Genomic DNA, 57,671 nt, shown 5'->3' on the forward strand with positions numbered 1-57,671 from the left:
GCGCTTACGTTCCCAAAAGGCCGGGCCTTGCTGCATTGAATTTGCAGCAAGGCCCGGCCTTTTGGGAACGTAAGCGCCGTGCTTTTTACAGCAATTCAACTCCTGTGACCTCGCGCAACTTGCGGTATTGTTTGGTGTCGGGCTGCAATACTTCTACTTCCTGCCACGATACCCTGACTGAGCGGCCATTGAGCTTCTCAAGCTGGCCCAGTAGCTCATCGTCCTGGGGAAAGTGGTGTGACCAGACAAATTCTGCGTTCTGGGTTTTATCGACAGTAATATTCAGAATGGCGACTCCAGTGCCGGTGAGCGCACGCCACTGGCCCGTGGTTTGGCCTGTGGTAGTGGCCGTAGCAGGCGTGGCATTCCCTTCGCCTACCATCGCCATAGAATAGGTCATAAACGTAGGGCAGGTTTGCACCAAGACCACGCCCATTTCCTGCCCCATCTGGTTCATGAGAGCCTTGTTAGCTAAAGCATTAGCGCCATAGACCTGTTGAACGTTCTTTAATTCCTTGCCCACACTAATTCCAGAGCATTGAATAACAATGCTGCGGGCCGTTTCTTTAGAGAGGTTTTTCTGGCCTTGCGCCGCTGCTTTTTGCTGAAGGCAATCGCAGGTAGCTGCCGCTAGTTTTTCGTTAAGCGACTCCTTGGTCAGGGTTTGGGCAAAGCCGACAGTGGCCGACAGGGAAAGGAGAACCACCAGGCTTGCGGGACGAACAATCATTTTAGTTGGAATAGTGGGGTAAGACTGTTCCAAAGCTACTGCCTGGCAGGGTGCCGGTAGCTATGGCCGCCTACGCTTTCCACTTGCCCGTGCTGCGCGGCCGGCCGGTGGCCCGTTCTTCGTCCGATTCGCCGGGGGCAATTTCCTCCAGGCGCACGCGCACGGCGTGGGCTTTGGGCTGCACTTTCTGGCCAAAGGCGTCGGCAAATTCCTGGGTGAACTCGGCCCCGAAGAAGATGATGAGCGACGAATAGTTGACCCACAGCAGCAGCACAATGGCCGAGCCCGCCGCCCCGAACGCCGAGCCGGGGTCGGACTTGGCGATGTAGAAGGCGATGAGAAACTTGCCAATCACGAAGAGCAGCGCCGTGATGAAGGCCCCGATGCCCACGTCGCGCCAACGGATGATGGCATCGGGCAGGAAGCGGTAGATGAGCGCAAACAGCAGCGTGGTGACGCCCAGCGACAGCGCAAAATCGACGACTTTGATGGCGATGACCCCAGCCTCCGGAATCTGGCGCGACAGCCAACCGGTGAAGGCGCTGAGCACGGCGCTTATCACGAAGGAAATGAGCAGCAGCAGGGCTACGCTCAAAATCAGCCCGAACGACAGAAAGCGCTGCTTGAGAAACGCCCCGATGCCGATGCCGTTGGTTTTCACCTTTAGGTTCCAGATATCGTTGATGCTTTCCTGGAGGGTGACGAAGAAGGTAGTGGCCGCGAAAACGAGCGTGGCCACCCCGATGGTAGTGGCCACCGGCCCGCGCTGCTGCAGGGTGAACTTGGCAATGCTGTCCTGCAGAAACTTGGCCGAATCTGCTCCTACCAGGCCCTTGAGCTGCCCATACACCTGCCCCGTGATGGCCTCGCCGCCATACACGGCACTGGCTACGGTGATGACGATGAGCAGCAGCGGCGGCAACGAAAAAATGGTGTAGTACGACAGCGCCGCCGCGTGCCGGAAGGAGTTGTTGTTGCTAAACTCAGCCGCCGAAGACTTGATGACGGCGAGAATATCAGAAAACTTGTAGTGCGTGGCCATGCAGAGCTGGAAAGGGGAATGTCGAAAAGAAGTGGTGCGCTTGGTAGTACGGCCGGGCCGGGCCAGCGTTGGCCTGGCGCCAATTACACGGCTCGCGCCAGTGTCCACGTCAGCGGCTCGACGGGCGCGGCGCGGAGGGCGGCCGCCAGCTCGGCATCGTCCTTAAACTGGAGCTGGGTGAGCACGCTGGCTTCTACGCTCACCTCTACTTTGGGCGCCTGGAACGGCCAGGGCCTGATGATGACCGGCCCGCCGGGGCCGCCGGGCTGGGCCAGGGTGTGGGTGGTGCCATCCGGCCCGCGATGGATTTCGACGGCACGGCCCATTTCCGGGATTTCGTGGCGGCAGAGAATAAGCGAAAGGCGGTCGCACCAGTGCAACAGGGCGTAGGCCTGGGCGGCTTCTTTTTTGGAGATTTTCAACTCCTTTTGCCACTGCTGCTGGCGGGCTTTCAAATCGTCCAGAAAGCCGTCGATTTCCTTTTTCTGGCCGCGCAAACCCTCGTACAGGCAGCTCAGGTGCAGGCTGGTGAGGAGGCTGCGCCAGCGCCCCTGGAAGCGGGCAGCGGCCAGCACGCCGGTGGCTTGTTCAAGCGAGAATTCTTTTTGAGTGAAGTTGGCCGGGGCGCCGGCGGGCGTGAGGCCGTGGTGGCCGCCGTGGCCGTGCCAGGCGGCCTGCTCGTCGTCGTGCTGCGCGATGGCGGCCAGCAGGCCCACCCATCGGTCGGGCGGCAGAGTGGGCGGCCAGTGCCAGGCGAGCTGCGCGGCCAGCAGGGCGTGGGCCTGCTGGTAGATGATTTGCCAGCCGGCGGGCGTGGAGTTGACTATCATGGGGGCAATTGCCTCGGAGGTGGACGCTCCTTCAACTTGCTGGCCCGGGCGAGGGTTGCACATCTTCGTTGCCAACCATGGACCAGCCGGCCCGTATTGGTAGCCCCATGTCTGACTGCCGCCCCACCCCGCTCACCGTCCTGCTGCCCGACGGCCGCGTGCTGGGCCTCGCCCGCTACGGCAGCCCCGCGCACCGGGCGGTGGTGTTTCACCACGGCTTCGGGTCTTCGGGGCTAGAGCTGCCCGCTGATGCCGCCCTGCTGGCCCGGCTGCAGCTCCAGATTCTGGCGCCCGACCGGCCCGGCGTGGGCCAGTCCAGTGTATACCGGCCGCTCACGTTTCCCTCCTTTGCCGATGACGTGGTGGCCATGCTGGAGGCGCTGGAAATATCGGGGCCGGTGGGCGTGATGGGCTGGTCGGTGGGCGGGGTGCACGCGCTGGCGCTGGCCGCGCGGCACCCGGCGCGGGTGGTGGCGTTGTCGCTGTTAAGCACCTGCCTGCCGCTGGGCGAGGGGGCGTCCTACCTCCACCTGTCGCCCTACTGGAAGGGCCTGCGCTGGGGCCAACTGGCCTTTCCGTGGCTGAACCGCACCACGTTTCACTGGCTAAGCCAGCAGTGGGCACAAGCCCCCGACCGCACCATCGACTGGTTTATTCTCGGCATGCGCCCGGCCGAAGCCCGCGTCACGGCCCGCTTCCGGGCGCTGCTGCGCGACGCGGCGGTGGCGGGTTTCGCCAACCACGGCCGCGGCGTGTACGACGACGCGCAAGCCTGGTGCCGCCCGCCCGGCTTCCGCATAGAGGACGTGCGCTGTCCCGTGTGCCTCTGGCACGGCCAGGCCGATGGCGTGTGGGCTCCCGGCAACATTCCCTACCTGGCCGGGCGGCTGGGTGGCGCACCGTTGCACCTGCTGCCGGGCCAGGGCCACATGCTGTATCTGGAAAACTGGGCGGCAATATTGGAGGAAATGGCGGGGCTGCTGTAGCGAGGACTTTTGGTCCGCGCCCTAAACGGAAACCCAAACAATATTCAAACAGCGTGGGGACGCGGACTAAAAGTTCGCGCTACATCCTTACCCGCATTTGGTGGCGGCCGGGTTCCTCGTAGTGGTAGCTAAGCAGAAACCCGCTGGTTTCGCAAATCTGGCGGGCAATGGCCAGGCCCAGACCCACGCTACCAGGCGGGCGCTCCGGGCCGGGGCGGAAGCGCACGAACAGCTGGTCGGCGGGCAGGGCGCGGGGGCGGCCGGTATTTTCCACGATTAAGAGCTGCGGCGTGAGCGTCACGCGCACCGTGCCGCCGGGCACGTTGTGCCGGATGGCGTTGCTGAGCAGGTTGCTTATCAGAATATCGAGCAGCGAGCGGTTGGCCGCCACGGGTAGGCTATCCACCAAGTCAGTGGCGAGGGTAAGGCTGCCCCCGGCCAGCTGCTCGCGCAGCTGCCCCAGCTGCGTGCGGATGACGGCCGCCAGGTCCACAGTTTCGGTGGGGAAAAACAGCTGCTGGTCGAGGTGCGCCAACAACAGCAGGCTGCGGCTGAGGTGGGTGAGGCGCTGCGTCACGTCCAGCAGCGGCTCGATGTGGCTGGCCTGCTCCTCGGTCAGGCCGGGGGCCTGCACCAGCATATCGAGCTTGGTGCGCAGGATGGCGAGGGGTGTTTGCAGCTCGTGGGCTGCGTTTTCGGTAAATTCCCGCTGCCGCCGGTAGATGCGCTGGTTGCGGTTGAGCAGGCGGTTCAGCGCCGCGTTCAACTCTTTGAACTCGGGGATGCGCGTGGGGGCTAGGTGAACCGGCTCGGGCTGGTCGAGCTTGTAGCGCTGCAACGCGCCCAGGGTCTTGTAGAACGGGGCCCACAGCCGCCGCGCCAGCAAATGCTGCAGCACCAGCAGCCCCACCAGCAGTGCCCCAAAAAGCAGCGCCCCTGCCTGCCCGATGCGCGCCAGCAACTCTTGGCTATCCAGCATGGTAGTCCGCAACTCCAGCCGGTACGGCCGCCCCTGAAACACCACCGGCGCTGCCAACTGCCGGTAGGGCACGGTTTTATTTACCAGCTTATTGTACATCATCCGCACGCTGAAGGCAGCTGGTGGCCCGGGCGCGGCCAGCGGCACAAACTCCACGTTGTGGTCGAGCCGGTGCCAAAACGCCAAATCGGCTGGCGAGTGCAGGTACAGCCGCAAGTCATTATCCACCCGCAGCTTGCGCCGGCTCAGCGTGCGGTCCACGTATTGATAATAGATTTTGCGGATGAAGTTGTAGTACACAAATGTGCCCGCCGCCGCCACCACGCTGGCATAAATGAGAAAAATAACGGTGGTGCGGGCCAGCAGCTTCATGCTTTGATGGGGCAGGATTGGCGAATTCAGCCGGCGGGTCATGCCGAGCGCATCGAAGCATCTTTACCTAATATGCTGACTCTTTTGATTGCATTGAGCAGTAAACATGCTTCGCTGCGCTCGGCATGACCCGCTGATTAACCATTAACATCAAACCGATACCCCAGCCCGTACACCATCCGAATGTAATTCGGCGCGCCGGCCTCCGTAAGCTTGCGCTTGAGGTTTTTGACGTGGGCGTACACATTCTCGAACGTATCGAACTGCTCGGCTGCGTCGCCCGACAAATGTTCGGCGATGGCGCCTTTGGTGATGACGCGGCCCTGATTCGCCAGCAACAGCAGCAGCAAATCGAACTCGGTGCGGGTGAGGGTAAGCGGCTTGCCAGCTACGGCTGCGCGGCGGGCGGGCACGTCCACGCTTAGCTCGCCGGCTTGCAGCAGGTTGGTCCCCTGGTAGTGGCGGCGGCGCACCAGCGCGGCAATACGGGCGCTGAGCTCGGGCAGGTAGAAGGGCTTGGGCAGGTAGTCGTCGGCGCCCAGTTCGAGGCCGGTGATGCGGTCATCGACAGCAGCGCGGGCGCTGGTGATGATGACGCCGGCCGCCTTTTGATGCTTTTGCAGCTCGCGCAGCAGGTCGAGGCCGTCGCCGCCGGGCAGTGTGAGGTCGAGCACGATGCATTCGTAGTCGTGCAGCAGCATTTTCTCCTGTGCCTGGGCGTAGGTAGTGGCCACTTCGCAGATGTAGTGCTGGGCCTGCAGGTAGCTGACCACGCTGGCCAGAAGGGCCGGTTCATCTTCGACGAGGAGCAGTTTCATTTAAATGATTTCGCTGGGAATGGACGGCAAGGTAGGCCGGTTTGCGAGCCGATGAAGCTATAAGGACTGTCATCCTGAGCGGAGCTAAGGACCTTACCAAGTCAGCACAGTTTATTCAAAACTTGATAGTGTCCTTCGCTGCGCTCAGGATGACAGTCATTTTACTTCGATTCAAAAGAAATAAGTAAGCGCCCACTCACTTATTTTTCAAAATTCCAATTTCTTCCAAATGTATTCTAAATCGCCGCGCTACTTCGCTTCCCTAAACCACGAAAACATTCTCACTTTCCCAAAATTCCCATGAAGCGAATCCTACCCTCCTCTCCCCTTTCGGCCCGGACGGCGGGCGCGGCGCTGCTGCTGGCCGCCTGCGCGGTGGCCGGCCCGGCGGCTGCCGCTTCGGCAGTTTCAACTGTAGCTTCGGCCCCAAACGATTCCAGACCGCTGGCGCGCCGGCCGCTCACCGGCCGCATACTCGACGGCAACGACCAAAGCCCGCTGGCATTTGCCTCAGTAGCCATTAAAGGCACCAACCGCGGCACCACGACAGACGGTGACGGCAACTTTAAGCTCGACGTGGACGACGGCGACGTGCTGGTGATTTCCTACGTGGGCTATGAGCTGCGTGAGATGCCCGTGCCCGCCGGCACCAGCACCCTCACCGTGCCCATGAAAACGGCCACCCACACCACCGCCGACGTGATTGTGGTGGGCAACCGCGCCTCTGAGGCCCGCACCAACGTGGACCTGCCCGTACCCGTGGACGTGCTCACGGCCAAGGAAATCACCAAAACCGGCCAGACCGAGCTGGGCCAGATGATTCACTTCACGGCGCCCTCCTTCAACTCGACCAAGCACGCCATCAGCAACGTGACGAGCTACGTGGACCCGGCCACCCTGCGCGGCCTCGGCCCCGACCAGACGCTGGTGCTCGTGAACGGCAAGCGCCGCCACCAGTCCTCGGCCCTGAACGTGAACAACGTGGTGGGCCGCGGCTCGGTGGGCACCGATTTGAACGCCATTCCGACGGCCGCCATTGAGCGGGTGGAGATTCTGCGCGACGGCGCGGCAGCCCAATATGGCTCAGACGCCATTGCCGGCATCGTGAACATCGTGCTGAAGGCTAACCCACGGGGCGGCGTGGTGACCGGCAACTACGGCATCACGGCCAAGGGCGACGGCGCGACTTACGACGCGGGGCTGAACTTCGGCCTGCCCGTGGGCAAGCGCGACGGCTTCCTGAACCTGACCGTGCAGGGCCACCACAACGACCCCACCGACCGCTCGGGCGACTACACCGGCCGCGTGTACAACTCCGACAAAGCCACCGACGACGCCCTGGTGGCCCAGAACAACTTCAACCGCCACGTCACCAAATACGGCACGGCGCGCAACACCATGGGCCAGTTTTTCTACAACGGCGAGGTAGCCATGGGCGAGAAGTGGCGCCTTTATTCCTTCGGCGGCCTGTCTTATAAGGACATGACGGCCTACGGCTTCTTCCGCAACCCCAGCAACAAGCAACGGGCGGTGCTCTCGCTGTTCCCGAACGGCTACAACCCCGTGTTTCCGGCCACAGTGCTCGATGTGGCCTCCACGGTGGGTTTGCGCCGCAAAACGGCCAGCGGCTGGGCGCTCGATTTCAGCCTTGGCGGCGGCCAGAACACCATCAAGACCTACGCCAACCACACGGTAAACCCGTCGTACGGCAGCGCCTCGCCTACTGATTTTTATACCGGCACTAACAAGTTTGGGCAAGTGCTGGCCAACGTCAACGTGTCGAAAGGATTTACGGTAGGCGGTCTGAAATCCTTGGCTTTGAGCTACGGCGGCGAGTTCCGGGTGGAAAACTACCAGCTGCTGGCCGGCGATGAGGCCTCCTGGAAAAAAGGCCCCGTGACCACCAACAACCCCGACGTGGGCAGCAGCGGCCGCGAAGGCATTGCGGCCGTGAACGCCGTGGAGCGCACCCGCAACAACGTGGGCGTGTACGTGGACGTGCTCAGCGATATCACCGACAAATTTCTGGTGGGCGTGGCCGGCCGCTTCGAGCGCTACTCCGATTTCGGCTCTAACGTGAGCGGCAAAATCTCGACCCGCTACAAGTTCTCGGAGATGTTCTCGGTACGCGGCTCGCTCAACCGGGGCTTCCGGGCGCCGTCGATGCACCAGCTCTACTACTCCAACTACGCCGATGCCCAGTGGCTGACACTGAACGGCGTGTTCGACTCCTACCCCATTGCCCACCTGCGCAACGACAACCCCTACGTGCAGAAGCTGGGCGTGGGCCAGCTCAAGGCCGAAACCACCCTCGACTACAACCTTGGCTTCACGGCTCAGGTCACGCCCGACCTTGTGTTCACGGCCGATGCCTACCAGATTGACATCACCGACCGGGTGGTGATTTCGGGCCAGCTCGACGCCTCCAAGCCGGCCCTGGCGCCCACCTTCGCTGGCTCGGGCTACGCGCAGGTGCAGTTCTTCTCCAACGCCCTCGACACCCGCACCCGCGGCCTCGACGTAGTGGCCAGCTACCGCAAAAAGATGGACCGCGACCAGGAAATGGGCCTCAACCTGGCCATGGCCCTGAACTCGACCAAAGTAGTTGGCGAAGTCCGCACCCCCGCCTCGCTTGCCAACCTGGGCACCCCGCTCGTGGACCGCGTGATGATTGGCCTGATTGAGGTAGCCCAGCCGCGCTCCAAGTTCATCGGCTCGGCCAACTACCGCTTCAAGAAGCTCGAAGGCCTGGTGCGCGCCACCCGCTTCGGCGAAGTAACCGCCATCCAGAGCAGCCCGGAACTCGACCAGACTTTCTCGGCCAAAGTCATCACCGACGCCTCGCTCACCTACGGCTTCACGCCCCGCGTAGGCCTCACCGTGGGCGCCAATAACCTCTTCAACGTCTACCCCGACGAAATCGCCTTCCCCTCGCTCACGGCCTCTGGCCAGACGCCCTACACGCGCTTCACCTCGCAGTTCGGCTTCATGGGCGCGTATTACTTCACCTCACTGCGCTTTAGCTTCTAGGCATTGGGCTGAATAAGCCGAACAAAAAAAGAACGGTCATGCTGAGCGCAGCCGAAGCATCTCTCCCGCGGCAGTAAATCATTCGCTGCAACGAATGAGGTGGGACGAATTCGTTGCCTGCGGATGGTGAGCCGCGCAACGAAGCGGGAGAGATGCTTCGGTTGCGCTCAGCATGACGTTCCTTTTTATCCGGCCAGCCCGTTCTGCCAATCCACCACTCCACCCATCCACAACTCCACCACCATGCTCGCACTCGCTGGCTTTGCCATGATTCTCACCTTCATGGTGCTGATTATGACGAATCGTCTGTCGGCCATTACGGCGCTGCTGCTGGTACCGGTGGCGTTTGCGGTGCTCACCGGCTTCGGGGGGCAAATGGGGCCGATGATGCTCGACGGCATCAAGAACATTGCGCCCACGGGCATCATGCTAGTGTTTGCCATCATGTACTTCGGGCTGATGACGGATGCCGGCCTGTTCGACCCGGTCATCAACCGCATCCAGCGCGTAGCCCACGGCGACCCGCTGAAAATCATCGTCGGCACGGCGCTGCTGGCCCTACTGGTGTCGCTGGATGGCGACGGCGCCACCACTTACATCATTGTGGTAACGGCCATGCTGCCGCTCTACCGCCGCCTGGGCATCAACCCGTTGATACTGACTTGCATGAACATGCTGGTGGGCGGCGTAATGAACATTCTGCCCTGGGGCGGCCCCACCGCCCGCGCCATGAGCGTGCTGCACCTCGACAGCACGCAGCTTTTCAACCCGCTGATTCCGGCCATGGGCGCGGGGCTGGTGTGGGTGTTTTTTGTGGCCTGGCGCTTCGGCAAGCGGGAGCGAAAACGGCTGGGACTGGAGCATCTGAACCAAGCCGATTCGAAGAAAAAAGCCGTGGTTTTCGGCCTGGCTGCCGGACTACCCCAGCCGCTGCCCGAAGGCCCGAACCTGGAGCTGTCGCCCGAGGAAAAAGGCCTGCGCCGCCCCAAGCTACTCTGGCTAAATGCACTGCTGACGATTGGGCTGATGGTGGCGCTGGTGCGCGAGCTGCTGCCGCTGCCGGTGCTGTTTATGCTGGCCTTCGCGCTGGCCGCCGTACTTAATTATCCGAATCTGGCGCAGCAGCGGCAGCGGTTTGCGGCCCATGCTGGCAATGCGCTGTCGGTGGCGGCGATGGTATTTGCGGCGGGCATTTTCACGGGCATCCTCAACGGTACGCACATGGTCGATGCCATGGCCCAGACCTTTGTGCAGTTGGTGCCGCCCTCGCTCGGCCCCCATTTCCCGGTGCTGACGGGGCTGGTGAGCGCGCCGCTCACGTTCTTCATGTCGAACGACGCGTTTTACTTCGGCATTCTGCCGTTTTTCACCAAGGCTGCGGCGCAGTTCGGGATTTCGGCGGCCACCATGGGCAAGGCCTCGCTGCTGGGGCAGCCAGTGCACTTGCTCAGCCCGTTGGTGCCGTCCACGTATTTGTTGGTAGGCCTGGCCGGGGTCGATATCGGGGCGCATCAGCGCTTCACCCTGAAATGGGCCGGAGGCACGGTGCTCGTGATGCTGGTAGTGTCGCTACTGCTAGGTATCATCGCACTGTAGAGACGCATATTTGCGTCTCGTCGTAGGCAGCGCCTGAACTGCCATTTTCCGGCGTTGTTTATTCTGCGGAACTGAGCGCAGACTTGCTCGTCAACGACGAGACGCAAATACGCGTCTCTACCTACTACCTACCGCGCTATTCTAGCTTTACCCCGTGAATCAATACATCGAGCAAATTCTGCACAACCCGCTGGCCTCGCTGGCCATCGTGGGCAACTTAGTTATCATCGAAAGCCTGCTCTCGGTGGACAATGCCGCCGTACTGGCCACGATGGTAGGCGACCTTCCCCGCGAGCAGCGCCACAAGGCCCTGCGCTACGGCATTTTCGGGGCGTATATTTTCCGGGGGCTGTGCATTTTGTTCGCCTCGTTTCTTATCAAATTCTGGTTTTTGAAGCCGCTGGGCGGGCTGTATCTGCTGTATCTGGTGTATGACCATTTCAAGGCCAAGCCGGAGCACGACGACGAGACCATCGACAAGCAAAAAAGCTGGATTTACCGCAACACGCTCGGCTTGTTCGGTAAGTTCTGGGCCACCGTGGCGCTCATTGAGCTCATGGATTTGGCTTTTTCCATCGACAACGTGTTTGCCGTGGTGGCCTTCACCGATAACCTGATTCTGATTTGTGTGGGCGTGTTCATTGGCATTCTGGCCATGCGGCTGGTGGCGCAGGGCTTTGTGCTGCTCATGGGCAAGTACCCGTTTCTGGAAACGGCTGCCTTCGGGGTCATCGGCCTGCTGGGTCTGAAGCTGGTGCTTTCGCTGGTGGCCCACTTCCTGCCCGGCCACCCCGTGAGCACGGCGCTGGAAAGCGAAGCCGCCGACGTAGCCATTACCATCCTCACGGTGGCGGCCTTTGCGGTGCCGTGGGCCACGTCGCTGCTCTTCAACGTGCCCCGGCACGCCGGCGGCAACCGCCCCACCGAAGCGAAAGCAACCGAGGCGACGCAGCAACAGGAAGCATAAGGGCGTGGCCGACGTTTTTCGCTCCCTCCAGCACCGCAATTTCCGGCTCTACTACGCCGGGCAGTCCGTTTCCCTCATCGGCACCTGGATGCAGAGGCTGGCTGTGAGCTGGCTGGTGTACAACGCCACGCATTCCACCTTTCTGCTCGGGCTGGTGTCGTTTTGCAGCCAGATTCCCACGCTGCTGCTCTCGCCCTACGGCGGCACCGTGGCCGACCGCTACAGCCGGTACCGCGTGCTGCTCATCACCCAGGTGGCCTCGCTGGTGCAGGCCACCGTGCTGGCCTGGCTGGTGCTCAGCGGCCACTACCACACATGGGCCGTGGCGGGCCTGAGCCTGCTGCTGGGCACCATCAACGCCTTCGACATCCCGGCCCGGCAGTCGCTCATCGTGGAGCTAGTGGACGACCGCACCCATCTCCCCAACGCCATTGCCCTGAACTCGACCATGGTGAACCTGGCCCGTCTGGTGGGGCCGGCGGTGGCCGGCCTGCTGCTGGCCCGCTTCGGCGAGGGGCCCTGCTTTGTGGTGAATGCGGTGAGCTTCGTAGCCGTGGTAGCTTCGCTGCTGCTCATGCGCATGGCGCCCCGGCCCGTGCGCCCGCACCGCCCGGGCGCCTGGGAGGGCCTGCGCGAGGGATGGGCCTACCTGCGCCAGGCCCCCGCCCTGCGCCGCCAGATTCTGCTCATGGCAGGCATCAGCTTCTGCGTCATGCCGTTTGGCACGCTGCTGCCGGTGTTTGCCAAGGACGTTTTCCATGGTGCGGCCGGCACTTTTGGCTGGCTCAATAGCCTCTCGGGGCTTGGCTCGCTGGTGGGGGCCTTCTACCTCGCTTCGCGGCCCGCCGAAAACCGCCGGCCGCAGCTCATTACCTACGCGGCGCTGGTGTTTTGCACCAGCGTCGTGGCATTTTCGCTCAGCCCGGTGCTGGGGCTGGCGCTGGTGTTCATCACACTCAGCGGCACGGGCATGATGATGTTCATTGCGGGCACCAACACGGCCATCCAGACCAATGTGGACGACCACATGCGCGGCCGGGTGCTGAGCTACTACGTGATGGCGTTTCAGGGCATTCAGCCGCTGGGAGCGCTGCTGGTGGGCTGGCTGGCGCGGCACATTGGGGCACCCCACACGGTGCTGCTGCAAGGCACGGCGGGGCTGGCGGTGGCGCTGGCCTTCTGGCAGCAGGGCCGCCGGAGTACCGGGGCCGCAAAAAAGCTGGCAACGGCAAGCAACTAAAGCGGCCGGGAACGGGTCAGGAACAAGGGCCGATACCGCACTTTTGCAGTATCCTTGCCCATACTTTTCCACCTTCCTTTCCACCGTCACATGCATACATTTACCCGATGCCTGCGGGCCCTATCCTGCCTGGGCCTGCTGGCCGCCCCCTGCCTCGCGCACGCTCAGGCCCAAACGTGGCAGTGGGCCACTGCCCCCACCGCCATCCTCGACCAGTCGACCGGGCTGGGCGGCTCTTCCATTAGCGCCATAGCGCACGACGCGGCCGGCAATACCGTGGTGGCGGGCCAGTTTTATGGCACCTTCACGCTAGGTACCACTACGCTAACCAGCGCGGGCTACAGCGACGTTTTTGTGGCCAAAATCAGCCCCAGCGGCGAATGGCTGCAAGCTGTGCGGGCCGGCGGCACCGGCGAAGACGTTATCAGCGCCCTGAAGCTGGATGCGGCCGGCAACGCCGTGGTGGCCGGTAATTTTGGCCACTTGATTACCGGAGGCACCGCAACTTTTGGGGCCACCACGCTCACCGCGGCCGGCACCACTGGCTCTTCCGACGCCTTCGTGGCCACGCTCAGCCCCGGCGGCCAATGGTTACAGGCCCTGCGGGCCGGTGGCACCGGCACCGACTACATATCGGCCCTGGCCCTGGATGCAGCGGGCAACGCCGTCGTGCTCGGCAGCTTTAGCGGCTCCGGCACGCTGGGCACCGCTACCCTCAGCGCCCCGGCCGGCACAGTGCAGCTATTTGTGGCAAAACTCAACCTGAGCACGGGCACCTGGACGCCGCTGAACCAAGGCACCAGCCTATATAGCGCCCAGGCTGGGTCCCTGGCCCTGGACGCGGCCGGCAACGCGGTGATATCCGGAACCTACGGCATCAGCCTCACGCTAGGCAGCACCACTCTGATGAGCACCACCCGCGGCGGCGGTCCATTTGTGGCCCGGCTGAGCGCCAGTGGGCAATGGACCCAGGCCGTGCAGCCGGTACAATCACCGAGCAACAGCGCCCCACCCAGCGCCATCAACTCGCTGGCGGTGGATGCGGCCGGCACCGTCACGGTACTGGGCACGCTGATTGAAGGCACCACCTTCGGCAACACAACGCTCACCAGCGTGGGTAGCTACGATATTTTCGTGGCCAAACTCGATGCCGCCGGCCAGTGGACCCAGGCCGTGCGCGCCGGGGGCCTCGCCAATGACATTGCCAACTCGCTCGTGCTCGACGCAGCGGGCAACGCCATCGTAACAGGCCTTTTTGGGACCTACGGCGGCTTTAGTCCCTCGCCCGACGCCACTTTCGGCCCCATCACGCTGACCACGGCGGGCGCTTACGACGCCTTTGTGGCCAAGCTCAGCCCCAGCGGCCAGTGGCTGCAGGCCATGCGCGCCGGGGGCACGGGCAGCGACGGGGCCGGCGCGGTACTGGTAGATGCCGCAGGCAATATCACCGTAGCCGGCGGCTGCACCGGCACGGCCGATTTTGGAGCCACCTCGCTCACCAGCGCCAGCATCTACAGCAGGGCCTTCGTGGCGCAGCTCGGCCCCGTTACCAATGCCACGGCCAGCCGCACGGCCACCCCTGCCGAAATTTTCACCCTGAGCCCCAACCCGACCACGGACGCCGTGCGCCTCACCTGGCCCGAAACCAGCGTCAGCGTGCGTCCCGTGCAGGTGCTCGACGCGCTGGGCCGCGAAGTGCGCCGGCAGGAACTGCCGGCCCGCACCAATACCATCACGCTCAACGTGGCCGGCCTCACGCCGGGCCTGTATATGGTGCGCTGCGGCGCGGCCGCCAGCCGCCTGCAAGTAGAGTAAAGCGGAAAGGCTAAGAGTAAAAAAGGCCCGCCTGAATCGTCAGGCGGGCCTTTTTTACTGCTAATTCCAAATCTAAGCCGGCTGCATTTCCTTCAAATGCAGTAGCATATCGGCCGTCATCTTATCCAGGTCGAAATCGGGCTGCCAGCCCCAGTCCTGCCGGGCTTTGGAGTCGTCGATGCTGGCAGGCCAGGAGTTGGCAATCTGCTGGCGGCCGTCGGGCTTGTAGGTTACTTCGAAGTCGGGGACATGCTTCTGGATGCTGGCCGTGATTTCGGCCGGCGAGAAGCTCATCGCGCCCAGATTGTAGCTGGTGCGGACTTTGATTTGCTCGGCTGGAGCGTGCATGAGGTCCAGCGTGGCCTTCAGCGCATCGGGCATGTACATCATCGGCAAATACGTGTCTTCTTCGAGGAAGCACTCGTAGTTTTCGCCGGCCACGGCCTTGTGGTAGATGTCGACGGCGTAGTCGGTGGTGCCGCCGCCAGGCAGGCTCTTGTAGCCGATGAGGCCGGGGTAGCGCAGGCTGCGCACGTCGAGGCCGTGCTTGCGGTGGTACCATTCGCACCACTGCTCGCCGGCCAGCTTGCTGATGCCATACACCGTGTTGGGGTTCATGATGGTGACCTGGGGCGTGTTATCACGCGGGGTATCCGGCCCGAACACAGCAATGGAGCTGGGCCAGTACACCTGGGCCACACCGTGGGCCACAGCCGCTTCTAGCACGATGAGCAGTCCGTCCATGTTCAGCTGCCAGCCGAACAGCGGGTTCTTCTCCGCCGTGGCCGAGAGCAGGGCGGCGAGGTGATAAATCTGCTTGGGGCGGTACTGGCGGATGAGCTTGTCGAGGCGGGTGCGGTCGAGCACGTCGAGCAGCTCGAAGGGGCCGCCAGCCAGCAATTCCGGATTTTTGGGCGGGCGCACGTCGGCGGCAACTACCAGGTGGGGCTCGTAGCGCTGGCGCAGGGCGGCCACCAGTTCGAGGCCCAGCTGGCCGCAGGCGCCGATGACCAGCACGGAGCCGGGTAATACAGAAGTTTCAGTGTCGCCGGGAGTGGTGGCCATGCGCGGGGGTCGGGTTGAGGTGGTGGGAGTGGGAATTGGGCTGCAAAGATACCGGGGCGGCCGTAGCCGGGCCGTGGAGGCGGGCACGGTTTTGCCCACAACGGTGTTGGAGCGCCTTAGTTACACCAACCCCGACTCACGCCATGCCACCCCGACCCACGCTTTACACCCTGATTTACCGCAGCCAGGCCTCGCGGGCGGTGCACGAAGTGACGCTGCCGCCGCTGCTGCGCAAGGCCCGTCTGCACAACGAGCGCACCCGCCTCGGCGGCCTGCTGCTGTATGCCAAGGGCGAATTTATGCAGGTGCTCGAAGGCCCCGAGCCCGCCCTGAGCCAGCTCTACGCCCGCATCAAAGCCGACCCGCGCCACTACGCCGTGCGCACCCTGGCCTACGGCCCCATCACGGAGCGCGCCTTCCCCGACTGGCGCATGGCCTACGCACCGGCCGACGCCAAAGCCCTGGAAAAAATCACCGGCTTCCTGCCGCTGGCGGCGGCCCCCGGCCACGCGCCGCACCCGCCCCAGGAAGTGGCGCAGCTGCTGCACAGCTTTGCCCAGGGCCGCGCCCAGGACCAATAGCGCCCGGCGGCTCGGCTAACGCCCGGCGGTATCTTTGGTGCCATGAAAGGGCATTTGCTGTTCTTATTTTTTGGAATCTGGCTGCTGGGCAGCACGGCGGTTTGCGCCCAGGCACCCGCCCGCCCACGCTACCGCAACCTCGTGATGGAAGGCGGTGGTATTCGGGGCATTGCCTACGGCGGGGCCTTGCTGGAGCTGGAGCAGCGCGGCGTGCTGGCAGGCCTCACGCGGGTGGGCGGCACCTCGGCCGGGGCCATTCAGGCGGCGCTGCTGGCAGTAGGCTACTCGGCCCAGGAAATCATCGACGTGGTGAACGCCACGCCCGTACAGCGCCTCAACGACGGCCGGTTCATCTTCTTCGGGGGCACGCACCGGCTGGTGAAGGAATACGGCTGGTACCGCGGCGACGAGTTCAGCACTTATCTCAGCGAGCTGGTGGCCCGCAAAACCCAGAACGCCCACCTCACGCTGGGCGAGCTACACGCGCTGGCTCTCAAAGAGCCTACCCACTTCCGCGACCTCTACACCACGGGCACCAACCTCACCCAGCAGCGCGTGCAGGTGTTCAGCCACGAAACCACCCCCACCATGCGCGTGGCCGATGCCGTGCGCATCAGCATGAGCATTCCGCTCTACTTCCGGGCGGTGCTGCTCGATGCCGAGAACAAGGTGATAACCGGTACGCCCACGCCCGGCCAGCCCGTGCAGGTGCTCGTCGATGGCGGCCTGCTGGCCAACTACCCCGTCGATTTGTTCGACTTCCCGCGCTACCTACCCGCCGGCTTCACCGGTCCGCCCGATGCCCGGGGCCACGTTTTCAATCCCGAAACCCTGGGCCTGCGTCTCGACCGCGCCGAGCAGATTCCGCTGGACGGCGCGCCCGCCGGCCGTCAGCAGCTTGCTCCCTACGACATCATCGATTTTAACACTTACATGGGCGCCCTCTATACCGTAGCCCTCGAAAACCTCAACCCCGTGCAGCCCACCGACTGGCAACGCACCATCAGCATCGACTTCCTGAACTTCAGCCCCAAAATCAAACGGATTTCGGACGCCCAAAAAAAGCAGCTGATGGACAGCGGAAGGAAGGGCGCGCAGGCTTTTTTTAATCACTAAATCCGTCTGTCATCCTTCGCTGCGTTCAGGATGACTACCGACAGCCCACCATATAATACATCCACCAACCCACCACCATATGTACGCCACTCTCCAGCCCGACCTCACCCAGCAGCTTCAGGAAATCAAAGATGCCGGCCTTTTTAAGAAGGAGCGCATCATTACCTCGCCCCAGGGCGCCGAAATTGAAACCAACGAAGCCGGCGAAGTGCTGAACTTCTGCGCCAACAACTACCTGGGTCTGAGCTCACACCCCGAGGTCATCAAAGCCGCCAAGGAAGCCATCGACACGCACGGCTACGGCATGAGTTCGGTGCGCTTCATCTGCGGCACGCAGGATATTCACAAGGAATTGGAGGCCAAGCTGGCCGAGTTTCTGGGCACCGAGGACACCATCCTCTACGCCGCTGCTTTCGATGCCAACGGCGGGGTTTTCGAGCCGCTGTTCAACGAGCAGGACGCCATTATTTCGGATGCCCTGAACCACGCCAGCATCATCGACGGCGTGCGCCTGTGCAAGGCCCAGCGCTACCGCTACGCCCACAACGACATGGCCGACCTGGAAAAACAGCTCCAGGACGCCGTGGCCAAAGGCACGCGCCACCGCATCATCGTCACCGACGGCTCGTTTTCGATGGACGGCACCATCGCGCAGCTCGACAAAATCTGCGACCTCGCCGACAAATACCAAGCCCTGGTGATGGTGGACGAATGCCACTCGTCGGGCTTCCTCGGTAAAACGGGGCGCGGCACCCACGAGTACCGCAACGTGATGGGCCGCGTCGACATCATCACCGGCACGCTGGGCAAGGCGCTGGGCGGGGCCATGGGCGGCTTCACCTCGGGCCGCAAGGAAATCATCGACATGCTGCGCCAGCGCAGCCGCCCCTACCTGTTCTCCAACACGCTGGCCCCGGCCATTGTGGGCGCCAGCCTGCGCGTGCTGGAGCTGCTGACGGAAAGCACCGCGTTGCGCGATAAGCTCGAAGAGAACACCAAATACTTCCGCGAAAAGATGACGGCCGCCGGCTTCGACATCACGCCCGGCGAGCATCCCATCGTACCCGTCATGCTCTACGATGCCAAGCTGGCCCAGGAATTCGCGGCCCGTATGCTTAAGGAGGGCATTTACGTGGTGGGCTTCTACTACCCCGTGGTGCCGCAGGGCAAAGCCCGCATCCGGGTGCAGCTCAGCGCCGGCCACGAGCGCGAGCATCTGGACAAAGCCATTGCTGCTTTCACCAAAGTGGGCAAAGAGCTGGAAGTGTTGAAATAAACCCGCCGGCTCAGTCAGTCGCTGAAGCTGTTTCATTAGCTACAAAAAAAGCCCCGCTGGCAGCTGCCAGCGGGGCTTTTCAGTTGGCGCGAGGCGCTACGCTATTCGCGTACCACGCGCTGGGTCAGCACGCCTTCGGTGGTTTTCACGCGGAAGGTGTACACGCCCGAAGCCAGATGGCCGAGGTTCAGCGAGGCTGAGCCGGCGGCGATGGTGCTGGTGTGCACCACCTGGCCCAGCGAGTTCAGCACGGTCAGCTGCGACGCCGTGGCGCGGGGGCCGCGCAGCTCCAGCGTGAGGCTGCCGTTGGGCGTGGGGTTGGGGTACACCAGCAGGCTCACACCCGTGAGCGAAGCCGTTTGCGTACCGGTCACCGTCACCGAAATGGCGTTGGACGGGGCCGACGAGCAACCCGAGGCCGAAGTCACCACCACGGTATAGTTGCCATTCTGGGCACCGGGCTGGAGCAGCAGCGTGTTGCTGGTGCCAGGAGCCGTGGTCACGGGAATGCCGTTGCGGAAGAACTGGTAGGTAACCCCGGCCAGGGCCGGCGTGCTCAGCAATACCCCACCGCCCTGGGGCGTCGAGGTGAGCGTGGGCGTTACCACCCCGAAGTTGATGGTGATGGTGGTGCTGGACGATGTGCCGCTGCAAGCGCCCGACGTAGCCACCGTGTTGAGGATGGTGTAGGTGCCGTCGCTGGTGGCCGTGGCCAGGTTGATAGCGCCCGTGGTCGGGTCCACGCTCAGGCCCAGGCCCGTGGTCGAGAACGTACCGGCCACCGCGCCGGGGGCCAGCACCGGCAGCACCGGCGTGGTCGAGCCCGTGCAATACGTGCCAGCGGGGTAGCTGAAGGCCGCGTTCGGCGGCGTAGCCAGCGTCAGCACTACCCGGCCCGTCGAGGTGCACGAGGCCGTGGGGCCGGTGGGCGTCAGGGTGAGGGTCACGGTGCCGGCGGTTACGTCGGCGGCCGAGGGCGTGTAGGTTGCGTTCAGCGTGGTGGCATTGGGCGAGAACGTGCCCGTGCCGCTGGTGGTGTAGGTAGCGCCCGTGGCCGAACCGGCGATGGTGCCGGCCAGCTGGTAGGGGTTGCGGCCGCAGCTGGTAGCGGCGGCCACCGGCAGCGAAGCCACCAGGCCCGGCGTCACGTTAACCACAATCGGGGTGCGCGAAGCACCGATGCACTCCGAGCCAATCTGCCAGTTGTAGAAGAAATAATAGTACGAGGACAACGTAGCGCCCGTGATGCTCACCGTGCCGCTAGGCGAGGTGTAGGGGTACGTGGTGGCCGGCACGGCCGAGGTGTAGTCCCGAATCAGGGCCGGCGTAGCGGCGCTCAGGTACAGCGTGTAGCTACCGGCGGCGGGCACGGCGAAATTCAGCGTGAGCACCGTGGGCGACACCGTGGCCGTGGTGTTGGCCGGTACTGGCACCGTAATGGTAGCCAGGGCACCCGTCGTGCTGGTCGTGCTGCCCGAGAGCAGGTTGATGGTAGCCGTACCAGCCGCTGCGTTGGCCGTGCGGTACACCGTCACGGTAGCAATGGTAGTGGGGCCAGTGGTGGTGAAGTACAAGCCACCGCCGGTATTGGTACCGTCGGTGCCGTTGGTCAGGGTCTTGCCCACGTTTTCGGTGCCGCCTGCGAAGGCCTCAGCGTAGTAGGTGGTGTTAGCCGTGAGGGCTGGGGTCACGAAGGGGTTGCCGGTGCCGATAGCCGTGCCGCCGGTAGCCGCCGCGAAGTAGCGCACCGAAATACCCGTGGGTACCGTGGCCGAAAGCGTAGCCGTGCCGCCCGCGCAGGTGCTGAGCGGCGAGGGAGCCGCCGTAATCTGCGGGTTGTTCACCGTGATAGCGGCCACGTTACTGTACACCACGTTGGTGTTGCAGGTGCTGCGCACGCGGTAATAGGTGGTGCTGTTGAGCACGGGCGTGGTGTACGTAGCCGAGGTAGCACCGGCAATGTCCGTGAAGGTGCCAGTGGCGCTGGTGCTGCTCTGGTACTGGAGGCTACCGTTGGCAGCGCCGGTCAGGGTCAGCGAAGCGGTGCCGCTCACGCAGATGTTGAAGGTAGCGGGCGAAAGCACGCCGGCCACCGGAGCTACGACCGTGCGGGTAGCAGCGGGGGTCAGCACGTTGTTGGTCGTGTTGGCATCGCCCACTACGGTAGCCGTCACGGCAAACGAGTAGGTGCCCAGCGCGGTCATGTTCAGCGTGCCGGTCAGGGTCACGTTCAGGGTAGCGCCGCTGGCCAGGGTGCCCGTGCTCACGGTGCCGGGGAAGGTTTGGGTGGTGCCGCCGGGCAGCGTAACCACTACCGATACCGTAGCCGGCGTGGTGGCGAAGTTGAGGGTCGAAGTACCGGCGTTGCGAATCTGCACAATCACCGCCTCGGCGGCGCTGTAGCAGCTCGTGCCCGTAGCGGGGCCCAGCAGGGCCACCGGAGCCACGTCCACGGCTACCGGCGTAAACTCGTAAGCGCCCAGGTCGGGCGTTGCACCGCGGGTTGCGCCCGTGATGTCGTCGGTCACGCGGGTGAGCGGCGTGCCGGCGTTATTCAGCAGCACGTTGCTGGGCAGCAGGTTGCCGGTACTGGCCCCCACAAATACCGGGTCGGCGGAGATGCTGTTCTGGTCGAACGCACCACTGTTGGCGGCCTGCAGGTTGGCCAGCGTTACGAGGGCCGAGCTGTAGTAGCCCACGTTGCCGTTGGGCACATAGATGTCGTTGTAGTTGCTGCTGGTCGGGGCCGTCGAGTAGTACAGGCCGTACTTGGTGCCCGTACCGGCCCGGGTGATGCTCACCACGTTGTTCTTCACCTCGGTGCTGGCGCCGGAGTTGTAGATGCCGTAGAGGGTGTTGGTGTTGGTCGACTGGTCGTCCGCGTTGATGCTGTTGTTGTAGATGCGGCTGAAAGCAGCGCCCGAATTGTAGATGAGGTACTGTGTGCCCGCGCCGTTGATGTTGTACAGCACGTTGTTCACCACGTCGTTGGTGGTAGTGGCCGTGGCCCCGGTGCTGGTGGCCAGATAGATGCCGTAGATGGTATTGGTCGAAGTGGGGTTGCCCGTGAACGGGTCGTGCAGGCGGTTTTTCTCGATGGCCTGGCTGCGCGACGAGCCGAAGGAGTAGAGGCCGTAGAACGTGCTGGGGTTGGTGCGCAGGGCGCGGCTCACGTCGTTGCCGATGAACCGGGCACCGTCCTGATACCCCGAGTAAATGCCGTAGGTATAGAAGTCGCGCACGTTGTTGTTCTGTACCACGTTGCCCGTGTTCAGCGAAGTCGTGGAGTTGCCATACAGCGTGATGCCGTAGTAGCCGCCGTTGATGGTGTTGCCCTGAATGGTCAGGTTGTTGGCCGAGTTGCCGCTGGTGGTGGCACTGGTCGTCGAGCCGTTCACCACAATGCCCGCAAAGTTGCTCGACGTGGTGGCGATGTCCGCGTTAATGGTGTTGTTGGTGATGCGGTCGTTGTCGGCCGCATTGGTCAGCAGCACGCCGTAGCCGTAAGTGGCCGCCGGCGATGCCCCGGTGCCGCCCGTGGCGTCAATGTTCAGGTTGTTGATGGTGGTGTAGTCGGTGCCATTAAGCTGCACCACGGCCCGCTGCGAGCTGTTGGTGGAGGCATACTGGATGGTGCGCCCGCCGCCGTTCACCACAATGGTGTTGGTGGCGCTCACGCCGTTCACATCGTTCAGCAAAAACTGCTCGGTGTAGGGGCCGCCCGAAACCGTGAAGGTCACCGGGCCGCTGATGCCGTCCTGGTTCAGGCGGTTCGCCGCATCGGTGAAGCTGGTGAAGTTGGTGCCGGCCGTGGGCAGGGCGCTGTTGATGGTGTAAGCCCCGCTGATGGGAACTGCCACGCGGCTGGTTACCGAAATGTTGTCAATCGTGGCCGGGGGCTGCACACCGCCCGTGCCGTCATTGCGCCAGGAAAAAATCAGGCGCTGGGTGCTGCCGGCAAGGCTGCCCGGCAGTTGAATCGTGGTGCGGCCAAAGGCCGTTTGCAGGTTGAGCTGGGCCAGCACGGTGACACCGGCGGTGCTCAGCGTGGTGCCGGCTACCGGCGTAAACGAGGTGGGAGCCACCTGCACCAGGATGTAGTCGTAGATGCTTTCGCCCCCGGCTTTCCAGTCGAAGCTCAGCTGAATGTTGCCCTGGCCAGCAGCCACGGTCACATCGCGGTACATGTGCACAAACGACGACGACGTGATGGTGTACGCGTTGCTCACGCCCGCGTCGTTGCTGATGTAAGCCGATTTGGTGCCCGTAGTGGTCGGGCCATTGCCGCCGGCCGTGCCCACCGCCCATTGGTTGACCACGGTGCCGTTTACGAGCGTGAAGCTGTTGGTGGCGCCTTCAAAATCTTCGTTGAAGACCGTGGTGGTTTGGGCCTGCGCCCCTAGGCCACCCAAGAGCAGAAGCCCGGCGCCAAACAGGCGCGTGAACCGCTTTGGTGATGACAGGGCACGGAGCAGCAACCCCTGCTGCTCGCGGAGTATTGTTTTGTGCATAAGACAAAAGGGTAAAAAGAATGAATACGGGGGTGAAAAAGGGGAATGAACGAAAAAATCGGGTGGTGGCGCAGCGTCTAGAAACCGTTCCGAAGTTGGTCGGCAGTCGGACTTTGCTTACAAGGGCGGTGGGTGAATCGCACCAAAACACAACTGCCTAATAAAGGCACAGTACAGAACGCTACGAGAAAAGTAAAAACGAAAAGCTCAGAAACCTAATCGGCCGCTGGCAGCGGGCGAAATCACCCGGCCCCATACTGTAATATTATTATTTGATTAACAATCAAATACGGTTGTTAAAATGATTTTGCCGCGTTGCCCCTATCCCGCGGCCGGAACGGGCCGCTAAGCAGCGGCTTCGGCTTTGCGCGAGGCATTGGCGGCGTTGGGAGCCGGGGCCAGGAGCCACTCGTTCAGGCGGGCGCGCAACTCGCCAGAGCCCAGATTGCGGAATACTTCGCCGTGGCGCACGAGGCTCATGGCCCCGGTTTCTTCGCTCACCACGAGCACCACGGCGTCGGTGATTTCGCTCAGGCCAATGGCGGCGCGGTGGCGCAGGCCGAGGGAGGCGGGCACGTCGGGGTTTTCGCTCACAGGCAGGATGCAGCGAGCGGCCCGCAGGCGGCCGTTGGATACAATCACGGCCCCATCGTGCAGGGGACTGGTCTTGTTGAAAATGGAGAGCAGCAGGCGCTTGCTGATTTCGGCATCGAGCCGGTCGCCGGATTCGGCGAAAGCCGTGAGGTCGGAGGCCTGCGTGAAGCAGATAAGCGCGCCGGTGTACTTGTTGGATAGGCTTTTGGCGGCCTCCACGAAAGGGCTGATGGGCAGCGGGGCCACCTCGGCGGGGCGGCCCCAGGCCCAGCCGCGCATCCGCTCCAGGGCCGTGGCTTTGCCCACATTCAGCAAAAACCGCCGGATTTCCTGCTGAAATAAAATGATGCTGGCCAGCACGCCCACGCTCATAAACTGCCCCAGAATCTTGGTGAGCAGCTCCATGCCGGTGGCCTTCACCACCAAGTACAGCAGGTAGAACGACACCAGCCCCAGCGCCACATTCAGCGCCACCGAGCCGCGCAACAGCTTGTAGAGCTGGTAGAGCAGCACCGTCACCAGCAATACATCGGCCGCGTCAATCCAGCCGAAATGCAGGAAATTGATGGGGAATGGGCCGGTCATCGGGTGGGTGGGGAGAATGAGAAGACGCTTTTCATCCTAAGCTTGCAAAGGACCTTATCACCGCCGAACTGGTTGCAGTAAGTTCAACCGGCCCGGACGTGATAAGGTCCTTCGCAAGCTCAGGATGACAAACGCCCTTCAAATTACGGCCTTTATTCCGCCATTGGAAAGGTATTGGCAAATAATTGTATGGTTTGATGGGCTTCGGCCACGTCGTGGGCCCGCAATAGCTTCGCGCCGCCCTGCAGGGCCACCATGTGCAGGGCCGTGGTGCCGTTGAGGGCCGTTTCGGGGCCGAGGCCGAGGGGGCCGTACACCATGCGCTTGCGCGAGAGGGCGGCCAGCACGGGCAGGCCCAGCGCCTGCAGTTCGGGCAGGCGGCGCAGCAGCTCGTGGCTTTGGGCGGCCGTTTTGGCAAAGCCGAAGCCGGGGTCGAGCAGCACATCGGTTACGCCCAGGGTGCGCAGGGCCGCCAGGCCGTCGCGGAAGTAGCGCAGCAGGGTGAGCACCAAGTCGTCTTCGTAGTGCGTTAGCTTGGCCATGGTTTGGGGCGTGCCGCGCAGGTGCATCAGCACGTAGGGCACGCGCAGACGGGCCACGGTGGCAAACATTTCTTTGTCGAGCAGGCCGCCGCCCACGTCGTTCACCAAGTCGGCCCCGGCCTGCACGGCGGCTTCGGCCACACCGGCCCGGAAGGTATCGGCGGAGACAAAGGCCTGCGGGAATTCCCGGCGCAAGGCCTCCACGGCGGGCAGCAGGCGGCGGGTTTCTTCTTCGGCCGAAATGTCTTCGGCTCCGGGACGGGTGCTGTAGGCGCCGAGGTCGAGCACGGCGGCGCCGGCCTGCAACATGGCTTCGGCGCGGGCCAGCAGGTCTTTTTCCGAAGCCACGCGGCTACCGGCGAAGAAGGAATCGGGCGTGAGGTTGAGGATTCCCATCACCTGCGGGCGGCGCAAATTGAGCAGGCGGCCGTGGGGGCTGAGGAGTGATTGAGCGGCTGAGTGACTGAGTGACTGGAGGGGAAGGGACATAGAGCGAGGCGGGGGGCGTTGCGGGCTCAATATCCAATGTCCGAAGCGAACTTGCGGCCGTGAAGGCGCTGCTACTTCATTCACTCAGTCACTCCCTCACTCAGTCACTCCTTGCAAACTCCCGAACACTACGACCTGCTGCTGGCCCGCTGCCGCACCCTCTTTCTGGCCAAAACCCACGATTATGGCACGGCGTGGCGCATTTTGCGCCTGCCTTCGGTCACGGACCAGATTTTTATCAAGGCCAACCGCATCCGGACCATTCAGGAAACCGGCGTGCAGCTAGTGGCCGATGACGTGAACGAGGAGTTCGTGGCTATCATCAACTACTGCCTCATTGCCCTGATGCAACTGCACCTGCCGAAGGACACGCCGCTCGACATGACGCCGGAGGCCGTGGCCCTCGCCTACGACCACGAAGCTGCCGAAAACCGCCGCCTGCTGCTGGCCAAAAACCACGACTACGGCGAAGCCTGGCGGCAAATGCGCGTGGCCAGTATCACCGACCTGATTCTGATGAAGCTGCACCGCGTGAAGCAGCTCGAAGACATTGGCGGGGCGGCGCTGGTGAGCGAGAGCGTGGAAGGCAGCTACCGCGACATGCTGAACTACGCCGTATTTGCGCTGATTTTGCGGGGCGAAGGGTAGCATCTGTGATGGTGCACTCTACCTGACGTTCTTACTTATCGCCTCATAACCCCACACCTGGCCCCTGCGTTTTGCCACCGGCTTACCTTTGTTTTTATGTCTCCAACTAGCTCTGCTCCGGCCGTCGCGCCGGCCCCTCATTTGTTGCGCACCATCACCCGCGTGTGCTGGTTTTTGCTGGGCGCGCTGTTCATTTTTTCGGGCCTGATTAAGCTGAACGACCCGGTGGGCACGGCCTACAAGCTGGAAGAATACTTCGAGGTGTTTGCCGTTTCGGTGCCCGCGCTGGAAGGCTTCTTCCTCTGGTTCAAAGAATTTTCGCGCACGCTGTCCATCCTGCTCAGCTCGCTCGAAGTCATTCTGGGCGTGGCACTGCTGCTGCGCTGGCACCTGCGCATCACGCTGTGGGTGCTGCTGGGGCTGCTGGTGTTCTTCGCCTTCCTCACCTTCTATTCGGCGGCATTCAATAAGGTAACAGACTGCGGCTGCTTCGGCGATTTCATCAAGCTCACGCCCTGGACCTCGTTTGCCAAAGACATGTTCCTGCTGGTGCTGTGGCTGGTGGTGTTTATGCACCAGCGGTTTTTGCGGCACTCCTTCGTCACGGGCACCTTCGGGATTATGGTCATGACGTTTGCCACGGCCATTGCTATCGGCATTGGGGTGCGGGCACTGGGCCACCTGCCCTACTTCGATTTCCTACCCTACAAAGTCGGCAACGACATTGGCAAGCTGATGAAGCCCGCCGAGCCCGCCCAGTACCGCTACACCATGACGCGCAACGGCGAAACCAAAACCTTCGACGCCTACCCCACCGATACCACCTGGAAATATCAGTCCATGGAATCGCTGAACCCCAAAACCTCTACCCCGGTCATTACCGATTTTGAGGTTTCGGACGTCAACGGCAACTCCTACACCCAGGAGCTGCTGAAAGGCAGCAAGCTGGTGCTCATTGTGCAGAACACCAATAAGGCCGACCGCGACCGGTTCACGGCCATCAACGCCCTGATGGACGCGGCTGCCAAATCGCGCCGCAACATCACGCCGCTCACCATCACCAGCACCAGCGCGGCCAAGTTCGACTCGTTCCGCCACGACGTGAACCTGCCCGGCGCCTACTATTTCGCCGATGCCACAGTGCTCAAATCCATCATCCGCTCCAATCCCGGCCTTATGGTGCTGCAAAACGGCGTGGTAAAAGCCAAATACCACTACCACGACATTCCGGCGCTGTGGCAGGTGGAAAAAGTGCTGAAGGAGTAGGTTATGCTCGCCTTTATCCTCCGTCGCCTGGGCCAGGGCGTACTCGTGCTGGTGGGCGTGGCCTGCACGGTGTTTCTGCTCTTCAACGTGCTGCCCGGCGACCCCGCTGCCCTGCTGGCCGGCCAGCGCTCCGACCTGGCCACCAAAGCCGCCATCACCGCCGACCTCGGCCTCGACCAGCCCCTGCCCGCCCGCCTGGTGGGTTACCTCAACGACATTTCGCCGCTCGGCCTGCACCCCGCCGACTCGGCCGGCCGCGCCCGCTACGGCGGTTTCGCGGTGCTGCCGCTGGGCAGCAAAGCCTTGGTACTGAAAACGCCCTACCTGCGCCGCTCCTTCCAGAGCAACAAGGACGTGCTGCGCATTCTGCTCGATTATTTCCCCGGCACCATGTGGCTGGCGCTGGCGGCCATGCTCATTGCCAGCGTGGGCGGCGTGGCCTTTGGCGTGGTGGCGGCGCTGCGGCCCCAGTCGTGGCTCGACAGGGTGCTGGTGAGCACCTCGGTGCTGGGCATTTCGGTGCCGTCGTTCGTGGCGGCCATTCTCATTGCCGTCACCTTCGGCTTCTACTGGAGCCACTGGACCGGGCTGAGCCTCACCGGCCAACTGTATGAAACGGACCCTTTCACGGGCGAGCGGCACCTGGTGCTGCGCAATTTGCTGCTGCCGGCCGTGGCGCTGGGCATCCGGCCGCTGGCCATCATCACGCAGCTCACGCGCTCCAGCATGCTCGATGTGCTGAGCCAGGACTACATCCGCACGGCACGGGCCAAGGGGCTGAGCCGCACGGCTACGGTGCTGCACCACGCCCTGCGCAATGCCCTGAACCCGGTGGTCACGGCTGTATCGGGCTGGCTGGCCTCGCTCATGGCAGGTGCGTTTTTCATCGAATACATCTTCAACTGGAAGGGTCTGGGCACCGTGACGCTACGCGCCGTTGAAAACCTCGATTTCCCGGTAGTAATGGGGTCGACGCTGTTTGTAGCCGCATTATTCGTGCTAATAAATATTATTGTGGATGTCCTCTACGCCGTGCTCGACCCGCGCGTGAAACTGAGTTAGCGCGTTCGGCATTCGAGGAAATGGCCTGTCATCCTGAGCTTGCGAAGGACCCTATCACCACTGAACGGTTTGCAGTAATTCAAATAATAAGGCCGTGATAAGGTCCTTCGCTCTGCTCAGGATGACAGACAATAAGAAATTGCCCCTCCTCTCCGACACCATTATTTCTCGCGGCGGCTCCGGGCATTTGAGCCTGGTGGGCCTGCCCGGCGCGGGCAAAACCACGCTCGGCCGCCAACTGGCCGCGCACTTCAACCGCCCGTTTCTGGACCTAGATGTGGCCATTGAAGCCCGCACCGGCCGCAGCGTGCGCGCCATTTTTGTCGAAGACGGCGAAGCCAGCTTCCGGGCTGTGGAAGCGGCAGTGCTGCGCGATGCACTGGCCCACGCCGGCCCGCCGCTGGTGCTGGCCACGGGTGGCGGTACGCCGTGCTTTCACGACAACATGGCGCTGCTCAACCAGGCCGGCCCCACGCTCTGGCTCGATGTGCCCATCGAAGCGCTAGCCGCCCGCCTGCCCCCCGAGGAAGTAGCCAAACGCCCCCTGCTGGCTGCTGCCGGCGGCGCCGAAGCCTGGCTGCGCGAAACTCTTGCCGCCCGAAGTAAGTTTTATGCCCAGGCGCGGCTGCGGTGCGGAGCGGCCTGCACGCTGCCGGCCGTAGTAGCCCAATTGGCGGGGGCCGGATTTGCCCTTCCCGCCACATTGCCGCCCGCATCGTAATTTTGTTAATTGATTCGTTCGACGTTTGTTACCCCTATGCAATCAGTATCCACCGAAGAACCGGCTGTAAACGAGGGTTCTACCCCTACCGTAGCGCCCGTACGGCCCAAGCACAAAGGCTCGGCGCAGCTCTTCCAAAACCCGGTGCTGGAGCGGCTTTCGCACACGCACATTGCACTGCCGGTGGGCATTTTCGCCGCTACGGGCATTATCAGCATGTATTATGGCCTCACGCATGGCTTCATGACGGGCGTGGCCGCTTTGGGGCTGTTTTTGGTGGGGCTGCTGGCTTTCACGCTGGTAGAATACCTGGTGCACCGCTACGTGTACCACATTCCGGCCACCACGCCGGGCCGCGCCAAGTTTCAGTACACCATGCACGGCGTGCACCACGAGTACCCCAAGGATAAGACCCGGCTGGCCATGCCGCCCATCATCACGGTGTTTGTGGCGTCGCTGCTGTTTTTCATTTTCCGCTTCAGCTTTGGCTCGTATGCGTTTGGGCTGCTGTCGGGCTTCACGTTCGGGTACGCCATGTACCTGTTTGTGCACTATGCCATTCATGCCTACTCGCCGCCCAAGAACTTCCTGAAAGTGTGGTGGACGCACCACAGCCAGCACCACTATCGGCAAGACGAAGTGGCTTTCGGCGTGAGCAGCACGCTCTGGGACCACATCATCGGCACCATGCCCAGCAAGAAAAACGCCTAGCTTTTTCCATTGCAAGACACAAAAAAGCGCGGCTCCTGTCAGGGAGCCGCGCTTTTTTGTGAGTCTTACGCGCTGAGTTAGGGGCGCGGGCCACGCATTTTACTCACGATGAAGAACAGCAGTGCCACCACGATGAATACGGCAATAATGCCCGTGTAAGCGCCGGCTTTGAAAATGTCGCCGATGACTTCACAGCCGGTCAGCGCAGTAGCCATCACGCTGAGAAAAAGAAAGAGGGTAAAACGGGAAGCATTCATGGCGTGAAAGAAAAAGAAGGGAGGTGAAAGCCGCGTAGCGCGCTGGCTACCGGGTTAGGCCTGATACTGTGCCTACGCCAAAAAGGTTGAGACCGGGCCGGTTGCTGTGGTTGACGGCCGGACTTTTGGAGGCTTCTGCGGTAGATTTGGCGCATGAATCGTTTCCTTCTGCCGGTCTGCCTGGCAGTGCTGTTGCCCGTAGCGGTGGCCGCACAAGCACCCGCTGTTGCCACTCACCTCACGGCTGCTGCCCATCAGCAGAGTGTGCTGGAATTTCAGACGGCCCTGAACAAGGAATTCCACGACCCGCAGGAGTCGCCGCTCACGCCGGCTGAACAACAGGCATTTACTTCTCTGCCTTTTTTCCCAACCGATTACAGCTATTACGTGGAAGCTACGCTGGTGCGCGATTCTACTTCCCGGCCCTTTGCCATGGAAACCAGCACTGCCCGGCGCCCTATGTACCGCAAGTATGGCGAGCTGCGCTTCGTGCTGAACGGCCAGCCCCAGCACCTGAGCGTGTACCAAAACCAGGAACTGCTGAAACGGCCCGGACTGGAGGATTATCTGTTCGTACCGTTCACTGACCTCACCAACGGGCACGGCAGCTATGGCGGGGGCCGCTACATCGACCTGCGCATTCCACCGGCGGGCACCAAGACTTTGGCGCTGGACTTTAACCGGGCCTACAACCCGTCCTGCGCCTACAACCACGGCTACTCCTGCCCGGTACCACCCGCTGAGAACCGGCTGGCCATTGCCATTCCGGCCGGGGTTCGCAGCGACCATTAACCCGACGCACACCGAAAAAGACAAGGCCCTGCATTGATGCGGGGCCTTGTCTTTTTTAGCATTTACTGAGGCTTTACCAGCTGCCGCTGGCGCCGCCACCGCCGCTGCTACCGCCGCCAAAACCGCCGAAGCCGCCACCTCCGCCGCCACCGCCTCCCCAGCCGCCGCCACCTCCGCCGAAGCCGCCGCCAAAGATGATGGGCGGAACAAAGCCGCCGCCAAAGCCCCGGTTGCCGCGCCCGCCGCCACCGCCCCGGTTGCGTATCATAGTGAACACAATGACCATCACGAGGATAATAATCCAGAACGGAAAGCCCGAGCCGGTGCGGTCGCCCCGGTCCTGGCGCTGAGCGTCGGCGGGGTCGGCCTGGTACTCGCCTTTGGCCAGGGCAATGAGCTGGTCGGTGGCCCGGTCGAGGCCGGCATAATACTGGTTCTGGCGAAAGGCTGGCACCAGCGTGTTGCTGATGATGCGCTTGGCTAGGGCATCGGGTACGGCGCCTTCCAGGCCGTAGCCGGTCTGGATGCGGGCAGTGTGCTCCTGCTTTGCCACCAGAATTAGAATGCCGTTGTTCTTGCCCTTGCGGCCAATGCCCCAGCCTTCGTACAGCTTCTGGGCGTAGTCAGCAATGTCGTCGCCATCAAGCGTGGGCACGGTGACCACGGCGATTTGCGATGAGGTACTGTCGTTGTACGCCACCAGCTTCCGCTCCAGCTGGTCGGCTTCGCTGCCCTGCATCAGCCCGGCCAGGTCGTTGACGAGACGCGGAGGATTGGGCCGCGGTGGAATGTTCTGGGCCGCGCTGCTCAGGGCCGATACCAGCCCAAGCAACAACAGCAGCATCGGCCACCATGCTCTTGACACGCCTGGTTTCAGCAGGGGGAAGCGGAACAAAGTCGACATCCTGGCAGTAGCCACGGAATTTTTCATGCGTCGGAAGACGGCTTTTGACCGCCAAAAGAAATGGAATCGTCCAGCTCGTTCTGGTCAGTGGCGGCGTCGTAGGGAAAGTAGCGCTTCAGCTGCTCGCCCACCATTCTAATGCCGCGCTCCAGCCCCAGCACGTAGTTTTCGTGCCGAAACTGGTCGAGCACGGCCTCTTTGGTGGTTTCCCAGAAGTCGTCGGGCACGGCAGCATTGATGGCCGAGTCGCCCACCACGGCAAACTGCCGGCTCTGCCAGGCCAGGTAAAACAGCACGCCGTTGCGGGCGGCGGTTTTGTGCATGTTCAGCTCGCCGAACACCTGGGCGGCGCGGTCCAGCGGCTCGGGCGTGGGGCAGGTGTCTTCGAGGTGCACCCGGATTTCACCGGAAGTGGTGATTTCGGCTTGCCGGATGGCGGCCACCAAAGCCGCATCCTGGGCGGGAGTAAGGGGGGAAGTCATTTTGTATCAGTTAACAGTGAGCAGTTAACAGTGAGCAGACTGCCATACGAATCGGAGGCGGCAAGCACCCCAGTTGTTCACTGCTCACTGTTAACTGATAACTGATTTAAAATTGAACGGTCGGGGCCTTGCTGGCGGCCGGGTCGGCCTCGAAATAAGGCTTGGGCGGGAAGCCAAACATGCCGGCAAACAGGTTGTTCGGGAACGAACGGGTGAACGTATTGTAGTCGTTGGTGACGGCGTTGAACTTGTTGCGCTCCACGTTGATGCGGTTTTCGGTACCCTCAATCTGGGCCTGCAGTTCCTGGAAGTTGGCGTTGGCCTTCAGGTCGGGGTAGTTTTCGGACACGGCCAGCAGGCGGCCCAGCCCGGCCGAAACCTGGCTCTGGGCATCCTGGAATTTCTTGATGTTTTCGGGCGTCAGGTCGTTGGCGTTCAGCTGCACGCTGGTGGCTTTGGCGCGGGCCTCGATGACACTGGTCAGCGTGCCCTGCTCGAATTTGGCAGCACCTTTCACGGTGTTCACCAGGTTGCCGATGAGGTCGTTGCGGCGCTGGTAGGCGCTTTGCACATTGCCGGCCTGGGCCTTCACGGCCTGGTCGCGCGTCACCATGCCGTTGTAGCCGCACGACGACTGGGTGAGCAACAGGGCCAGGCCCGCGAAATAGAGAAGAAAGCGTTTCATGATGGGTTGTGAAGGGTGTTAATGAAGGGTATTCGGGGTTGGTAATAGTGCGTTGGCAAAACCTGTGGCCGCCGCCCCGGTTGGGTACCGGATTTGGGGCAAAGTACGCAGCTTAGCCCTAGTGGTTGTAGCTTGCTGCTTAGCTGGCCCGAACGCCTTCTTTTATCGTCCCCCCGCCTTCTTCATTACACAGCCCCGTTGCATGAAAGCTGTTATTCCCGTTGCCGGCATTGGCTCGCGCCTGCGCCCCCACACCCACACCCAGCCCAAAAGCCTGGTGCCGGTGGCTGGCAACACCATTCTGGGCCACATCATCGACCGCCTGCAGGCCGCCGGCTTTACCGAGTTCGTGTTCATCGTGGGCTACCTGGGCGATAAAATCGTGAGCTACGTGCGCCGCCAGTACCCTGGGCTCAAGGCCACGTTCGTGGTGCAGGAGCCGCGCGAGGGCATTGGCCACGCCCTGTGGCTGGCCCGCGAGGAATTTCGCCACGACCCCGACGGTGTGCTCATCATGCTCGGCGACACCATCGTGGACGTGGACTTGGCCGCCCTCATGGCCACGCCCGGCTCGGTGCTGGCCGTGAAGGAGGTGAAAACCCCCAGCATGTTCGGGCTGGTGGAAACCGGTAGCAGCGGCCGGGTAAATAAGGTGGTGGAAAAGCCCAAAATTCCGAAATCAAACTTCGCCATGGTGGGCCTCTACAAGCTGGCCTACCCCGAAAAATTGGCCCAGGCCCTGGAATGGCTCATCGACTCGGACGTGCGGACCCACGGCGAGTTTCAGCTCACCGATGCGCTGATGCACCTCATCGAGGAGGGCGAGGCGATGACGACTTGCCCAGTGGACAACTGGTTTGACTGCGGCCGCAAGGAAACCCTGCTCGAAGCCAACGCCCGCCTGCTCAACCGCCCCGAGTTTTTGGACAACCAAAACTATTCTGACTACCCCGATGCCGTGATTATTCCGCCGGTTAGCATCGGGCGCGGCTGCCAGATTTCGCACTCCATCATCGGCCCCAACGTAGCCATCGGCGACAAAACCATTGTCAAAAACTGCATTCTGAGCGACTCCATCATCGGCAGCTACTCGGAGCTGCGGGCGGCGGTGATGCACGACTGCATCGTGGGCTCGGATGCCTCGTTTCGGGGCATGAACCATTCGCTGAATATTGGCGACAACACGGAAATTGACTACAGCTGAGGGTACGGAGAACCTCCCCATCCCCCTAAGAAATGCTTGACGCGCATTTCCCAATAGAAAGAGGCTGCGTTCAAGGATTCCCGCGCCTGGCACCCTTTTCCCCGGGCTTCCGCTTCAGGCGAACCGGGGCTTGGGGTGAGGGCACCACCCCGGGGCTCATCGGGAACACCCCAACAAAAAAAGGCCCTGCCAGTGTACCGGCAGGGCCTTTTTTCAAGTCAGCGCCTCGCTATTCGAGCACCAGGCGGATGACGGCCGTTTCGCCGTTCACCTGCACGCGCACCGCGTAGACGCCGGTGGGCAGGCCCGTGGCGTCGAACGGCACGCGGGTACCGCCGGCCGTCAGGCCCACGGTCTGGCGGCTGATGGTCTGGCCGAGCACGCTCACCAGCTCCACCTGCGCGGTGCGGGCTGCGCCCAGGGCCGGCAGGCTCACGGTGAAGGACTGGCGGGCCGGGTTGGGGTACACCGCCAGCTCGCCGCCGCCCAGGGCGGTGCGGGCCGCCAGCACCGTGTTGAACGTCACGGTCAGCGGGCTGGACGTGCCGCCGCCCGGGTAGTTGGCCACAATGGTTATGGTGTAGCTACCGCCCGGTGCCAGGCCCGTCAGCACAACCGGCGAGCCGGTGACGGTCACGGTCTGGGCCGTGCCGCCGGCGCGGGTGTAGGTCACGGTGTAGTTGGTAGCTCCCGTAGCGGCCGTGAAGGCGATGGTGGCACCCGTACTGGTGATGCCAGACACCACGGCGCTGGTCGGAGCCGGAGCCAGGGTGGTGAAGGTGGTGGTGGCCGCCGTCGAGGTCTGGCCGCCGCCGCAGTTCGTCACCACGCTCACCGAGTATTGCTTGCCAGCCTGCAAGCCGGTCAGGGTCACCGGCGAGCCGGTGGCCGTCTGGGTCTGGGCCGTGCCGCCAGCGGGGGTGTAGGTCACGGTGTAGCTGGTGCCCGCGCTGGCCCCCGTAAAGGTCAGCGTTGCGCCAGTAGCCGTGATGCTACCGGCCGTCAGGCCGGTTACAGCCGTGCAGGGCGCCAGCGTGGTGAAGGTGGTGGTGGTAGCGGCCGAAGTCTGGCCACCGCCACAGCTCGTCACCACGCTCACGGTGTAGGTCGTGCCCGAGGCCAAGCCGGTGAGCACCACCGGCGAGCCCGTAGCGGTTTGCGTCTGAGCCGTGCCGCCGGTGGGGGTGTAGGTCACAACGTAGCCCGTAGCACCGGCCGTCGGCGCCGTGAAGGTGAGGGTGGCGCCGGTGGTGCTGATGCTGCCCGCCGTCAGGCCGGTCACGGCCACGCAGGGGGTGAGGGTGGTGAAGGTGGCGCTGGCCGAGGGCGAAACCTGGCTGCCGCAGTTGGTCACCACGCTTACCGTGTAGGCCGTGCCAGGTGTCAGGTTGGCCAGGGTCACCGGCGAGCCGGTGGCCGTCTGGGTCTGGGCCGTGCCGCCGGCGGGGGTGTAGGTCACGGTGTAGCTGGTACCCGCGCTGGCCCCCGTGAAGGTGAGCGTGGCGCTGGTGGTGGTCACGTTGCTCGTAGCCAAGCTGGTTACGGCCGTGCAGGGCGTCAGGGTGGTGAAGGTAGTGGTGGCCGCCGTTGAAGTCTGGCCACCGCCGCAGTTCGTCACCACGCTTACCGTGTAGGCCGTGCCCGAGGCCAGGCCGGTGAGAACTACCGGCGAGCCCGTAGCGGTTTGCGTTTGAGCCGTGCCGCCGGTGGGGGTGTAGGTCACGGTGTAGCTGCCAGCGCCCGTAGCCGGGGTAAAGGTGAGGGTAGCGCCGGTGGTGGTGATGCTGCCCGCCGCCAGCGCCGCCGGGGCTAAGCAGGGCGCGGTGCCCGTCACGCAGATGGTGAAAGCGCCTTGCGTATCGTTCGAGCCGTAGCCGGCCACCGAGATGTAGTAGGTCGTATTGCCGGTGAGGCCCGTCAGGCTCACCGGCCCGGCCACCGTGTTGTTGGTGTTACCGGCCGAGCAGCTCACCTGCGTGAAGGGGCCGGCGTTGCTGGCGGCCGAGAACACGCGCACCAGGCCGGCGGGGTTGCCCGTCACCGTCACCGTTGCCGCCGTCTGGCCGGCCAGCGTGGTGAAGGAGTACCACACGTCCTTGGGCGCCGTGGCAATGCCGCAGGTGCCGGGGTTGGCGTAGCCGTTGGCCGTGGTGGTGGTGGCCCCCGCGTTGGTGCCGTTGGTGGGCGCGCAGGTGCTGCTTACCGTCAGGGCAATGGCACCGGTCGGGTTGTCGTTGGCCGGCGGGGGCACGGCGGCGCCCGAGGTAAACACCACGGTTACCGGGGTCGAAGTACCGCCGTTGGCGCAGTTGGTCACAATCGTCACCGTGTACGACGTGTTGGGGGTGAGGCCCGTCAGGTTGATGGGCGAGCCGGCCAGGGTACCGGTCGTGGGCGTGCCCCCGCCGGCAGTCGTGTTCAGCGTGAGGGTGTAGTTGGTAGCACCGGCCGCGGCCGTAAACGTGAGGATGGCCGAAGCCGTGGTGGCGGTGCCGCCATTGTTGGTCACGGTGGCCCCGGTCACGCCGGCGCAGGTGGTACCGCCGCCGCTGCCACCCGTCACGCAGATGGTGAAGGTGCCCGTCGTGCCGGCGTCGTAGGAGTACACGCGCACGTAGTAAGTGCTGCCCACGGTGAGACCGGTGAGCGTGGCCGTTTCAATGCCGCCGGCCGTGGTGGCATCGGCGCAGCCGATGTTGGTGCTGCTGGCGCAGGTGCCGCTACGTACATCTACCACGGCATCGAAGGTGCCATTGCCCGTTACCGTCACGGTGTGCGAAGTGGCCGAAGCCACAAACGAGTACCACACGTCGTCGTCGGAATTACCCGTATAGCCACCGCAGGCAATGGGCGCCTGCGACTGCGTAGCGCCCACGGTAGTGCCCGTGGTGGGCGTGCAGGTGGTGCCCGACGTCAGGGCGATGGCGCCCGAGCAGTTGTCGTTGGCCGGCGGGGTGGCCGTGGAGGCGGCCGGCGAGGTGAACACAAACGTGACGGGGCTCGACGTGCCACCGTTCGAGCAATTCGTCGTGATGGTGATGGTGTAAGACGTGTTAGGCGTCAGACCCGTCAGGGGCAGCGGGCTTCCCGTAATGTTGCCCGAAGCCGGAGTGCCGGTACCGCCCGTAGTGTTCAGCGTGACGGTGTAGTCGGTCGCACCGGCGGCGGGCGTAAAGGTGATGTTCACCGCCGAGGCCGCGGCCGTCGAGGTGGGGTTGGCGGTGGCCACGTTGGTCACGCCGGCGCAGGTCGTGGCAGTGCTGCCGTTGGTTACGCAGATGGTGAAGGCACCTTGCGTGTCAGCCGAGCCGTAGCCAGCCACCGAGATGTAGTACGTGGTATTGGGGGTGAGGCCCGCCAGGGCTACCGGACCGGCCACCGTGTTGTTGGCGGTGCCGGCCGAGCAGCTCACCTGCGTGAAAGGGCCCGCGTTGCTGGTGGCCGAGAACACGCGCACCAGGCCCGCGGGGTTGCCGGTCACCGTCACCGTTGCCGCCGTTTGGCCGGCCAGCGTGGTGAAGGAATACCACACATCTTTGGGATTGACAGCAATGCCGCAGGTGCCGGGGTTGGCGTAGCCGTTGGCCGTGGTGGTGGTGGCACCGGCGTTGGTGCCGTTGGTGGGCGTGCAAGTGCTGCCTACCGCCAGGGCAATGGCGCCGGTCGGATTGTCGTTGGCCGGACCAGCCACCGGGAGTGTCACGCAGATGGTGAAAGTATCCATTGCCGTGTCGTAGGAGTACACGCGCACGTAGTAGGTGCTGCCCACGGTGAGGCCGGTGAGCGTGGCCGTTTCGGTGCCCCCGGCCGTGGTGGCATCGGCGCAGCCGATGTTGGTGCTGCTGGCGCAGGTGCCGCTACGTACATCTACCACGGCGTCGAAGCTGGCGCTGCCCACCACCGTCACGGTGTGAGAGGTAGCCGTGGCCACGAACCTATACCACACGTCGTCGTCGGAATTACCCGTATAGCTACCACAGACAATGGGCGCCTGCGACTGCGTAGCGCCCACGGTAGTGCCCGTGGTGGGCGTACAGGTAGCGGCCGGCGTCAGGGTGATGGCCCCGGCGCAATCGTCGTTGGCGGGCCCGGTGGGCGTCACCGGCGTGCCGGTGTCGAAGCGGTAGGTGCGGCCCGCGTCGGGCAGCGCCGTCGAGTTGAAGTTATGGGTGGAGCTGGTGTAGGCCCCCGTGATGAACGTGGTGGTGGACCAGGCGGCGGCGCCGGTGGACTTGCTCGCCAGCACCGTTTGGCCGTTGCCAGCGCCCGAACCCTTAATGCCCACGGTGGGGAAACGCGAAATAGCCGTGTTGGTGGAAGGCGTAGCCGTACCGTACACGAATTCAATGCGGTTGCTGGTTTGGTAGAGCTTGACCTGGAATGCGAAGTTGGCGTACTGGCTCAGGCGCGAGGTGCCTGACTTGTCGCTCACGTTTTTCCACTGAATTGTACACACCTGGTTGGGCGCCGTGCCGGAGGTGGACACCCGATACTCGGGGGTGCCCGTGCCCGCCGTCAGGTCGAAGTTGAACGGCATCACCAGGTTCACGTCGGCCGTGCTAGTGCTGCTAATCGGGTCGATGCCGGTGGCTTGCCCGGTTTCACCGGTGAGGAAGATGTTGGCCGCCGAGGGGGTCGCGTTGCCGAGACGTATCAGCCCGTTGGTATTCAGCACAAACTGGGTGAACGAAGCCCCGTTGAAGCTGAAGGTGAAGCCGATGTTTTGCGCCGTCGAGTTGGCGTCGTCGGTGTTAGCCGTGCTGATGGCCGTGCCGGCGGAGCCCAGGTCGGTGAAAGTGCCGGACACGTTGGCCGCACTGGTCGTGGTGTAGTTGAGCGCCTGACCTTGGGCAAAGCTGGCTCCAAGCAAACCGCCGAGCAACAGTGCCCAACGCTTCAGTTTAGGAATGGAACGTATAGGTTTTGTCATACTAAAAAATGAAAAGAAAAAAAGGAAAAGGTGAAATAGTCAGGATTAATTGCGGCATTGCAGGGCCTTGAATTATCGAAAGCCCATTTATGTGCTAAACTAAGTAATAATTGTTCATTGTTCAGCTTACCATGTGCACGTCTTATTCGCTTGACAGGTCCAATTGGGGCTCTCTGCTGACGTTCGTCCGCCCTCGCGCCCCTCAAGTATTTTTAGATTGGCCTTTGGGGGGACAGCAAATGGCATTCTCTTCCCACCGGCTGGGCACGAAGCCGCCAAAGGGTTCGGACCGATAAGTTTATTCATTGCTCCGGTTGCGCAAGCAACTGCATGTGGGCATTGTACCGGGGCTGCCAGCAAGCATTCGATTTCTGAGCATGGTGGAGCGCCGCCCGTTTCCGTTCTTTTTTGGTCCCGTAAGCTGACAGCGAAGGACGAGCCCGGCTGAAGTAGCACCAAACCCATACTAAATAGCGCCCCTCGCCGTACTTTTCGGCCAAAACCGCGCTGCTTATGACCTCCCGCTTTGTTCTGACCGCTCTGGCGCTGTTGCTGCTCAGCGGCCCGCTCCGTGCCCAAACGCCCCTCGGCCAACCCTCGCTCGATGAGAGCAAGGTGCAAATCTGGTGCGCCACGGTGCGCTTCGTGTACGACGATGCCGGCCGGCCCAACCTCAAAAGCACCGTGCGCTGCGAAGGCGGCAACCTGGATGCGCTGGCCGCCAGCATCCGGCCCGACAGCCTGCGCGTGTACAGTGTGCTGTACCAGTCCATTGAGGGCCGGGGCGCCATTTACCAAGGCAAAAAGGACAACCCGGCCCGCTTGGCCGCCCTCACCAAAGCCATTGTGAGCAAGTTGAAAAGCTCGCCCGCGCGCCGCAAAGACCCCGCTCGTATGGCCCGCGTGGCCGCCCTCGAAACTGCCCTCACCAACTACGTCACCTCGGGCACGCCGCTGGGCGAGGTTTCAGCCGCCATGGCCCCCGAAACGGCCGACACCGCCGCTGCGCCCGGCGCGCCCGGCCCAGCCGAAGCCGCCGAAGCCCAAGCCGCCGCCGAGCGCGACGCGGCCGGTACTTCGGCCGCAGCGTTACCTGCTACTGGTCCTGGCAGCCTGCTGTACCGGTTTGCAGCCCCGCTGGCGCTCATTCTGGGCATTCTGAGCCTGGTGCTTTACATCATGCTGCGCGTGACGCTGGGCCAGTGGCGCCGTCAGCAGCGCCGCGAAACCCTGCTGGCCAAGCAGGCGGCGACTGCCGCCCAGGCCGCTGCCGCCGAAACCAGCGCTGCCGTGGCCGACTCCGTGGCCCGCGTGAAACGCGCCGAAGCTCTCGTACTTGCTGCCGCACCAGAGGCCAACAATACCCCAGCTACGCCGGTTCTCGACCAACTCAGCCCCGCCCAGCGCCTCGAAGTGGAGCGCCTCGTGAGCCAGCAAGTGGACGAAGAGCTGCGCTGGCTGCGCGCCAACCTGCCCGAGTTGGTGGCGTCGGCCATCAGCCAGCCCAGCGCGGCGGCAGGCCCTACGGCCGCACCCGATGCCACGCCCCGCAACCCGGGTAGCGTGGTAGCCGATGATGTGCAGATGGACTAATTTTCAAAATCCCCGGTTTCCTATCCAATTTGTCGGGCTGGCAACGGCCTTCGTCTTTCTTCTCTTTCATGAAAGCTGTTTTACCTCTGGTTGCCGTATTGACGGCTGCTACGGCCTGCCGCGCCACCGCCCCGCCCGCCCGCAACACCTTGCCCAACCGCCAGGCCCTCACCGAAACCACCGTGCCCGAAAACGGCGAGCCCAGCCGCCGCGCCGGGCTGGAACTTCCCCCTCCCCTGCCCCCCGTGAAATACCCCGCAACCCGCAAAACCGACTTCACCGATACTTATTTCGGCACCAAAGTGCCCGACCCTTACCGCTGGCTCGAAGCCCTCGACTCGCCCGAAACCAAGGCTTGGGTGACGGCGGAGAATGAGGTGACTTTTGGCTATCTAAAGCAGATTCCGTTCCGGGATAAAATCCGCGAGCGCCTCACCAAAATCTGGAACTACGAGCGGTTTGGCGTGCCCGAGCAGGTGGGTTCGGAACTGGTATTCAGCAAGAACGACGGCTTGCAGAACCAGGCCGTGCTCTACCGCCAGCGCGGCACAGAGGAGCCGCAGGTACTGCTCGACCCCAACAAATTCTCGGCCGACGGTACCACCGCCCTGGCCGGCACCGAGTTCAGCAACGACCACCGCTACCTGGCCTATGCCACCAGCGGCGGCGGTTCTGACTGGCACAAGGTCCGCATCATGGACTTGACCACCAACAAGCTATTGCCCGAAACCCTGGAATGGGTGAAAGTATCGGGCACGTCGTGGACCAAGAACGGCTTCTACTACGGCCGCTACGACGCGCCCAAAGCCGGTGAAAACGGCCTTTCGGGTAAAAATGAGTTCCACAAGGTGTACTTCCACAAGCTAAACACGCCCCAGAGCGCCGACCAGCTGGTTTACGAAAACCCGAAAATGCCCCTCGGCTTTCGCTTCGCCAACGCCACGGAAGACGAGCGGTTTCTGGCCCTGACGCTTACCGATGGCAAGGCCGACGGCAACCAGTTGCTGGTGCGCGACCTCACCGACCCCAAGCAGGCCAAAACCTGGACCACGCTCATTTCGAGCTATGAGTTCAACAACAACGTCATCGGCAACGTGGGCGGCGAGGTACTGGTGTACACCAACTACAAGGCCCCCAACTACCGCGTCGTCCGCATCGACCCGAAGAAGCCCGCCGAAGCCAACTGGCACGACGTGCTGCCCGAAAGCAAGAACAAACTGGAAAGCGTGACCCAGGTGGGCGGCAAGCTCATTGCTGATTATCTGCACGATGCCAGCTCGCAGGTGAAGGTGTATTCGGAGCTGGGCAAGTTTGAGCACGACGTGCAGTTGCCGGCCATCGGCACCGCTAGCGGTTTTGGCGGCCGGCGCGATGCCAAGGCGGTGTACTATGCCTTCACCTCGTTCACCTACCCCACCACCATTTACAAGTACGACCTCGCCACCAACACCAGCACCGTTTTCCGCGCCCCGAAGGTGGACGTGAACCCGGCCGACTACGAAACCACGCAGGTATTTTACCCCAGCAAGGACGGCACGAAGATTCCCATGTTCATCGTCCGCAAAAAAGGCGTGGAGCTGAACGGCAAAAACCCCACCTACCTCTACGCTTACGGCGGCTTTAACATCTCGCTCACGCCCGGCTTCTCGGTGGCGCGCATGCTGTGGCTGGAGAATGGCGGCATTTTGGCCATTCCCAACCTACGCGGCGGCGGCGAGTATGGCGAAGCCTGGCACAAAGCCGGCATGACGCCCAATAAACAAAACGTGTTCGACGACTTCATAGCCGCTGCCGAGTACCTCAAAACCAACAAGTACACCGACTACGACCACCTCGCCATCGCGGGCGGCTCCAACGGCGGCCTGCTCGTCGGCGCCACCATGACGCAGCGCCCCGACCTCTGCAAAGTGGCCCTGCCCGCCGTGGGCGTAATGGACATGCTGCGCTACCAGACCTTCACCATCGGCTGGAACTGGGCTCCTGAATACGGCACTTCGGCCGATGCAGCCCAGTTCAAAAACCTGCTGGCGTTTTCGCCCCTGCACAACCTGAGGCCTGCCGTGTACCCCGCGACCATGATAACGACGGCCGACCACGACGACCGGGTAGTGCCCGCGCACTCCTTCAAGTTCGCCGCTGCTCTGCAAGCCGCCAACACCGGCCCCAACCCCACCCTCATCCGCGTGGATGTAAATGCCGGCCACGGCGCGGGCAAAAGCACCAAGCTGCAAATCGACGAGTGGGCCGACGTGTGGAGCTTCTGCTACGCCAACATGGACGTGACGCCGAATGTGAAATAGTCTATTGAATGCTGTAGAGACGCAATATTTTGCGTCTCTTCGTTGCACGAAAACGCCTGGGCAAGTTCCCGGTTGTTCAACGACGAGACGCGAAGTGTCGCGTCTCTACAGCGTTTAGCCCCTCTTTAATATGCAAATCGGAATTAGCTCATTTGGCGAAATCGCCCCAGCCCACGTAGTCGGCCAGGACCACGCCGCTGCCCAACGCATGCAGGAAATCCTGGCCATGGGCAAGCTGGCCGATGATACCGGCCTCGATGTGCTGGCCCTCGGCGAGCACCACCGGCCCGACTTCATCATCTCAGCCCCCGAAGTCATTCTGGCTGCCGTGGCCGCCATCACCAAACGCATCCGCCTCAGCAGCGCCGTCACCGTGCTCAGTTCCGTCGACCCGGTGCGCACCTTCCAGAATTTCGCCACCGTCGACCTCATTTCCAACGGTCGGGCCGAGATGATTGCCGGCCGCGGCTCCTTCATCGAGTCGTTTCCGCTGTTTGGTCAGGATTTGAAGGACTACGACGCGCTGTTTATCGAGAAGCTGCAGCTGTTCCTCAACATCAACGAGAACGAAGTGGTGACTTGGCAAGGCAAGCACCGCGCTTCCATCGACGCCAAAGGCGTGTACCCGCGCCCGGCCCAGGCCAAAATCCCGGTTTGGATTGGGGTGGGCGGCACGCCGGCCTCGGTGGTGCGGGCCGGGCAGTTGGGGCTGCCGCTCACCATTGCCATCCTGGGCGGGGCGCCGACGCAGTACGTGCCCTTTGCCGAGCTCTACCGCGAGTCGGCCCAGAAGGCCGGGCACGACGTGGCCGCCCTGCAGCTGGCCATCAACTGCCACCTGCACCTCGCTGACACCGCCGAGCAGGCCCGCGACGAGTTTTTCCCGCCCTACTCCACCCTCATGAACCGCATCGGCCGCGAGCGGGGCTGGTCGCCCATGGACCGCCGCCACTTCGACTACCTCTGCGGCCCACAGGGCCCGCTGCTGGTGGGCGCCCCGCAAGACATTATCGACAAGCTACTCTACCAGCACCGGCTGTTCAACAATACCCGCTTTCTGGCGCAGTTGGTCATCGAGGGCATTGCGCACCAGAGCGTGCTGCGCTCCGTGGAGCTGCTGGGCACCCAGGTGGCGCCGGCGGTGCGGGCGGCGCTGGGCGTCGCGGCTGTTCCGGCCTAAAGCGGCCGGGCGGGCTATATTTCCGAATGAAATCGACGCTTCTACTTGCTTGCTTATTCTGGCTGGTGGTTTCGCCGCAACTGGGATTTTCGCAAACGTACCGGCCCAACAACGACTGCGCGTTCCTGACCAGCAAGCGGATTTTCCACTATGTGAATGACGATTTGCCCCTGCAAGCGGCGGAGCTGAAAGACCTGCCGCTCACCCAACGGTTCGTTCCGGTTAAGCCAGCCGCTTTTCACCCCATCGAAGTAGCCGAATCGGAGCGGGCCTATGCCGATGGCCGCTTTGCCGATGCGGTGGCGGCCGTGGCGCAGGTGGCCACCCTTCGTCCGGCCGACCCCACGGTGTTGCATTGCTACGCACGGGCCCTGTACCGGCAGGAAGAAACCCGCAACCAAAGCTACCCTGTGTACCAGCGGCTCATTGCCCTGCTCAATAACTACGGCCAGGAAGGCCCCGAAGTGGTGAGCATCTACACGCTTTTCCTGGAAGCCTACTTCAAGCTGGCCACCCTGCAGCTCGACCACGCGCAGTGGGCCGCCGCGTCCTACAACCTTTCGCGGGCAGCGGCAGTCATGCAGTCGCTGGACGGAGTGGCCAGCGAAAACCGTCTGATGCGCGAGCAAATCCTGCAGTACCAAACCGAATGCTTTGCGCACCTGGGCAACGCGCCTTTGTGCCGCTACTTCGGCCGGCGCACCCTGCAGGCATTTCCCGAAAACCAATACGTGTTGGAATACCTGGCGAGGCTGCCAACGCCGAAAAAGTCGCCCACCCCACGCCGCTAAGCACCAAAAAGCCCCGCCTGCATGCACAGGCGGGGCTTTTTGCTTGAGCCGAGTACCGGCTTAGTAGCGGTACAGGTCCGACTTGAACGGGCCTTCTACCGGCACCTTGATGTAGTCGGCCTGCTTGCTGGTCAGCTCGTCCAGCTCCACGCCAATTTTGGCGAGGTGCAGGCGGGCCACCTTCTCGTCGAGGTGCTTGGGCAGGGTGTACACCTGGTTTTCGTACTGGTCGGCGCGCTGCCACAGCTCCAGCTGGGCCAGCGTCTGGTTCGTGAACGAGTTCGACATCACGAACGAGGGGTGGCCGGTGGCGCAGCCCAGGTTCACAAGGCGGCCTTCGGCGAGGATAATCACCTCTTTGCCGTCGATGGTGTAGATGTCGACCTGCGGCTTCACCGTGTCTTTGGTGTGGCCATAGTTCTGGTTCAGCCAAGCCATGTCGATTTCATCGTCGAAGTGGCCGATGTTGCAGACAATAGCCTTGTCCTTGAGGGCGCGGAAATGCTCCTCGCGGATGATGTCGCAGTTGCCGGTGGTGGTGATGACGATGTCGGCGCGCGGAATGGCGTTTTCCATCTTCTTCACCTCGAAGCCGTCCATGGCCGCCTGCAGGGCGCAGATGGGGTCAATTTCGGTCACGATAACGCGGGCGCCCGCGCCGCTCAGCGAAGCAGCGGTGCCTTTTCCTACGTCGCCGTAGCCGGCCACCACGGCCACTTTGCCAGCCATCATCACGTCGGTAGCGCGGCGGATAGCGTCCACGGCCGACTCTTTGCAGCCGTATTTGTTGTCAAATTTCGACTTCGTTACCGAGTCGTTCACGTTGATGGCGGGGAAGGGCAGCGTGCCCTGTTTCACGCGCTCATACAAGCGCAGCACACCAGTCGTCGTCTCTTCCGACACGCCTTTGATGCCGGCGGCCAGCTCGGGGTAGCGGTCCAGCACCATGTTGGTGAGGTCGCCGCCGTCGTCCAGAATCATGTTCAGGGGCTGACGGTCTTCGCCGAAAAACAGCGTCTGCTCGATGCACCAGTCAAACGAGGCCTCGTCCATGCCTTTCCAGGCATACACCGGGATGCCGGCGGCGGCAATGGCGGCGGCGGCGTGGTCCTGAGTCGAGAAGATGTTGCACGACGACCACGTTACCTCAGCGCCCAGCGCTTTCAGGGTTTCGATGAGCACGGCCGTTTGGATGGTCATGTGCAGGCAACCAGCAATGCGGGCACCTTTGAAAGGCTGGGCCGCGCCAAATTCTTCGCGCAGGCTCATCAAACCCGGCATTTCGGCTTCGGCGAGGCGGATTTCCTTGCGGCCCCACTCGGCCAGGCTCATGTCCTTTACTTTGTACGGAACGTACGTCTTCGTCGTGGTTTCCACCATGATACGGATTAATTTATGTGTGGCGATTCAACTGCAAAGATACTGGATTTGTTCGCCTTGTGCCACAAAAAAGCCCACGCCGGTTGGCGTGGGCTTTTTTGTGGCACAAGGCACTTCCCAGGGCTAATTGTTTGGTACAATGTAGGCCTTTGGTTTCAAGGTGGTGTCGAGGTTGCTCTCGGCGCCCCGCACGATGATGGTATATATTTTACCGGCTTCAAATGCTTTGGTACCGGTGCCGGAGCCCGAGCCATCACCCACATTAAACTGGAATGTGTTGGAAGGCGCGGTGCCCGTGGTAATAGCTAAGTTGAAGGTACCGGCGTTGATTTCCAAAAAGTTGGAGGCAGTGCCAAAAGCTACATTGGGAATACGGTCGGCATAGCCCACGGTCTGGGCTTCGCTCAAATTGATTGGCAGCGCGGTGCCCTGGCCACTATTGGTGCCAAGCCCCTGCGCAATGTGCACCAACCGGATTTTTGCCTTGCCGGGGGCAGGAGTAGTAGCCGGAGCGGTCAGGTCATCGGCCACTAGCAGGCCGGTGGTCGCATTGGTAGGGCCGGGATTGTAGGCGAAAAAAGAGTAGCTCTTGTCCTTGTCAATGGTCAGGGGCTGGGTAGACAGCACGGTGGTCCCGCCCACTATTTTGAAAGTGGGAGTGCCCGCGTTAATGGTCTGGTAGCTGGCAAACTGACCGTAGTTGAGCGAAGCTTTTTCCGCTTCATCGACCAGCACCTTCGCCGCGACGTTCACGTTTGCGGCGCCGTTGAAAATGGCAATTCTGGCCGTAGATGCCGCCGGCGTGGGCGTGGGCGTGTCGCTCTTGCTGCAAGCGGCCAGTAGCAGAGTGGCCGGCAGAATGGCCTGAATGGCGCGGCGGAATACGAAGGATGTTTTCATGAACAATATCGGATTGGTGGGTGAAACACGCGGCCCAAGGGGTAATTAGCCGGTTCGGCCTGAACGTGTGGCACCCCGGGTTTGTTGGGTTGGCAGTCAGAAAATATTACCACGACGCTCTGTTCAGCCCTTCAAGCACCATTATATTTGTTACTATGCACGAAATCAATCAGCTGCGCTCAGTTAAATGGCAGCTCCGTGGCGCGGCCACTATTATCCTATCCGTTAGCCTATTAGCTCCTGCATTAGCTCAGCAAGCCCCTGGTAGTATTCGCCTGTCCCCCGAAGACGAGGGGCGCGGCCTGGGTGGTCCCCAGCATAATTTCGACTTTTTGGCCCCGGGTGCCAGCGGCGATAACTACCAGACGGCCGGTTTCTTTGGGCAGAAACTACGCCCCTACCTGGCTGGCAATGCCGATGCCCTGGCCCACCTTGACGAGTACCGCCGCCAGAAGACTTTTTTCCTGATTGACCGCCTGGTGGCCGTCGGTTCGTTTGGCCTCTACGGCCAGCAGATTCTGGCCCACGGCGACCGGGTGTATTTTAATTCCACGCAGCAGGTAGCCATTGGGGTATTCGCCACCAGCCTGCTGGCTACGGTTTTTATCAATCGCAACACCAACTCGCACCTGCAACGGGCGGTGAAGTCATTTAACCAAGACGTGGCCCACGGCGGCACTTGGCAGCGCTTGCAGCCGGCCGCCATTGGCTTTGCGGCTGCGCCCACGGGCCAGCCCTTGCTCTCGCTGCGCTGGGCGTTGCGCTAACCGCCGCGTTTTCCCGTATAAGGTCTTCGATGGACTACCCCTTGCCCGAAGCGGCCCGGCGGTACGTGGCCGCGCACCTGCACGACGACCCCGCCCACCTGGCCCTCCAAGCCCGCCGCCACCCCGGCCTCCCCGTGCCCGAACTGGTGCGCCAGATTCAGGCCCGCCAGAAAGCCCGCGCCAAGCTACCCGCCTGGGCTGATAACCCGGAGCTGATTTTTCCGCCCGCCCTGTCCGTCGAGCAGGCGTCGTCGGCCCGCACGGCGGCTTTTAAAGCCAGCCTGGTAGGCGGCCAGCATTTGGCCGACCTCACCGGCGGCTTCGGCGCCGACTCAGCCGCCTTCGCTGCCCGTGTGACGCAGGTCGACTACGTGGAGCGCGACCCCGCACTGGCCGGCGTGGTACGCTACAATTTCAGCCAGTTGGGCATCGATAATGTCACGATTAATGCCGCCGATGCGGTGGCATTCCTGAAAAGTACGCCGCACCACTACGATTGGCTTTACCTCGACCCGGCCCGGCGCGACACGGCCGCCCGCAAAATTTTTCTGCTGCGCGACTGCGAGCCCGACGTGGTGAAACTGCTGCCATTGCTGCTGCACAAGGCCGATAAAGTCCTGCTCAAAACTTCGCCCATGCTTGATATCGAGCAAGCCGTACAGGGCCTGGCCCACGTGCGCCGCCTCTGGGTGGTAGCCGTGGATAACGAGGTGAAGGAAGTGCTCTACGAGTTGGGCCAAGAGCCCGCCATAGACCCCGAGCGCTTCGCCCTGAACCTACGCCGCGACGGCACTCAGCAGGAATTCCGCCTCAATCGCGCCCGCGAGGCCCGCGCTACGCCGCGCTACGCCGAGGCGCAGCAGTACCTCTACGAGCCCAACGCGGCGGTGCTCAAAGCAGGCGCCTTCCGCAGCATCGGCACGGCGTTCGAGCTACTTAAACTACATCAGCACAGCCACCTCTATACTTCGGATGTGCTACGAGCCAATTTTCCGGGGCGCGTTTTCAAAATCCTGGCCGTGGAAAAAGCCGATGGTACGGCCCTCAAAGCCCACCTCGGGCCGGAAGCGCGTGCCCACGTCACCACCCGCAACTTCCCCGATTCGGTGGCCGACTTCCGGCGGCGCACCGGCATCCGCGAGGGGGGGGATACCTACCTGTTTGCAACTACCGACCTGCGCGGGCGGTTGGTGGTGCTGGTTTGCGAAAAGCTCACGGCTCCGGTGAATGGCGCAGCTGCCTTCGCCTAGCGCAGGAAGTGCGGTGCCACTTAGCCAGCACAAAAGCCACCCTAACTGGTTGTGAGCCGTAGAGTAGCTGCGCGGCCAGTGCAGCGCTTTTCACTCAACAGCTCAGTTAATGCGTTTTACAGATAAGGTGTGCCTGGTAACGGGCGGAACGTCCGGCATCGGCCGGGCCTGCTGCGTGCGGCTGGCTGCCGAAGGTGGTACTGTGGTGGTGCTGGGCCGCGACAGAGCCGACGGGGCCGAAACCGTGCGCCTGATTACCAAAGCCGGCGGCAAAGCAATTTTCATGACCTGCGACCTGGCCAAACCCCGCGCCATCAGCGGCGTGGTGAAGAAAGTGCTGGCCAAGTACCACCGCATCGACGTGCTGGTGTGCGACGCAGCCATGATGACCTTCGACCATCTCGTGGACCTGCCCCTGCCTCAGTGGGACCTGCTGATGTTGGTGAACCTACGCTCCCTGGCCCAACTCACCCAGCTCTGCCTGCCGCACATGCCCAAGGGCAGTGCCATTGTAGCCATCAGCTCGGTGCACGCCCACCAGACCACTGCCAACGTGGTACCCTACGCCACTAGCAAGGGTGCGCTCGAGGCCTTCGTGCGCGGCCTGAGCCTGGAGCTCGACCGCAAGCAAACCCGCATCAATGCCGTGGCTCCCGGCGCCGTGGACACGCCCATGCTCTGGAGCAATCCCAACGTGAAAAACGGCACCGAGAAAGTAGACAAAGCCACCGTGGGCACGCCCGAGGAGCTGGCCGCCGCCATTGCCTTCATGGCTTCCCCCGAAGCCAGCTTCGTGCACGGCACAACACTGGTCGTTGATGGTGGTCGGCTGGCGCAACTGTAGCTTCATATCGATGCCGCTGAATTATGGCAGCTATTTTTCGTTGGCTGCTGAACTCTACCGCATTTCCTCGGCAAATGCATAGCCATCAATAGCTCGGATTTCCGTACTTTTGCGCCGCGCCCGCCCGCCGGTTTCGGCCTGGCGGGCGCACTTCGTTTCTATCTTCCGTTCTTTTCGCGCACTCAATGCCCTATCTGTTCACTTCCGAATCAGTTTCGGAAGGCCATCCCGATAAAGTTGCCGACCAGATTTCCGACGCCATCCTCGACGAGTACTTGCGCCAGGACCCCACTGCCAAAGTAGCCTGCGAAACGCTCGTGACGACCGATTTTGCTCTCGTTGCCGGCGAAATTAAGTCCACGGCCCACGTCGATGCCGAGCCCATCGTGCGCGAAACCATTCGCCGCATCGGCTACAACAAGCCCGAATACCTCTTCAACGCCGACACCTGCGAGGTGATGAACCGCTTGCACGAGCAGTCGCCCGACATCAACCAGGGCGTGGAGCGTGCCAAGGACGAAGACCAGGGCGCCGGCGACCAGGGCATGATGTTCGGTTACGCCAGCCACGAAACGGCCAACTACATGCCCCTGGCCCTCGACCTCTCGCACCGCCTGCTGCAGGAATTAGCCGCCATCCGCCGCGAGGGCACGGCCATGCCCTACCTGCGCCCAGATGCCAAGAGCCAGGTAACCATCCGCTACTCCGACGACCACAAGCCCGAGGCCATCGACACCATCGTCATCAGCACGCAGCATGACGAGTTCGATGCATCGGAGAGCGTGATGCTGGATAAAATCAAAGCCGATGTGCTCTCGATTCTCATCCCGCGCGTGAAAGCCGGCCTGAGCGCCGATGCCCAGGCCCTGTTCACCGACAAAATTATCTACCATATCAACCCCACCGGCAAGTTCGTCATCGGTGGTCCCCACGGCGACTCCGGCCTTACCGGCCGCAAAATCATCGTGGATACCTACGGTGGCAAGGGTGCGCACGGCGGCGGTGCCTTCTCCGGCAAAGACTCTTCGAAAGTAGACCGCTCGGCTGCTTACGCCGCCCGCCACATCGCCAAAAACCTGGTGGCCGCCGGCGTGGCCGACCAGGTGCTGGTGCAGGTGGCCTACGCCATCGGCGTGGCCCAGCCCGTGGGCGTGTTCGTGACCACCTACGGCACCATCAAGGCCAAGAACGCGGCCGGCCAGCCCCTCACCGACGGCGAAGTGGCCGAGAAGGTGAACAAGCTGTTCGACCTGCGCCCCTACGCCATTGTGAAGCGCTTCGGCCTGCAAAACCCCATCTTCGCTCAGTCGGCGGCTTACGGCCACATGGGCCGCCAGCCCGGCACCGTGAACGTGGTGATGCCCGGCGGCGAAACCAAAACCTTCGAAACCTTCACCTGGGAAAAGCTCGATTACGTGCCCCAGATTAAGGCCGAGTTCGGGCTGTAATCCCGACAAACCCCGTCAACAAAAAGCCCCGTCTGACTTATCAGGCGGGGCTTTTTGTTGGGCAGAACGCCAACTTTATTAATGGGCAATGGCCTTTTCCTTGTGCTTCGTAATCTGACGGCGCAGGCTTTCGGTAGCGGCATCGGCGGCGGCTTCAAACGAAGCAGCGTCTTCCTGGCTGAACAGGATGTTGCCAGGCACCAGCAGCTTTATCTCGACGGTTTTGTTCTCGATGCCGTCTTTATTGTTGAGGCGCATAATAACCTCGCCTTCGGTAACCCTATCGTAAAAAGTTTCCAGCTTATTCAAACGTTGCTGAACAAAATCAAGCAATTTCTGGTCGGCGTCGAAGTGCACCGAGTGCATCTGTACTTTCATAAGGTGGGTGATTAAGAGGTAAAAGGGTAAACAGAAACTCAGGCCCGGGGGTGGGCCTGTTCAAATACGGATTTCAGGCGGTCCACGGACAAGTGCGTATACACCTGCGTGGCCGCCAAACTGGCGTGGCCCAGCAATTCTTTGATGGAATTCAGGTCGGCTCCCTTACCCAGAAGGTGCGTGGCAAAGGCGTGCCGCAACGCGTGCGGGTGCTGCTGCGCCCCGGAAGTCGTAATCTGGCTCAAATAGCGCTTCACGGTGCGGTACACAAACTTTTCATACATCGCGTCGCCCTTGTCGGTGAGCAGCAGCGGGCCGCCCACCGTGCCAAACTCGTGCGCCCGCCGGGCCTGGTAGCGCTCAATCACGAGCTTCAGCGTGGGATTCAGGGGCACGAGGCGCTGCTTGTTGCCCTTGCCGGTTACGCGCACGGTGCTGGCCCCCAGGCTCACATCGTCGGCATGGATGCCAATGAGTTCCGAGAGACGAATGCCAGTGCCGTACAGCATCTCCAGCACTAGCTGGTCGCGCTGCCCCGCAAAGTCGTCGCCAAATTCAAACGTGTTCAGCAAGCCGTTCAGCGCCTCCTCGGGCACAAATTCGGGTAGCTTTTTGGCCATTTTCGGGGCCTTAATGCGCAGCATGGGGTTGCTGTCAATAAGCCCGTTGCGGAGCAGGAATTTGTAGTACGAGCGCAGGCAGGCCACTTTGCGGTTCACGGTGCGCGGGTCCAGGTTTTCCTGCATCAGTTCCACCACCCAGCCGCGGATTAGCGCGTGCGTGGCCTGAGCGGGGTCAGTCAGTTCATAAGCCGACTTGAGGTAGGCCGCAAACTGTCCCAAATCGGTCTGATAGGAGACAATCGTATGCGGACTGTAGCGCCGCTCAAAGCGCAAAAAATCGAGAAAAGCATCCATACCAACACCAAAAAAGCCCGGCGGTTGGGCCGGGCATCCAATGTAGCATTTTTTTAGTTGAAGCCAAGCCTAGCGCTCAGGTATGGACGCGAAAAAACCGGCCGGCTTGCCAACGGAGGCAAACCAGCCGGTTTTCAACAAAGCTAAACGGCCGAAAAACTTTCGGGCTATTCGCCGGGCTGGCCGTAGGTGGCGAGCTTGTAAACAGCCTTCTGCTTCATCTTGCGCTCGGTGATGCTGGGCTTTTGGAAGAACGTGCGACGACGCAGCTCTTTCAGAACGCCGGTGCGCTCGAATTTCTTTTTGAAACGCTTCAGAGCGCGGTCAACCGATTCGTTGTCTTTGATTTGAATGATAATCATATCAGGGAATGAGGGAGATTTTCTGAGGGAGGCGGTGTAAACCGGGCCGCAAAGATAATCACGGATTTATCGGATTCAAACGGATTTCACGGATTTTGTAGTCGATTCATTTCCAACGTCTAGGCGAGGGCGACCGAACAAGACCTAAAACCCGCGAAATCCGCCAAAATCCACGGTTTATTTAAGCAGTACGCGGGCAATAACCAGCTTCTGAATTTCGCTGGTGCCCTCGCCGATGGTGCAGAGCTTGGCGTCGCGGTAGTACTTCTCAGCCGGGTAATCCTTGGTGTAGCCGTAGCCGCCGAAGATTTGAACGCCTTCGTTGGCGGTGCGCACGGCCACTTCTGAAGCGTAGAGCTTAGCCATGGCCGATTCGAGGTTCACGTTCAGGCCGCGGTCCTTCATGTCGGCAGCGCGGTAGGTGAGCAGGCTGGCGGCCTCCACTTCCGTGGCCATATCGGCCAGCTTGAAGCTGATGCCTTGGAAGCTGCTGATGGGTTTGTTGAACTGGTGACGCTCCTTGCTGTACTTGGTGGCCGCCTCCAAAGCGCCCTGGGCAATGCCCAGGCTGAGCGCGGCAATGCTGATGCGGCCGCCGTCAAGCACTTTCAGACTCTGCACAAAGCCGTCGCCCACTTTGCCGATGACGTTTTCCTTGGGCACTTTGCAGTCGGTAAAAATCAACTCGGTGGTTTCCGAGGCGCGCATGCCCAGCTTGTCTTCCTTGCGACCGGCCTCAAAGCCCGGCGTGCCGCGCTCGATGATGAAGGCCGTCATGCCGTGCGAGTCGCCCACTTCGCCGGTGCGCACAATCACCACGGCCACGTTGCCGGATTTGCCGTGGGTGATAAAGTTTTTCGCGCCGTTGATAATATAATTTTCGCCGCTCTCGTCGAGCACGGCGGTGGTGCGCATGTTGCCGGCATCGGAGCCGGTGTTGGGCTCGGTGAGGCCCCAGGCCCCAATCCATTCGCCGGAAGCGAGCTTGGGCAGGTATTTCTGCTTCTGCTCTTCGGAAGCATGCTGGAGGATGTGGCCGGTGCAGAGCGAGTTGTGGGCGGCCATGCTCAGGCCGATGCTGCCGTCAATCTTGGCCAGCTCGGCAATGGCGGTCACGTACTCAACGTAGCCAAAACCGGCTCCGCCGTACTCCTGGGGCACCAGCACGCCCATCAGGCCCAGCTCGCCAAGCTTATGAAACACGTCGATGGGAAACTCCTGGCTTTCATCCCATTTCATCATCTCGGGCTTGATGTGTTGGGCGCCAAAATCGCGCACCATCTGCGCTATCATGGTCTGGTTTTCGGTGGCTACGGCTTCCATGTAAAGGGAACTAAGGGTGGGATTTGGGAGAATGTAAGGTAGTGGGTACTGCAACGGCCATTTAGCCGTTTTCGGTCCACGAAAGTACGATTCAGGCAGTTGGCAACGAGGAGGGCGCAGCCCAGCGCAACCACCTGTAGTTGAATGGGCGCGGCAAAAGCGTTACTTTTGAGGCTTTTTGGGGGGAATCTGCCTTTCGAGGCCAAAATTTTTCCTGGTTTTTGTTTGATATCGCCCTAATTGGCCTTCATGCCGACATTTCCCTTTCGCCGCCTCAAGCCGCTGTGGCTGCTGGCCCTGCCCGCGCTACTGCTTTTTTCGTCGTGCGTTTCCACTCATTATTACAACCAGCGCACCATGTTCCGGCTTACCGACAGCCAGGGCCGCCAGCTGGACACCACTAAACTGCGCAAGGCGGTGAACCGCACCGCGCGCAACTACCTCATTCAGCCCAACGATTTTCTGGAGGTGCGGGTGAACACCAACAAGGGCGAACGTATTCTGGACCCCAACGGCGAGCTGCAATTTGGCCAGCCCAGCGGGGCGCTGCCCAGCCGGAGCGCGGGCGCCGCCACCAGCCCCAGCACCAGCGGCAACGCTCGGACGGTGGTGGGCCAACGCCCCGTGGGCCAGACGGCCGGTAGCGCCACAGCGGGCTCCGAGTTTCTGGTGCAGGCCGATGGCACGGTGGTATTGCCCCTGGTGAACCGCGTGAAGGTGAGCGGCTTGTCGTTGCTGCAGGCCGACAGCCTGCTGCAGGTTCGCTATAACGAATACTACAAGGAGTCCTTCGTGACTACGCGCGTGACCAACAACCGCGTCTTTATTCTGGGGGCACCGGGCGGCCAGGTAATTACCCTTGCTAATGATAACATGAACCTGATTGAGGTGCTGGCACTAGCTGGCGGCCTCGATGGAGGCACCAGCAATGGGGGCAGCAACAACCAGGGCTTCTACCGCTACGGCGGCAAGGCCAGCAACATTCGGATTATTCGGGGTGACCTAAAGAATCCGCGCATTCAGCAGGTGGACCTGACTACGCTGGATGGAATGCGCCGGGCCAACCTGCAAATGGAGCCGAATGATATTATTTACGTAGAACCAGTACATCGCCCGGTACTGGAAACCCTGACCGACGCGGCTCCAATCATCAGCTTTGCCTCGCTCGTTCTGACGACTACCCTTGTTATTATCAGCGTTATAAAATAAAACTGAGCGTTAGTTCTTTTATCATACCCAGCACGCTTGCTGGTAATAACATTACAATGGCCGTAAACGAAAACTCGGAGTTGGAAGAGCTCATCCGGAATGCCAGCGGCGGAGCCGTAGAGCCTTCGGTTGTGTCCAACGCCGGAGGCAATGAGGCAGACGACGATTCCGCCAGCCTGGATGTGGCCACTTTGGTATTAGTGGCCCGGCGCAGCCTGCTATGGATGATTTTGCTGATTATTCTCGGCGTTACGGCTTCGTGGCTGTACCTGCGCTACACCAAACCGGTATATAAGTCGACGTCTCTGCTCAAAATTGACGAGCGCAACGAGGGCAGCGCCCTGGGCCTGGCCGGGCAGATGGCTCCGGCCGTGGTGGACAAAGCCCACGGCAACAAGCTAGCCGGCGAGGTGGAACTGATTAAGTCCAACATCATCTACCGGCGGCTGAAAGACTCGCTGGACCTTGATGTGAACTACTACGTGCAGGGCACCGTGCTGGAGTCAGAAATGTACGGCACCTCTCCTTTCCGGGTGGTTTACAAAATCACGGACAAGGCGCTGTACAACCGCAAGTTTGACTTAAAATTTGTGAGCAGACAGCGGTTCAAGCTTGACTTCATCAACCAGAATCGGCCGCAGGGTGGCGAATATGCGTTGGGGCAAACCATTTCCCTGCCCGGCATTACCCTGCAGGTGCTCCCCACCTCGCAGATGACTAAGGAGGCTCTGGACGGCAGTTACCACTTCACGGTGCAGGACGATAACACCGTGAGCGCCTACCTGGATAAGAACCTGACCGTTGAGATTGTGAACCCGGACGCCAACACGATTGGCATCTCGTTCAACGATTTTAATCCCGTAAAAGCACAGGACATCGTTAATAAAATTGACTCGGTGTACCTGGTCGAGAAAATTGCAAGCAAACAAGAGGCCACCCAAAAGCAGCTCCGTTTTCTGGACAAGATTTCGGAGGAGAACCGCAAAAGCCTGCAGGAGGCCGAAGACAAAATGCAGGCCTTTGTGCAGAGCTCGGGCACGTACGATGTGAAGACCGAGGTGGGCACCATCAGCGAAAAGCTGGAAAAGCTGGAAGAAGACCGGCTCAAACTGGCAGAGACGCTGACGTTGCTGGGTCAGGTGGCCCAAATGGCGCAGCAGGGCAGCCTCACGCGCGATGAAAACCAGACGGTGCAACAGAGCATTCCCGCGCTGGCCGACATCAAAGACCCGCAGCTGGGCGACCAGTTGGCTGAGCTCAACAGCCTGCAATGGAACCTGCGGCGTCTGTCGCGCTCCTACACCGACAAAACAGAAGTAGTGCAGGCCGAACAGGCCAAAATAAACTTTGCCCGCAACAACATCCAGCGGCTGCTGCTGCAAAACCAAAAGCTGCTGCGCCGTAGCATGGACGAGCTCAACGCCCAACGCGCCAAGCTTACCGGGGAGTTGCAAAGCCTGCCCGAGAAGGGCACCGAGCTGGCCCGCCTGCAACGTCCGTTGGACTTGTACGAAAAGTCCTTCCTGATGCTACTGGATAAGAAAATGGAGTTCAACATCGAGAAAGCTGGCACCACGGCCGACTTTCAGATTTTGTCGCCGGCCTCGCCACCCTCGCCGCCTATTTTCCCCAATAAGCTCATTGTGTACGCCGTGGGGCTGGCGGGCGGACTGTTGCTGGGCCTGGGCCTGATTGCGGTGCGCTACCTGATGCACAATACGGTGACCAACGTGCGGGAGCTGGAGCGCAACACCAAAGCGTCGGTGCTGGGCATCATCCCAACCTACGACAAGGAGAAGATGGAAGTGTCGCGCCTGGTGGTGGACAAGAACCCCAAATCGGCCATTTCCGAGTCCATTCGCTCTATTCGAACCAACCTGGATTTCATCAGCTCGGCCAAGAAGAAACGGCTGATTTCGGTGACGTCCACCATCTCCGGCGAAGGGAAGACCTTTGTGACTGTTAACCTCGGCGGCATTATTGCCCTGTCGGGGCAGAAGGTTATCATCCTGGATTTGGACATGCGCAAGCCCAAAGTCAACCTGGCCTTTGGGGCCGAAAACACGCGCGGGGTCAGTACCATCCTCATTGACCGGCACAACGTGCAGGAGTGCATTCAGCCCACAAGCATCGACTCGCTGCAGTTTATCTCGGCCGGCCCCACGCCGCCCAACCCCTCGGAGCTGATTCTGAGCGACCGGTT

At 62.1% G+C, this 57,671-nt stretch carries 46 protein-coding genes (1 of these 46 running past the window's edge); 26 read left to right on the forward strand and 20 right to left on the reverse strand.

Features of this window, described 5'->3' with window-relative positions; translation table 11 throughout:
- Positions 1-85: 85 nt before the first annotated feature.
- From I7X13_RS17910 to I7X13_RS17920, 3 genes are all read right to left on the reverse strand, one after another.
- Complete coding sequence (locus I7X13_RS17910; RefSeq protein WP_198069834.1) at positions 86-730, reverse strand: hypothetical protein; 645 nt, start codon at positions 728-730, stop codon at positions 86-88.
- 70 nt (positions 731-800) lie between these two features.
- On the reverse strand, positions 801-1,772 hold the full coding sequence (locus I7X13_RS17915) for a YihY/virulence factor BrkB family protein (protein ID WP_198069833.1): 972 nt from the start codon (positions 1,770-1,772) through the stop codon (positions 801-803).
- An 83-nt stretch (positions 1,773-1,855) separates the two neighbouring features.
- Entirely contained in the window at positions 1,856-2,602 is a 747-nt protein-coding gene (locus tag I7X13_RS17920) for a DUF3891 family protein (RefSeq protein ID WP_198076534.1), read from the reverse strand.
- Between the two features lie 107 nt (positions 2,603-2,709).
- Between I7X13_RS17920 and I7X13_RS17925 the strand changes: the two genes are divergently transcribed.
- Positions 2,710-3,588, forward strand: coding sequence for an alpha/beta fold hydrolase (locus tag I7X13_RS17925; protein ID WP_198076535.1), 879 nt, complete (start codon positions 2,710-2,712; stop codon positions 3,586-3,588).
- A gap of 79 nt (positions 3,589-3,667) precedes the next feature.
- Here I7X13_RS17925 and I7X13_RS17930 read toward each other — a convergent pair whose 3' ends face one another.
- Together I7X13_RS17930 and I7X13_RS17935 are read right to left on the reverse strand one after the other, a co-directional pair.
- On the reverse strand, positions 3,668-4,939 hold the full coding sequence (locus I7X13_RS17930; protein ID WP_198076536.1) for a sensor histidine kinase: 1,272 nt from the start codon (positions 4,937-4,939) through the stop codon (positions 3,668-3,670).
- Between the two features lie 137 nt (positions 4,940-5,076).
- Entirely contained in the window at positions 5,077-5,757 is a 681-nt protein-coding gene (locus tag I7X13_RS17935) for a response regulator transcription factor (RefSeq protein ID WP_198076537.1), read from the reverse strand.
- 300 nt (positions 5,758-6,057) lie between these two features.
- Between I7X13_RS17935 and I7X13_RS17940 the strand changes: the two genes are divergently transcribed.
- The 5 genes from I7X13_RS17940 to I7X13_RS17960 all read left to right on the forward strand — a co-directional run bounded on the left by I7X13_RS17940 (position 6,058) and on the right by I7X13_RS17960 (position 14,405).
- Positions 6,058-8,787, forward strand: coding sequence for a TonB-dependent receptor (locus I7X13_RS17940; RefSeq protein WP_198076538.1), 2,730 nt, complete (start codon positions 6,058-6,060; stop codon positions 8,785-8,787).
- Positions 8,788-9,030: 243 nt separating this feature from the next.
- Entirely contained in the window at positions 9,031-10,383 is a 1,353-nt protein-coding gene (locus I7X13_RS17945) for a CitMHS family transporter (protein ID WP_198076539.1), read from the forward strand.
- A gap of 154 nt (positions 10,384-10,537) precedes the next feature.
- On the forward strand, positions 10,538-11,350 hold the full coding sequence (locus tag I7X13_RS17950; protein WP_198076540.1) for a TerC family protein: 813 nt from the start codon (positions 10,538-10,540) through the stop codon (positions 11,348-11,350).
- Positions 11,351-11,354: 4 nt separating this feature from the next.
- Positions 11,355-12,590, forward strand: coding sequence for an MFS transporter (locus I7X13_RS17955; RefSeq protein WP_198076541.1), 1,236 nt, complete (start codon positions 11,355-11,357; stop codon positions 12,588-12,590).
- A 90-nt stretch (positions 12,591-12,680) separates the two neighbouring features.
- Entirely contained in the window at positions 12,681-14,405 is a 1,725-nt protein-coding gene (locus tag I7X13_RS17960; RefSeq protein ID WP_198076542.1) for a T9SS type A sorting domain-containing protein, read from the forward strand.
- Positions 14,406-14,477: 72 nt separating this feature from the next.
- On the opposite strand, the gene I7X13_RS17965 is transcribed toward I7X13_RS17960, so the two are convergent.
- Positions 14,478-15,470, reverse strand: coding sequence for an NAD-dependent epimerase/dehydratase family protein (locus tag I7X13_RS17965; RefSeq protein ID WP_198076543.1), 993 nt, complete (start codon positions 15,468-15,470; stop codon positions 14,478-14,480).
- Positions 15,471-15,613: 143 nt separating this feature from the next.
- Here I7X13_RS17965 and I7X13_RS17970 point away from each other — a divergent pair, with 143 nt between their 5' ends.
- The 3 genes from I7X13_RS17970 (at position 15,614) to kbl (ending at position 18,443) form a co-directional block, all read left to right on the forward strand.
- Positions 15,614-16,051, forward strand: coding sequence for a BLUF domain-containing protein (locus tag I7X13_RS17970; RefSeq protein WP_198069822.1), 438 nt, complete (start codon positions 15,614-15,616; stop codon positions 16,049-16,051).
- 42 nt (positions 16,052-16,093) lie between these two features.
- Complete coding sequence (locus I7X13_RS17975; protein ID WP_198076544.1) at positions 16,094-17,167, forward strand: patatin-like phospholipase family protein; 1,074 nt, start codon at positions 16,094-16,096, stop codon at positions 17,165-17,167.
- 79 nt (positions 17,168-17,246) lie between these two features.
- Positions 17,247-18,443, forward strand: a complete 1,197-nt coding sequence (kbl, locus tag I7X13_RS17980; RefSeq protein ID WP_198076545.1) for a glycine C-acetyltransferase — start codon at positions 17,247-17,249, stop codon at positions 18,441-18,443.
- A gap of 101 nt (positions 18,444-18,544) precedes the next feature.
- Here kbl and I7X13_RS17985 read toward each other — a convergent pair whose 3' ends face one another.
- The 3 genes from I7X13_RS17985 to folP form a co-directional block, all read right to left on the reverse strand.
- On the reverse strand, positions 18,545-22,954 hold the full coding sequence (locus tag I7X13_RS17985; RefSeq protein WP_198076546.1) for a beta strand repeat-containing protein: 4,410 nt from the start codon (positions 22,952-22,954) through the stop codon (positions 18,545-18,547).
- Between the two features lie 345 nt (positions 22,955-23,299).
- Positions 23,300-24,133 carry a diadenylate cyclase CdaA gene (gene cdaA / locus I7X13_RS17990; protein ID WP_198069817.1) on the reverse strand — a complete coding sequence of 278 codons (834 nt, stop codon included), beginning with the start codon at positions 24,131-24,133 and terminating at the stop codon, positions 23,300-23,302.
- A 152-nt stretch (positions 24,134-24,285) separates the two neighbouring features.
- Complete coding sequence (folP, locus tag I7X13_RS17995; RefSeq protein WP_198076547.1) at positions 24,286-25,164, reverse strand: dihydropteroate synthase; 879 nt, start codon at positions 25,162-25,164, stop codon at positions 24,286-24,288.
- Positions 25,165-25,275: 111 nt separating this feature from the next.
- On the opposite strand from folP, the gene I7X13_RS18000 reads away from it, so the two are divergent.
- The 5 genes from I7X13_RS18000 (at position 25,276) to I7X13_RS18020 (ending at position 29,572) form a co-directional block, all read left to right on the forward strand.
- Entirely contained in the window at positions 25,276-25,812 is a 537-nt protein-coding gene (locus I7X13_RS18000) for a DUF1599 domain-containing protein (protein ID WP_198076548.1), read from the forward strand.
- 96 nt (positions 25,813-25,908) lie between these two features.
- On the forward strand, positions 25,909-27,078 hold the full coding sequence (locus tag I7X13_RS18005; RefSeq protein ID WP_198069814.1) for a BT_3928 family protein: 1,170 nt from the start codon (positions 25,909-25,911) through the stop codon (positions 27,076-27,078).
- A gap of 3 nt (positions 27,079-27,081) precedes the next feature.
- Positions 27,082-28,140: an ABC transporter permease gene (locus I7X13_RS18010; protein WP_198076549.1), complete on the forward strand. Its 1,059-nt coding sequence runs from the start codon at positions 27,082-27,084 to the stop codon at positions 28,138-28,140.
- 121 nt (positions 28,141-28,261) lie between these two features.
- Positions 28,262-28,861, forward strand: coding sequence for a shikimate kinase (locus tag I7X13_RS18015; protein WP_198076550.1), 600 nt, complete (start codon positions 28,262-28,264; stop codon positions 28,859-28,861).
- Positions 28,862-28,897: 36 nt separating this feature from the next.
- Complete coding sequence (locus I7X13_RS18020; RefSeq protein WP_198069811.1) at positions 28,898-29,572, forward strand: sterol desaturase family protein; 675 nt, start codon at positions 28,898-28,900, stop codon at positions 29,570-29,572.
- Between the two features lie 77 nt (positions 29,573-29,649).
- On the opposite strand, the gene I7X13_RS18025 is transcribed toward I7X13_RS18020, so the two are convergent.
- Positions 29,650-29,829 (reverse strand): hypothetical protein, encoded by a 180-nt coding sequence (locus I7X13_RS18025; RefSeq protein ID WP_198069810.1) that lies wholly within the window; start codon positions 29,827-29,829, stop codon positions 29,650-29,652.
- A 153-nt stretch (positions 29,830-29,982) separates the two neighbouring features.
- On the opposite strand from I7X13_RS18025, the gene I7X13_RS18030 reads away from it, so the two are divergent.
- The gene (locus I7X13_RS18030; protein WP_198076551.1) at positions 29,983-30,621 is read left to right on the forward strand and encodes a DUF1684 domain-containing protein; all 639 of its coding nucleotides are present in this window, start codon (positions 29,983-29,985) and stop codon (positions 30,619-30,621) included.
- A 73-nt stretch (positions 30,622-30,694) separates the two neighbouring features.
- On the opposite strand, the gene I7X13_RS18035 is transcribed toward I7X13_RS18030, so the two are convergent.
- From I7X13_RS18035 to I7X13_RS18045, 3 genes are all read right to left on the reverse strand, one after another.
- Positions 30,695-31,552 (reverse strand): TPM domain-containing protein, encoded by an 858-nt coding sequence (locus I7X13_RS18035; protein WP_233454842.1) that lies wholly within the window; start codon positions 31,550-31,552, stop codon positions 30,695-30,697.
- On the reverse strand, positions 31,549-32,007 hold the full coding sequence (locus tag I7X13_RS18040) for a TPM domain-containing protein (protein WP_198069807.1): 459 nt from the start codon (positions 32,005-32,007) through the stop codon (positions 31,549-31,551). The genes I7X13_RS18035 and I7X13_RS18040 overlap by 4 nt, the downstream gene beginning before the upstream one ends.
- 106 nt (positions 32,008-32,113) lie before the next feature.
- Positions 32,114-32,692 carry a LemA family protein gene (locus I7X13_RS18045; protein WP_198069806.1) on the reverse strand — a complete coding sequence of 193 codons (579 nt, stop codon included), beginning with the start codon at positions 32,690-32,692 and terminating at the stop codon, positions 32,114-32,116.
- 202 nt (positions 32,693-32,894) lie between these two features.
- Here I7X13_RS18045 and I7X13_RS18050 point away from each other — a divergent pair, with 202 nt between their 5' ends.
- The gene (locus I7X13_RS18050; protein WP_198069805.1) at positions 32,895-33,896 is read left to right on the forward strand and encodes a sugar phosphate nucleotidyltransferase; all 1,002 of its coding nucleotides are present in this window, start codon (positions 32,895-32,897) and stop codon (positions 33,894-33,896) included.
- A 229-nt stretch (positions 33,897-34,125) separates the two neighbouring features.
- Here the strand turns inward: I7X13_RS18050 and I7X13_RS18055 are convergent, their stop codons facing one another.
- Complete coding sequence (locus I7X13_RS18055) at positions 34,126-38,826, reverse strand: fibronectin type III domain-containing protein (RefSeq protein ID WP_198076552.1); 4,701 nt, start codon at positions 38,824-38,826, stop codon at positions 34,126-34,128.
- A 513-nt stretch (positions 38,827-39,339) separates the two neighbouring features.
- Between I7X13_RS18055 and I7X13_RS18060 the strand changes: the two genes are divergently transcribed.
- The 4 genes from I7X13_RS18060 (at position 39,340) to I7X13_RS18075 (ending at position 44,690) form a co-directional block, all read left to right on the forward strand.
- Positions 39,340-40,419, forward strand: a complete 1,080-nt coding sequence (locus tag I7X13_RS18060) for a hypothetical protein (protein WP_198076553.1) — start codon at positions 39,340-39,342, stop codon at positions 40,417-40,419.
- 68 nt (positions 40,420-40,487) lie between these two features.
- Positions 40,488-42,719: a prolyl oligopeptidase family serine peptidase gene (locus tag I7X13_RS18065; RefSeq protein ID WP_198076554.1), complete on the forward strand. Its 2,232-nt coding sequence runs from the start codon at positions 40,488-40,490 to the stop codon at positions 42,717-42,719.
- 130 nt (positions 42,720-42,849) lie between these two features.
- Entirely contained in the window at positions 42,850-43,899 is a 1,050-nt protein-coding gene (locus I7X13_RS18070; RefSeq protein WP_198076555.1) for an LLM class flavin-dependent oxidoreductase, read from the forward strand.
- Positions 43,900-43,925: 26 nt separating this feature from the next.
- On the forward strand, positions 43,926-44,690 hold the full coding sequence (locus I7X13_RS18075; RefSeq protein WP_198076556.1) for a hypothetical protein: 765 nt from the start codon (positions 43,926-43,928) through the stop codon (positions 44,688-44,690).
- 60 nt (positions 44,691-44,750) lie between these two features.
- On the opposite strand, the gene ahcY is transcribed toward I7X13_RS18075, so the two are convergent.
- Positions 44,751-46,070, reverse strand: a complete 1,320-nt coding sequence (gene ahcY, locus I7X13_RS18080) for an adenosylhomocysteinase (protein ID WP_198076557.1) — start codon at positions 46,068-46,070, stop codon at positions 44,751-44,753.
- A 123-nt stretch (positions 46,071-46,193) separates the two neighbouring features.
- Entirely contained in the window at positions 46,194-46,970 is a 777-nt protein-coding gene (locus tag I7X13_RS18085; RefSeq protein WP_198069798.1) for a DUF4397 domain-containing protein, read from the reverse strand.
- A 155-nt stretch (positions 46,971-47,125) separates the two neighbouring features.
- Here I7X13_RS18085 and I7X13_RS18090 point away from each other — a divergent pair, with 155 nt between their 5' ends.
- From I7X13_RS18090 to metK, 4 genes are all read left to right on the forward strand, one after another.
- Positions 47,126-47,737 (forward strand): hypothetical protein, encoded by a 612-nt coding sequence (locus I7X13_RS18090; protein WP_198076558.1) that lies wholly within the window; start codon positions 47,126-47,128, stop codon positions 47,735-47,737.
- Positions 47,738-47,766: 29 nt separating this feature from the next.
- On the forward strand, positions 47,767-48,987 hold the full coding sequence (locus I7X13_RS18095; RefSeq protein ID WP_198076559.1) for a class I SAM-dependent methyltransferase: 1,221 nt from the start codon (positions 47,767-47,769) through the stop codon (positions 48,985-48,987).
- 109 nt (positions 48,988-49,096) lie between these two features.
- Positions 49,097-49,831, forward strand: a complete 735-nt coding sequence (locus tag I7X13_RS18100; RefSeq protein WP_198076560.1) for an SDR family NAD(P)-dependent oxidoreductase — start codon at positions 49,097-49,099, stop codon at positions 49,829-49,831.
- Between the two features lie 185 nt (positions 49,832-50,016).
- Entirely contained in the window at positions 50,017-51,279 is a 1,263-nt protein-coding gene (metK, locus tag I7X13_RS18105) for a methionine adenosyltransferase (protein ID WP_198069794.1), read from the forward strand.
- A gap of 78 nt (positions 51,280-51,357) precedes the next feature.
- Here metK and hpf read toward each other — a convergent pair whose 3' ends face one another.
- The 4 genes from hpf to I7X13_RS18125 all read right to left on the reverse strand — a co-directional run bounded on the left by hpf (position 51,358) and on the right by I7X13_RS18125 (position 54,259).
- A complete protein-coding gene (gene hpf, locus I7X13_RS18110) occupies positions 51,358-51,657 on the reverse strand; it encodes a ribosome hibernation-promoting factor, HPF/YfiA family (RefSeq protein ID WP_198069793.1) in 300 nt (99 codons plus the stop codon).
- A 38-nt stretch (positions 51,658-51,695) separates the two neighbouring features.
- Positions 51,696-52,574: a tyrosine-type recombinase/integrase gene (locus tag I7X13_RS18115; protein ID WP_198069792.1), complete on the reverse strand. Its 879-nt coding sequence runs from the start codon at positions 52,572-52,574 to the stop codon at positions 51,696-51,698.
- A gap of 167 nt (positions 52,575-52,741) precedes the next feature.
- Positions 52,742-52,936: a 30S ribosomal protein S21 gene (gene rpsU, locus I7X13_RS18120; RefSeq protein ID WP_168672574.1), complete on the reverse strand. Its 195-nt coding sequence runs from the start codon at positions 52,934-52,936 to the stop codon at positions 52,742-52,744.
- A gap of 177 nt (positions 52,937-53,113) precedes the next feature.
- On the reverse strand, positions 53,114-54,259 hold the full coding sequence (locus I7X13_RS18125; protein ID WP_198069791.1) for an acyl-CoA dehydrogenase family protein: 1,146 nt from the start codon (positions 54,257-54,259) through the stop codon (positions 53,114-53,116).
- A 249-nt stretch (positions 54,260-54,508) separates the two neighbouring features.
- Between I7X13_RS18125 and I7X13_RS18130 the strand changes: the two genes are divergently transcribed.
- Together I7X13_RS18130 and I7X13_RS18135 are read left to right on the forward strand one after the other, a co-directional pair.
- Entirely contained in the window at positions 54,509-55,468 is a 960-nt protein-coding gene (locus tag I7X13_RS18130) for a polysaccharide biosynthesis/export family protein (protein ID WP_198069790.1), read from the forward strand.
- A gap of 56 nt (positions 55,469-55,524) precedes the next feature.
- Positions 55,525-57,671 carry the 5' portion of a polysaccharide biosynthesis tyrosine autokinase gene (locus I7X13_RS18135; protein WP_198076561.1) on the forward strand. Its footprint extends 358 nt past the window's final position, so 2,147 of the gene's 2,505 nt are visible here — the first part of the coding sequence; it begins with the start codon at positions 55,525-55,527; its stop codon lies beyond the right edge, outside the window.

The sequence above is a fragment of the Hymenobacter negativus genome, from assembly GCF_016056375.1.
GTDB classification, from domain to species: Bacteria; Bacteroidota; Bacteroidia; order Cytophagales; family Hymenobacteraceae; genus Hymenobacter; species Hymenobacter negativus_A.

Excerpts from the sequence above, each read along its gene's own strand:
- I7X13_RS18060 (WP_198076553.1), top strand. The coding sequence starts at position 39,340 with ATGACCTCCCGCTTTGTTCTGACCGCTCTGGCGCTGTTGCTGCTCAGC.
- I7X13_RS18020 (WP_198069811.1), top strand. The coding sequence starts at position 28,898 with ATGCAATCAGTATCCACCGAAGAACCGGCTGTAAACGAGGGTTCTACC.
- I7X13_RS18030 (WP_198076551.1), top strand. The coding sequence starts at position 29,983 with ATGAATCGTTTCCTTCTGCCGGTCTGCCTGGCAGTGCTGTTGCCCGTA.
- I7X13_RS18025 (WP_198069810.1), bottom strand. The coding sequence starts at position 29,829 with ATGAATGCTTCCCGTTTTACCCTCTTTCTTTTTCTCAGCGTGATGGCT.
- I7X13_RS17985 (WP_198076546.1), bottom strand. The coding sequence starts at position 22,954 with ATGCACAAAACAATACTCCGCGAGCAGCAGGGGTTGCTGCTCCGTGCC.
- I7X13_RS18040 (WP_198069807.1), bottom strand. The coding sequence starts at position 32,007 with ATGACTTCCCCCCTTACTCCCGCCCAGGATGCGGCTTTGGTGGCCGCC.
- I7X13_RS17970 (WP_198069822.1), top strand. The coding sequence starts at position 15,614 with ATGCCACCCCGACCCACGCTTTACACCCTGATTTACCGCAGCCAGGCC.
- I7X13_RS17975 (WP_198076544.1), top strand. The coding sequence starts at position 16,094 with ATGAAAGGGCATTTGCTGTTCTTATTTTTTGGAATCTGGCTGCTGGGC.
- I7X13_RS18055 (WP_198076552.1), bottom strand. The coding sequence starts at position 38,826 with ATGACAAAACCTATACGTTCCATTCCTAAACTGAAGCGTTGGGCACTG.
- cdaA (WP_198069817.1), bottom strand. The coding sequence starts at position 24,133 with ATGACCGGCCCATTCCCCATCAATTTCCTGCATTTCGGCTGGATTGAC.
- metK (WP_198069794.1), top strand. The coding sequence starts at position 50,017 with ATGCCCTATCTGTTCACTTCCGAATCAGTTTCGGAAGGCCATCCCGAT.
- I7X13_RS18035 (WP_233454842.1), bottom strand. The coding sequence starts at position 31,552 with ATGAAAAATTCCGTGGCTACTGCCAGGATGTCGACTTTGTTCCGCTTC.
- I7X13_RS17945 (WP_198076539.1), top strand. The coding sequence starts at position 9,031 with ATGCTCGCACTCGCTGGCTTTGCCATGATTCTCACCTTCATGGTGCTG.
- I7X13_RS17960 (WP_198076542.1), top strand. The coding sequence starts at position 12,681 with ATGCATACATTTACCCGATGCCTGCGGGCCCTATCCTGCCTGGGCCTG.
- I7X13_RS18050 (WP_198069805.1), top strand. The coding sequence starts at position 32,895 with ATGAAAGCTGTTATTCCCGTTGCCGGCATTGGCTCGCGCCTGCGCCCC.
- I7X13_RS17930 (WP_198076536.1), bottom strand. The coding sequence starts at position 4,939 with ATGAAGCTGCTGGCCCGCACCACCGTTATTTTTCTCATTTATGCCAGC.
- folP (WP_198076547.1), bottom strand. The coding sequence starts at position 25,164 with ATGTCCCTTCCCCTCCAGTCACTCAGTCACTCAGCCGCTCAATCACTC.
- ahcY (WP_198076557.1), bottom strand. The coding sequence starts at position 46,070 with ATGGTGGAAACCACGACGAAGACGTACGTTCCGTACAAAGTAAAGGAC.
- I7X13_RS17910 (WP_198069834.1), bottom strand. The coding sequence starts at position 730 with ATGATTGTTCGTCCCGCAAGCCTGGTGGTTCTCCTTTCCCTGTCGGCC.
- I7X13_RS17925 (WP_198076535.1), top strand. The coding sequence starts at position 2,710 with ATGTCTGACTGCCGCCCCACCCCGCTCACCGTCCTGCTGCCCGACGGC.
- I7X13_RS17915 (WP_198069833.1), bottom strand. The coding sequence starts at position 1,772 with ATGGCCACGCACTACAAGTTTTCTGATATTCTCGCCGTCATCAAGTCT.
- I7X13_RS18085 (WP_198069798.1), bottom strand. The coding sequence starts at position 46,970 with ATGAAAACATCCTTCGTATTCCGCCGCGCCATTCAGGCCATTCTGCCG.
- I7X13_RS18090 (WP_198076558.1), top strand. The coding sequence starts at position 47,126 with ATGCACGAAATCAATCAGCTGCGCTCAGTTAAATGGCAGCTCCGTGGC.
- I7X13_RS17920 (WP_198076534.1), bottom strand. The coding sequence starts at position 2,602 with ATGATAGTCAACTCCACGCCCGCCGGCTGGCAAATCATCTACCAGCAG.
- I7X13_RS18100 (WP_198076560.1), top strand. The coding sequence starts at position 49,097 with ATGCGTTTTACAGATAAGGTGTGCCTGGTAACGGGCGGAACGTCCGGC.
- I7X13_RS18065 (WP_198076554.1), top strand. The coding sequence starts at position 40,488 with ATGAAAGCTGTTTTACCTCTGGTTGCCGTATTGACGGCTGCTACGGCC.
- I7X13_RS17935 (WP_198076537.1), bottom strand. The coding sequence starts at position 5,757 with ATGAAACTGCTCCTCGTCGAAGATGAACCGGCCCTTCTGGCCAGCGTG.
- I7X13_RS17965 (WP_198076543.1), bottom strand. The coding sequence starts at position 15,470 with ATGGCCACCACTCCCGGCGACACTGAAACTTCTGTATTACCCGGCTCC.
- I7X13_RS18125 (WP_198069791.1), bottom strand. The coding sequence starts at position 54,259 with ATGGAAGCCGTAGCCACCGAAAACCAGACCATGATAGCGCAGATGGTG.
- I7X13_RS18075 (WP_198076556.1), top strand. The coding sequence starts at position 43,926 with ATGAAATCGACGCTTCTACTTGCTTGCTTATTCTGGCTGGTGGTTTCG.
- rpsU (WP_168672574.1), bottom strand. The coding sequence starts at position 52,936 with ATGATTATCATTCAAATCAAAGACAACGAATCGGTTGACCGCGCTCTG.
- I7X13_RS18045 (WP_198069806.1), bottom strand. The coding sequence starts at position 32,692 with ATGAAACGCTTTCTTCTCTATTTCGCGGGCCTGGCCCTGTTGCTCACC.
- I7X13_RS18095 (WP_198076559.1), top strand. The coding sequence starts at position 47,767 with ATGGACTACCCCTTGCCCGAAGCGGCCCGGCGGTACGTGGCCGCGCAC.
- I7X13_RS18005 (WP_198069814.1), top strand. The coding sequence starts at position 25,909 with ATGTCTCCAACTAGCTCTGCTCCGGCCGTCGCGCCGGCCCCTCATTTG.
- I7X13_RS18010 (WP_198076549.1), top strand. The coding sequence starts at position 27,082 with ATGCTCGCCTTTATCCTCCGTCGCCTGGGCCAGGGCGTACTCGTGCTG.
- hpf (WP_198069793.1), bottom strand. The coding sequence starts at position 51,657 with ATGAAAGTACAGATGCACTCGGTGCACTTCGACGCCGACCAGAAATTG.
- I7X13_RS18115 (WP_198069792.1), bottom strand. The coding sequence starts at position 52,574 with ATGGATGCTTTTCTCGATTTTTTGCGCTTTGAGCGGCGCTACAGTCCG.
- I7X13_RS18130 (WP_198069790.1), top strand. The coding sequence starts at position 54,509 with ATGCCGACATTTCCCTTTCGCCGCCTCAAGCCGCTGTGGCTGCTGGCC.
- I7X13_RS18015 (WP_198076550.1), top strand. The coding sequence starts at position 28,262 with ATGACAGACAATAAGAAATTGCCCCTCCTCTCCGACACCATTATTTCT.
- I7X13_RS18070 (WP_198076555.1), top strand. The coding sequence starts at position 42,850 with ATGCAAATCGGAATTAGCTCATTTGGCGAAATCGCCCCAGCCCACGTA.
- kbl (WP_198076545.1), top strand. The coding sequence starts at position 17,247 with ATGTACGCCACTCTCCAGCCCGACCTCACCCAGCAGCTTCAGGAAATC.
- I7X13_RS17940 (WP_198076538.1), top strand. The coding sequence starts at position 6,058 with ATGAAGCGAATCCTACCCTCCTCTCCCCTTTCGGCCCGGACGGCGGGC.